The sequence below is a fragment of the Anaeromyxobacter sp. genome, assembly GCA_016718565.1.
Classification (GTDB): Bacteria; Myxococcota; Myxococcia; order Myxococcales; family Anaeromyxobacteraceae; genus JADKCZ01.
Genome location: JADKCZ010000005.1, coordinates 1 through 57,671 on the forward strand (window position 1 = coordinate 1; position 57,671 = coordinate 57,671).

The 57,671-nt window shown below is 74.2% G+C and carries 43 protein-coding genes (1 of these 43 running past the window's edge); 25 read left to right on the forward strand and 18 right to left on the reverse strand.

Features of this window, described 5'->3' with window-relative positions; all coding sequences use genetic code 11:
* Nucleotides 1–853 precede the first annotated feature (853 nt).
* The 3 genes from IPO09_12530 (at nt 854) to IPO09_12540 (ending at nt 3,832) form a co-directional block, all read left to right on the forward strand.
* Nucleotides 854–1,468, forward strand: a complete 615-nt coding sequence (locus IPO09_12530; protein MBK9518149.1) for a hypothetical protein — start codon at nt 854–856, stop codon at nt 1,466–1,468.
* 769 nt (nt 1,469–2,237) lie between these two features.
* Nucleotides 2,238–3,239, forward strand: a complete 1,002-nt coding sequence (locus IPO09_12535) for a hypothetical protein (protein MBK9518150.1) — start codon at nt 2,238–2,240, stop codon at nt 3,237–3,239.
* A gap of 65 nt (nt 3,240–3,304) precedes the next feature.
* Nucleotides 3,305–3,832, forward strand: coding sequence for a hypothetical protein (locus tag IPO09_12540; protein MBK9518151.1), 528 nt, complete (start codon nt 3,305–3,307; stop codon nt 3,830–3,832).
* Between the two features lie 58 nt (nt 3,833–3,890).
* Here the strand turns inward: IPO09_12540 and IPO09_12545 are convergent, their stop codons facing one another.
* The gene (locus IPO09_12545) at nt 3,891–11,801 is read right to left on the reverse strand and encodes a fibronectin type III domain-containing protein (protein MBK9518152.1); all 7,911 of its coding nucleotides are present in this window, start codon (nt 11,799–11,801) and stop codon (nt 3,891–3,893) included.
* Between the two features lie 221 nt (nt 11,802–12,022).
* Here IPO09_12545 and IPO09_12550 point away from each other — a divergent pair, with 221 nt between their 5' ends.
* The 3 genes from IPO09_12550 to IPO09_12560 all read left to right on the forward strand — a co-directional run bounded on the left by IPO09_12550 (nt 12,023) and on the right by IPO09_12560 (nt 14,607).
* Complete coding sequence (locus IPO09_12550; protein ID MBK9518153.1) at nt 12,023–13,486, forward strand: VWA domain-containing protein; 1,464 nt, start codon at nt 12,023–12,025, stop codon at nt 13,484–13,486.
* Between the two features lie 16 nt (nt 13,487–13,502).
* Nucleotides 13,503–13,697 carry a hypothetical protein gene (locus IPO09_12555; GenBank protein MBK9518154.1) on the forward strand — a complete coding sequence of 65 codons (195 nt, stop codon included), beginning with the start codon at nt 13,503–13,505 and terminating at the stop codon, nt 13,695–13,697.
* Between the two features lie 124 nt (nt 13,698–13,821).
* Nucleotides 13,822–14,607, forward strand: a complete 786-nt coding sequence (locus tag IPO09_12560) for a hypothetical protein (GenBank protein MBK9518155.1) — start codon at nt 13,822–13,824, stop codon at nt 14,605–14,607.
* A 226-nt stretch (nt 14,608–14,833) separates the two neighbouring features.
* Here the strand turns inward: IPO09_12560 and IPO09_12565 are convergent, their stop codons facing one another.
* Nucleotides 14,834–15,598, reverse strand: coding sequence for an alpha/beta fold hydrolase (locus IPO09_12565; protein ID MBK9518156.1), 765 nt, complete (start codon nt 15,596–15,598; stop codon nt 14,834–14,836).
* 406 nt (nt 15,599–16,004) lie between these two features.
* Between IPO09_12565 and IPO09_12570 the strand changes: the two genes are divergently transcribed.
* Together IPO09_12570 and IPO09_12575 are read left to right on the forward strand one after the other, a co-directional pair.
* Nucleotides 16,005–16,415, forward strand: a complete 411-nt coding sequence (locus IPO09_12570) for a cupin domain-containing protein (GenBank protein ID MBK9518157.1) — start codon at nt 16,005–16,007, stop codon at nt 16,413–16,415.
* A gap of 154 nt (nt 16,416–16,569) precedes the next feature.
* Entirely contained in the window at nt 16,570–17,262 is a 693-nt protein-coding gene (locus IPO09_12575) for a hypothetical protein (protein MBK9518158.1), read from the forward strand.
* Nucleotides 17,263–17,274: 12 nt separating this feature from the next.
* On the opposite strand, the gene IPO09_12580 is transcribed toward IPO09_12575, so the two are convergent.
* The 3 genes from IPO09_12580 to IPO09_12590 all read right to left on the reverse strand — a co-directional run bounded on the left by IPO09_12580 (nt 17,275) and on the right by IPO09_12590 (nt 22,054).
* Nucleotides 17,275–18,090 (reverse strand): alpha/beta hydrolase, encoded by an 816-nt coding sequence (locus IPO09_12580; protein ID MBK9518159.1) that lies wholly within the window; start codon nt 18,088–18,090, stop codon nt 17,275–17,277.
* A gap of 32 nt (nt 18,091–18,122) precedes the next feature.
* Nucleotides 18,123–20,756, reverse strand: a complete 2,634-nt coding sequence (locus tag IPO09_12585) for a leucine-rich repeat domain-containing protein (GenBank protein MBK9518160.1) — start codon at nt 20,754–20,756, stop codon at nt 18,123–18,125.
* 188 nt (nt 20,757–20,944) lie between these two features.
* Nucleotides 20,945–22,054: an NAD(P)H-dependent oxidoreductase gene (locus IPO09_12590; protein MBK9518161.1), complete on the reverse strand. Its 1,110-nt coding sequence runs from the start codon at nt 22,052–22,054 to the stop codon at nt 20,945–20,947.
* A gap of 244 nt (nt 22,055–22,298) precedes the next feature.
* Here IPO09_12590 and IPO09_12595 point away from each other — a divergent pair, with 244 nt between their 5' ends.
* Nucleotides 22,299–23,900, forward strand: coding sequence for a WYL domain-containing protein (locus tag IPO09_12595; GenBank protein ID MBK9518162.1), 1,602 nt, complete (start codon nt 22,299–22,301; stop codon nt 23,898–23,900).
* Nucleotides 23,897–24,868 (forward strand): WYL domain-containing protein, encoded by a 972-nt coding sequence (locus IPO09_12600; protein ID MBK9518163.1) that lies wholly within the window; start codon nt 23,897–23,899, stop codon nt 24,866–24,868. Before IPO09_12595 ends, IPO09_12600 begins: the two co-directional genes overlap by 4 nt.
* A gap of 12 nt (nt 24,869–24,880) precedes the next feature.
* On the opposite strand, the gene ettA is transcribed toward IPO09_12600, so the two are convergent.
* Together ettA and IPO09_12610 are read right to left on the reverse strand one after the other, a co-directional pair.
* Complete coding sequence (gene ettA, locus IPO09_12605; protein ID MBK9518164.1) at nt 24,881–26,545, reverse strand: energy-dependent translational throttle protein EttA; 1,665 nt, start codon at nt 26,543–26,545, stop codon at nt 24,881–24,883.
* A 51-nt stretch (nt 26,546–26,596) separates the two neighbouring features.
* On the reverse strand, nt 26,597–27,499 hold the full coding sequence (locus tag IPO09_12610) for a DUF192 domain-containing protein (GenBank protein MBK9518165.1): 903 nt from the start codon (nt 27,497–27,499) through the stop codon (nt 26,597–26,599).
* 205 nt (nt 27,500–27,704) lie between these two features.
* Here IPO09_12610 and topA point away from each other — a divergent pair, with 205 nt between their 5' ends.
* On the forward strand, nt 27,705–30,428 hold the full coding sequence (gene topA, locus IPO09_12615) for a type I DNA topoisomerase (GenBank protein MBK9518166.1): 2,724 nt from the start codon (nt 27,705–27,707) through the stop codon (nt 30,426–30,428).
* 20 nt (nt 30,429–30,448) lie between these two features.
* On the opposite strand, the gene IPO09_12620 is transcribed toward topA, so the two are convergent.
* The 6 genes from IPO09_12620 to IPO09_12645 all read right to left on the reverse strand — a co-directional run bounded on the left by IPO09_12620 (nt 30,449) and on the right by IPO09_12645 (nt 37,336).
* A complete protein-coding gene (locus IPO09_12620) occupies nt 30,449–31,165 on the reverse strand; it encodes a hypothetical protein (GenBank protein MBK9518167.1) in 717 nt (238 codons plus the stop codon).
* A gap of 88 nt (nt 31,166–31,253) precedes the next feature.
* On the reverse strand, nt 31,254–32,450 hold the full coding sequence (locus IPO09_12625) for an adenylate/guanylate cyclase domain-containing protein (GenBank protein ID MBK9518168.1): 1,197 nt from the start codon (nt 32,448–32,450) through the stop codon (nt 31,254–31,256).
* A 5-nt stretch (nt 32,451–32,455) separates the two neighbouring features.
* Entirely contained in the window at nt 32,456–34,303 is a 1,848-nt protein-coding gene (locus IPO09_12630; protein MBK9518169.1) for a protein kinase, read from the reverse strand.
* 50 nt (nt 34,304–34,353) lie between these two features.
* Nucleotides 34,354–34,971, reverse strand: coding sequence for a carbonic anhydrase (locus IPO09_12635; protein MBK9518170.1), 618 nt, complete (start codon nt 34,969–34,971; stop codon nt 34,354–34,356).
* A gap of 32 nt (nt 34,972–35,003) precedes the next feature.
* On the reverse strand, nt 35,004–35,426 hold the full coding sequence (locus IPO09_12640) for a bacteriohemerythrin (protein ID MBK9518171.1): 423 nt from the start codon (nt 35,424–35,426) through the stop codon (nt 35,004–35,006).
* Between the two features lie 164 nt (nt 35,427–35,590).
* Nucleotides 35,591–37,336: a hypothetical protein gene (locus IPO09_12645; GenBank protein ID MBK9518172.1), complete on the reverse strand. Its 1,746-nt coding sequence runs from the start codon at nt 37,334–37,336 to the stop codon at nt 35,591–35,593.
* A gap of 459 nt (nt 37,337–37,795) precedes the next feature.
* Here IPO09_12645 and IPO09_12650 point away from each other — a divergent pair, with 459 nt between their 5' ends.
* The 11 genes from IPO09_12650 (at nt 37,796) to hypB (ending at nt 49,528) form a co-directional block, all read left to right on the forward strand.
* Nucleotides 37,796–38,896, forward strand: coding sequence for a hydrogenase small subunit (locus IPO09_12650; GenBank protein ID MBK9518173.1), 1,101 nt, complete (start codon nt 37,796–37,798; stop codon nt 38,894–38,896).
* A gap of 33 nt (nt 38,897–38,929) precedes the next feature.
* Nucleotides 38,930–39,835 (forward strand): hydrogenase 2 operon protein HybA, encoded by a 906-nt coding sequence (gene hybA / locus IPO09_12655; GenBank protein ID MBK9518174.1) that lies wholly within the window; start codon nt 38,930–38,932, stop codon nt 39,833–39,835.
* The gene (hybB, locus tag IPO09_12660) at nt 39,836–41,095 is read left to right on the forward strand and encodes a Ni/Fe-hydrogenase cytochrome b subunit (protein ID MBK9518175.1); all 1,260 of its coding nucleotides are present in this window, start codon (nt 39,836–39,838) and stop codon (nt 41,093–41,095) included.
* An 18-nt stretch (nt 41,096–41,113) separates the two neighbouring features.
* Nucleotides 41,114–42,832, forward strand: coding sequence for a nickel-dependent hydrogenase large subunit (locus tag IPO09_12665; protein ID MBK9518176.1), 1,719 nt, complete (start codon nt 41,114–41,116; stop codon nt 42,830–42,832).
* An 88-nt stretch (nt 42,833–42,920) separates the two neighbouring features.
* Nucleotides 42,921–43,454: a hydrogenase maturation protease gene (locus tag IPO09_12670; protein MBK9518177.1), complete on the forward strand. Its 534-nt coding sequence runs from the start codon at nt 42,921–42,923 to the stop codon at nt 43,452–43,454.
* A 118-nt stretch (nt 43,455–43,572) separates the two neighbouring features.
* The gene (gene hypF, locus IPO09_12675) at nt 43,573–45,837 is read left to right on the forward strand and encodes a carbamoyltransferase HypF (protein MBK9518178.1); all 2,265 of its coding nucleotides are present in this window, start codon (nt 43,573–43,575) and stop codon (nt 45,835–45,837) included.
* A gap of 26 nt (nt 45,838–45,863) precedes the next feature.
* Complete coding sequence (locus IPO09_12680) at nt 45,864–46,154, forward strand: HypC/HybG/HupF family hydrogenase formation chaperone (protein ID MBK9518179.1); 291 nt, start codon at nt 45,864–45,866, stop codon at nt 46,152–46,154.
* A gap of 4 nt (nt 46,155–46,158) precedes the next feature.
* Nucleotides 46,159–47,319 carry a hydrogenase formation protein HypD gene (hypD, locus tag IPO09_12685; GenBank protein MBK9518180.1) on the forward strand — a complete coding sequence of 387 codons (1,161 nt, stop codon included), beginning with the start codon at nt 46,159–46,161 and terminating at the stop codon, nt 47,317–47,319.
* 14 nt (nt 47,320–47,333) lie between these two features.
* A complete protein-coding gene (gene hypE, locus IPO09_12690; protein ID MBK9518181.1) occupies nt 47,334–48,356 on the forward strand; it encodes a hydrogenase expression/formation protein HypE in 1,023 nt (340 codons plus the stop codon).
* Between the two features lie 42 nt (nt 48,357–48,398).
* Nucleotides 48,399–48,743 carry a hydrogenase maturation nickel metallochaperone HypA gene (locus IPO09_12695; GenBank protein ID MBK9518182.1) on the forward strand — a complete coding sequence of 115 codons (345 nt, stop codon included), beginning with the start codon at nt 48,399–48,401 and terminating at the stop codon, nt 48,741–48,743.
* Entirely contained in the window at nt 48,743–49,528 is a 786-nt protein-coding gene (gene hypB, locus IPO09_12700) for a hydrogenase nickel incorporation protein HypB (protein ID MBK9518183.1), read from the forward strand. The genes IPO09_12695 and hypB overlap by 1 nt, the downstream gene beginning before the upstream one ends.
* Before the next feature lie 24 nt (nt 49,529–49,552).
* Here hypB and IPO09_12705 read toward each other — a convergent pair whose 3' ends face one another.
* Entirely contained in the window at nt 49,553–50,506 is a 954-nt protein-coding gene (locus IPO09_12705; protein ID MBK9518184.1) for a MerR family transcriptional regulator, read from the reverse strand.
* Nucleotides 50,507–50,827: 321 nt separating this feature from the next.
* Here IPO09_12705 and hybA (IPO09_12710) point away from each other — a divergent pair, with 321 nt between their 5' ends.
* Nucleotides 50,828–51,718 carry a hydrogenase 2 operon protein HybA gene (gene hybA / locus IPO09_12710; GenBank protein ID MBK9518185.1) on the forward strand — a complete coding sequence of 297 codons (891 nt, stop codon included), beginning with the start codon at nt 50,828–50,830 and terminating at the stop codon, nt 51,716–51,718.
* Between the two features lie 76 nt (nt 51,719–51,794).
* Here the strand turns inward: hybA (IPO09_12710) and IPO09_12715 are convergent, their stop codons facing one another.
* From IPO09_12715 to IPO09_12730, 4 genes are read right to left on the reverse strand one after another with little or no spacing between them, the layout of a single operon-like run.
* A complete protein-coding gene (locus IPO09_12715; protein MBK9518186.1) occupies nt 51,795–52,970 on the reverse strand; it encodes a DUF2088 domain-containing protein in 1,176 nt (391 codons plus the stop codon).
* The gene (locus IPO09_12720) at nt 52,967–53,779 is read right to left on the reverse strand and encodes a 1-acyl-sn-glycerol-3-phosphate acyltransferase (GenBank protein MBK9518187.1); all 813 of its coding nucleotides are present in this window, start codon (nt 53,777–53,779) and stop codon (nt 52,967–52,969) included. Before IPO09_12720 ends, IPO09_12715 begins: the two co-directional genes overlap by 4 nt.
* Before the next feature lie 9 nt (nt 53,780–53,788).
* Nucleotides 53,789–55,189 carry an amidase gene (locus tag IPO09_12725; GenBank protein ID MBK9518188.1) on the reverse strand — a complete coding sequence of 467 codons (1,401 nt, stop codon included), beginning with the start codon at nt 55,187–55,189 and terminating at the stop codon, nt 53,789–53,791.
* A gap of 2 nt (nt 55,190–55,191) precedes the next feature.
* Nucleotides 55,192–55,443 (reverse strand): hypothetical protein, encoded by a 252-nt coding sequence (locus IPO09_12730; protein ID MBK9518189.1) that lies wholly within the window; start codon nt 55,441–55,443, stop codon nt 55,192–55,194.
* Between the two features lie 106 nt (nt 55,444–55,549).
* On the opposite strand from IPO09_12730, the gene IPO09_12735 reads away from it, so the two are divergent.
* Together IPO09_12735 and IPO09_12740 are read left to right on the forward strand one after the other, a co-directional pair.
* Nucleotides 55,550–56,026 carry a C_GCAxxG_C_C family protein gene (locus tag IPO09_12735; protein ID MBK9518190.1) on the forward strand — a complete coding sequence of 159 codons (477 nt, stop codon included), beginning with the start codon at nt 55,550–55,552 and terminating at the stop codon, nt 56,024–56,026.
* Between the two features lie 317 nt (nt 56,027–56,343).
* On the forward strand, nt 56,344–57,671 hold the 5' portion of the coding sequence (locus tag IPO09_12740) for an NADP-dependent malic enzyme (GenBank protein MBK9518191.1). The gene runs 985 nt beyond the window's last position; the window shows 1,328 of its 2,313 coding nt (coding positions 1–1,328); the start codon lies at nt 56,344–56,346; the stop codon falls past the right edge of the window.

Genomic DNA, 57,671 nt, shown 5'->3' on the forward strand with positions numbered 1-57,671 from the left:
CCACGTACCGCTGGGCCAGCACCTGTTCCTTCCGCCAGTCCTGGACAAGGTCTTGGAAAGCGAGCCGATGGAGGCCGTGGCGTTCGTGCGGGACGAAATGTCCAACATGGTGTGGGCGGTGGAGACCCGGGTCACCGACGGCGACGGCCGAGGCCGCGACGGATCCTCGCAAGCGCGCCACCTGGATGGCGCGCTGGCCCAGCTCGAGCGCGCTCTGGCCGGCCCGTCTGCATCTCCGGCGGAGAACTCGGCCACGCCACCACAGCTCCAGTTCCGGCTCGGAACCAGCGTGCCCGCTAATTGGATTCCCTTTGTGCCCGTGCACAAACCCGCACAGACCCGCGCCATCCGCCTCCAGCGCGCATCAATGCCTCGCTTCTTCCTGGATGGGGTGGCACCAATCCGTCCGACCACCTCTATCCTTCGCCCAGGCCTCCGCACCGACGACACCCAAGAGGGGCCGCTGTACCTCGACGAGGAGGAGGTACCTCGGACAGGCGTGTGCGTAGAGGGGACGCTCCAGCGCTCGCGCTGGTGTGGCGGCGAGACCCATGTGTGGCATGGCCGCCGCGTCACTCGGCCGGGGTGAGGGCGGGAGCGGGGCTGCGCTTCGACGTCATCGAGCGGCGCCGCACCTGATGGTGGCATTGACTCCGCCTTCAGCCGTCCCCAATTCTTCCACCCTGTATGTGCGAAAGCACACCTGCTCTTTAACCAGGACTGAAGAGGAAGCTCCTAAGGCGGGGGAGTCCGACCGGAAGGCGAGTCTGGTTCGCTCGAGTGGATGCTCGGTCGTATTGGATTCGTCCTTCCGGGAGGCATCGTGAGCCTTGGGTGGCCGCCGCGTCCTCGGATGCTGGTGCTCACGGGCCTCGCCGGCTCGGGCAAGACCGAACTGTTGCGGCGCCTGTCCGCCCTGGGTGAGCAGACCATCGACCTGGAGCGGCTGGCCAGCCACCGCGGCTCCGCCTTCGGTGCTGCTGGAGAGGGCGCGCAGCCGTCGCACGAGGCCTTCGGCCTCGCCGTGGAGTCGGCCTGGCTGGCGAGCGATCCACGGCGAGTTCTGTGGGTAGAGGACGAGGGCCACTTCATCGGAAGCGTCGGGCTTCCACCGGCCCTGCAGTTGGCCCTGGCAGAGGCTCCGTGCGTCGAGCTGGAGGTGCCATTGGAGCGTCGGCGCGCCCGGCTTGTGGCCGAGTACGGCGACGTCCCGCTGGAGGACCTGCTCATCGCGCTGAACCGGTCGGCCCGGCGCGTCGGCTCCCCCCGGGTAGAGATCGCCCGGGCGGCGCTCCGGCGCGGACGGGTCGACGAGGCCGTAGTGCCGCTCCTCGAGTACTTCGACGCAGCCTATGCTGAGCGGGCGCGCCGCATGCGACGCCGCGTGTTGGCTCGCTTGGACCCGGTCGACGACGTTTCCGGCCTTCTGCTCGCGATCGGAGCGCTGGTTGGGACTCCCGCCCGATGAGACCCGTCCAGGAGGCGGCATTGGCTCTTGTCGCTCACTCCAGGGCGCTTCGGGGCCGGCAGTTGGCGCTCCCACTTGGCGCTGGCCAGGAATAGTAGGGGGCTTGGCCTCTACACCCCACCACCCAATCACCGAACTTCACGTGCTATTTCCCAGCGTGCCCTCTCCAGCGCCAACGGTTTCGGCCGCGAGGGTGCCGAAGGTGTGGGGGACTCGCCGCCCGGTTTTCGGTGCCGCCAGACGCGGACTCCTGGTGCGTCTCGGGGTGTGGGGGACCGCGCGATCCGAGTTTAGACACCGTCCAGGGGTGTAGGATCCAAGCCCCCTCCCGCGCCAACCTGGCGCCAAATCCAGTGTCCACTCGCGTCCATTCACGGCGGGTGTAGGGACCTCGTCCGGACCTCGATTCCTCAACGCTCCCAGCGGTTTCGTTGGAGAACGACGCGCCGCCGCGGTTTCGCTGAGTTCACCTAAAGTACGTTCGAGTCCCCCACACCCCGCACGCACGCCTGCAGAAGCCCCCGGGATGCCGTGCCTTCACGCGGCGGACAGGAGCCGAGGAGCGCCCCCCTGGCCGGTAGACCTGCGGCCGGAGGGGGTGACGGTTTGCGCCAGCCACCCTGCCCATCCTCGTCCCTGAGGTGAGACGTACTCAGGGACAAAGCCGCGATTCCCCTGGCTCCACCCTGCGCCGACGTCGGGGAATGAAGGTTGCAGAGCCACCTTTCGCCAGCCGGCCCCTCCGCCGGCCCTGGACGGGAGGGGCCCCATGTGTGGTGAGCAGCTGGACCCGGTCGTCGCCGCCGCGCGGTGCGTCGCGAGCCACGACTACCGAGGCGCCCTCGACATTCTCCACGGCGGCCTGAGCCGCGCGCCGAAGGACCCCTGGCTCATGCTGCGGCTCGGCAGCCTCTACGGCAGGACTGGTCGGCCACAGCTCGCCTCGGACTGGTTTGCGCACGCGGCCGAGCTGCTGGAGCGCTCGGGAATGTATCGCCAGGCAGGCCTGGCCTGGCTTCACGCCTCTCGGCACGATCCACGGCGGATCCGCAGTGCGATCCGGTTCGCGGACCGGGTCTACTGCCTGGGCAGCCTGTCCGGGGCGGCGGCCGTCTTCAACGGCCTGCCCAGCATCACCACCGGCGTCGACGTCCCGACCCAGGCCGACTGGTTCTGGGTCGCGGTCCCCATCGCGCTCGAGACCCAGTCGGATGCGCTGGCCTGCCAGATCGTCGAGAACCTGCTGGCCCTCACTGGAGTCGAGATCATCTTCCAGCTGCTGCGCGAGTCGGAGGCGACGGTGCGCCTCGGCGTCGAGGGCCAGGCGTGTGCCGCTCGCTGCCTGCTCGCGCTCGGGTCGAGCCAGCGGAGGGCCGAGGAGTTCAGGGGCAGGGTCGAGCGGCAGGTGGGCGGCGGGAGCGTCGCCGCCCCGGGCACGCCATCGTCCGTCAGGGTCTACGACCCCCTCCTGGCGCCCGAGGAGGCCTTCGCGCGCGGGCTGGCGGTGCGTGCCGCCGCCCGGGTCGAGGCGCGCGGGTCGGGCGCCAGCGCAGCCCGGCACCCGGGCGCGCGCGCCCACAAGCCGAGCCCCTGGCAGATCCCCGCCTCGTTCGATGCGAGGCCCATGCTCCCCGAGCCCCCCTTGCCCCGCGAGTGGATGGTGCGCCTGCCCTCGCTCTTTCGCCGCTACGCCCAGTGGCTGGAACACCAGGGACCGCGGCAGGAGCCGCCGCGGCGGGCCGGCGTCCGGAGACCTCGCGCCGCCCCGTGAAGCAATCGCCGTACCCTGTCCGTCGCCCGGCTAGACTCAGCTCGACCCGCCGCCGAGGAGACTCGATGCCCCAGCTCCTCACCCGCCCCGACCCGGCCTGGTTCATCCGACCCGACGGGGAAGACGGCTCGGCCACCATCCACGGGGTGGGCCACGTCACCCGCGTGACCGTGCACGCCGTCGAGCTGGCCACTCAGCTCGGCCTGGCCGGCTGGCAGGTCGAGGCGGCACGCCTGGCGGGCCTCTGGCACGACATCGGCCGGGAGCACGACGGCGGTGACTACTTCCACGGGGGTCGCAGCGCCGGGAAGGCGGTGGGACTCGGGCTGCACCTCGGCGTCGAGCCCCGCACGCTCGAGGTGGCGCTCTTCGCCGTGACCTACCACGCGGTGGAGGACCACTGGGGTGAGGAGGCCTCCGAGCTGACCTCCGACCCGGCCGCGACGCTGGCGGTCTACCGGGTCCTCAAGGACGCCGACGCCCTCGACCGGGTCCGCTTCGGCCGCCACCGGCTCGACGTGCGGCAGCTGCGCCATCCGGAGGCGAGGGTGCGCATCGAGCGAGCGGTGCAGCTGGTGGACGAGCTGCGGTGACGTCGAAGCACCTCTGGCGCCGGGGGCCCGCCCTGGGAGGAGGCCGCCCGGCGCCGCCCTACTGCGGCACCGCAACCCTGGCGATGACGTTCCCGTTCGAGTCTCGCCAGATGTTCATGCTGCAGACTCCTGCCCCGGCGGCGCCGCCCCCCGGGGAGCCGGAGCCGGGGGAGCTCCCCGGCTGGCCGGGGCTCGGCGGCGAGGGTGGCGCCGGTGGCGGCGCAGGCGGCGCAGGCCCCGGCTGGCTGGGGTCGATGTCCTCCATCTGCTCCTGGGCCCGGGCGTTTCGCTCCCTGCTGTCCCCACACCCCGCCCCTTCGCAGTCGGAGGAGTACTGGGTCTCGCCCGAGGTCTTGGACTTGTCGTCCCAGATGACCTCGGTGCAGGTCCCCGCGTAGCAGCTGCGATCGAAGTCCACCCCGTCCTCGGTCTTCCCCACCTCGCGGTAGTCGCCCGTCTCGGGGTCCTCGATCCGCTCCACCGTGCCCGGCGGGACCTCGTCCATGTAGTCGGCGTCGCCGTTCCAGCTGGCGTCGACCCGGCCGCTGCGGTCGACCCAGCTCACCGGGTCGCCGAAGGCGTAGAGGTAGGCGTTGGCACCGCCGGAGGCCGGACCCAGCGGGTCACGGGTGAGGAAGCGCCCGGTGGCGGCGTCGTAGTCGCGGGCGTCGAAGTGGGTGAGCCCCGTGTCGGGATCGAGGAGGCCGCCGGCGAACCCGAAGGGCTGGAAGCCGGGGCTGGTGTCGAGCAGCACCTCGCCGAACGGGCCGAACTCCAGCCGCTGCGCCACGGCCCCGGAGGCGACGTCGACCACCAGCCGCGGGCTGCCCACGTGGTCGGACACGATCCGGTAGGTCCTGCCGCCCCGGACCATGTAGTCCGGGGCGCCGCGCCCCACGCCGCGGACGAAGCGCGAGACCACCTGGCCGGCGCCGTCGAGCTCGGCGATGACCCGCCGGCCCGCGTCGTGGACGAAGCCCTGCACCAGCACGCCGCCCACCAGCCTCCCGATCCGGAGCCCCACCCCGTCCACGAGGTACTGCACCGTCGGCGCGCCGGCGCGCGAGACGCCCGTCAGCGCCCCGAAGGCGTCGTAGGCGTACGTGGTGGTGCTCCCGCCCTCGGTGCGCCTGGCCAGCTGGCCGTTGGGGGTCCAGCCGAACGTGGCGGCCCCGTGGGAGAGCAGCTGGTCCCGCGCGTCATAGGACGCCGCGGTGCCCCCGGAGGGACCGCTCGCGGCGACCCGGTTCCCGTTCTCGTCGAAGGTGTAGGAGGCGACGATCGTCCCGTCGCGGGTGACCTCGCGGAGCCGTCCGGCCGGATCGTAGGCCAGGGCCGTCACCTCGGGCGGCTCGCCCAGGACGGCCTCCGTCCGCAGCGTGACCCGGCCGAGCGCGTCGAAGACGTAGCTCGCCGCGTAGAGCTCGCCGCCCCGGAAGGAGACGCGCCGCTCCACCGGCTCTCCGAAGGCGCTGGAGAGCCAGGTCTCGGCGACGTCGCCGATGGCCGCGGCGACCGGCAGGCCGTTGGTCGCCGAGCGCGAGACGGTGAGCGCCCCGGCGCTGGTGAGGAGGCCGTCGGCGTCGTAGCCGAACGCGACGGGCGGCGTGCCGTCCACGGTCTGGCTGGTGACGCGGAAGTCGCCGTCGAAGGCCAGCGTGACGCCCCCGGGCACCGGCCCCTGCCACGCGGTGCGGGTCCTGAGGAAGCCGTCGTACGCGAACGAGAGCGACCCCGCCCCCGTCCGCGTGATGGAGGCGAGGAGCCCGGACGTCGGGTGATAGGTGATGGCCACCTGGTCGGCCCCCGCCACCTTGCGGACGAGGCGCCGGGCGGCGTCATGGGTGAGGTCGACCGTCGTGCCGTCCGCCAGGGTGCGCCGGAGCGGCAGGCCGTCGACGCCGCGCTCGAGCGCGAGGGTGGCGACCCCCTGGCCGACGTCGGGCAGGGTCTGCGCGACGAGCAGGCCATCGGCGCCGAAGACCAGCCCCTGGGCCGGCCGGCCCGGCGGCGCGTACGACACCACCCGGCCGCGCGGGTCGCGGCCGAACGCGGCCTCGCGCCCGTCCGGGAAGACCTGGCCGATGACGCGTCCCGAGGCGTCGTGGCGGTAGCCCACCTGGGCGCCGTCCGGGTAGGCCAGGCTCTCGAGGAAGCCGCCGGCGTCGTAGCTCATGACGTGCTGCCTTGCGCCCAGGCCCTCGCCCCGGGTGACGCTGGCGACCCGGCCGCGCCAGTCACGGGCGTATCCGGTGGGCGCCAGGTCGCCGCGCTGCCGGCGGACGACGCGCCCCTGCGCGTCGTAGTCGACCACGATGGTCCGGCCGCCCGCCGAGGTGGCGATGGCCTGGCGCCGGACGGCGTCCTCCTCCAGGGTGAAGCGGCGCCCGTTGACGCTGCGCACCGAGTGCAGCGCGGTGTAGCCCACGGGATCGCCAGCGGGCGCCGGGGTCACCGTCAGCTCGCGGCGGTAGGTGTTCACCAGCCCTGCGGGCGTGCGGATGGTCTGCTCCACGACGATGGGCGACTGCACGCCGAAGCGTGGGTCGGGCCCGAGGACCGTGGTGATGGTGGTCCCGTCGGGGCGGGTGACCGTCCTCGTCCCGTCCGGCGCCACCGCCTGGGTCAGGACCCGACCGTCGGCGCCGGCGTCGGTCCGGACGCTCCCTCCCGCCGCTGGCAGCGTGACCCCGAGGCGGGCGAGCGGGCCGGCGCCGGTGGAGGTCGCGACCTCGAAGCCGCTGGTCCGGGTGGTGCGCGCCAGGGCGAGGAAGTCGCCGCTGGGCCCCACGTCCCGGATCAGCCGGCCGACCGGGTCGTAGAGGAAGGACCTCACCTGGTCCGCGGGGTCCGTCACCGAGGTGAGGAGCCCACCGGGCGCGTAGCCGAAGCGCGTCGCCTCGCCCCCGGGCCTGGTGATCGACTCGAGGAGCCCCTGGCCATTCACGCCGAGGAGCGTGCGCTGGCCGTTCGGCGCGACGATGGCCGTGGGTCGGCCCGCCGGGTCTCGCTCGAGGGCGGTCAGGTTGCCGTCCCCGTCGGCCACGGACACCAGGCGTCCCTCGGCGTCGTAGCCGAACTCGTGGCGCACGGCTCCGGTGGCGGTCCAGATGGTCCGGACGTGACGGCCGTAGAGGTCGAACTGGTACCGCTGCGAGCCGTCGGCCGAGGCGACCGACCCGGAGATGGCGGTGTCCGAGACGACGTTGGCGATGCGGCGGATCCGGTCGTTGCCGGTGTCGGCCACGTAGACGCTGCCGTCGCCGGCCAGGGCGATCGAGGCTGGGCCGCTGAGCGCGGCGTTGCGGGCCAGGCCCCCGTCACCGGCGGACCCGGCCACGCCGGTCCCGGCCAGCGTGCGGATGAGACCGTCCGAGCTGACCACCCGGATGGCGTGGTTGCCGGTGTCGGCGATGAAGAGCGTCCCATCCGACGCGACGGCCACGCCCTGTGGGCCGTCCAGCCTGGCCAGCGTGGCCGGTCCGCCGTCGCCATCGAGCCCTCGGCCATTCCCGCCGGCCACGGTGACCAGCACCCCGTCTGGCCGGAGCCGGCGGACGGCCTGGTTGCCGGTGTCGGCGATGAGCACGCTCCCGTCGGGGCCGATGGCCAGCCCCGACGGCGTGCTCAACGTGGCGCTCCGTCCAGACCCACCGTCGCCGCCGTAGGCGGCCACCCCGGTGCCGGCCACCGTCTCGATGAGGCCGCCGGGAGACACCCGCCGCACCCGGTGGTTGCCGGAGTCGGCCAGGTACAGGCTGCCGTCCGGGGCCATGGCCGCCGCCCTCGGCAGATTGAGCTGGGCGGCCTCGGCGGGCCCGCCGTCGCCGGAGAAGCCAGGGACGCCCGTGCCCACCGCGGTCCGGATGATGCCGTCCCAGTCGACGGCGCGGATCCGGTGGTTCAGCCGGTCCACGATGAGACCGCCGCTGTCGGTGACCAGGCCGCCGGTGGGGTGGTTGAGGGGCGTCATCCAGGCCAGGCCGCCGTCGCCGAGGTAGCCGCAGGCGTCCTCGTAGCCGGCCTCGGTGGTGGCCAGCCCAACCCCATCGACGAGCCGGACGACGCAGTGGCCGGTGTCGGCGATGAAGTAGCTGCGGCCGTCCGCGCCGAAGCCCAGGCCGTAGGGCGTCCTCAGGCACACCTGGGTGGCCGGCGTGCCGTCAGGCGAGGGATGGTCGCACCAGCTCGCGCCTGCCACCGTGGCGACACCCCGCAGGGGGTTGCCGGCGGTCTGGAGGCTGCGGCGTCCGCCGTCACCGAGGAGCAGGCCGACGTCGGGGTCCACCGCGTGGTGGACGTCGAGGCTCCAGCCGGCCACGGGCTGTGCGAAGGCGGCGCTCGCCCGGACCACCTGGCGGAACCGCTGCGACAGCACCACGGCCATGCGGGCCTGGACCGGGGAGAGGCGGTTCGGGCTGAAGCGGGCGAAGGCCGCGGAGAAGTCCGCGGGGACCGGGTAGTAGAAGGCTGGGTAGCCGTAGAAGATCGTCACCTGCGCGGACTGGGCCCCCTGGATCGGGCGTCGGTAGGCGTCCAGCCCGTCCCAGGTGAACACGTGCGTGAGGTTGGGCGCTGGGGCGTACTCCCGCTCGAAGATCTGACCGGCCACGGTCACCCTGAGCAGGATCCAGGCGAGGCTGGGCGGGACCTGGCCTCCCGTCAGCGAGATCACGAACGACCTGGCGCCCAGCCTGGCCGGCGCCCGGTCGCTCTGGTAGTGGAGCGCGTAGGGCGTGCCCGGGATCGGCACCGCCTCGCCCAGGACCTGGTTCTGGGCCTCGACGAGCGAGGCGCACTCGATGGTGAACTCGTCGTCGGTGTCGTCGCCCTGGGGCGGCGGCTGCGCGGGGGGCTCGGCGTCCGGCGGCGGTCCGTATGGCCAGTTGCAGTCCCAGGGCGTGAAGTGGGCCACGGGGACCCGCCACAGCTGCGTCGGCGGCCGTGGGTAGAGCGAGGCGAGCTGCTCCCGCTCGGCGTCGCTGACGCCAAGGGCCGCCAGGGCGCTCGGCGCATCGGCCTGGCCATCCCCGTCGGCGTCGAGGTCGGCGCGCCCGCCGGTGATCGCCAGGATGCGGACGACCCGGCCGTTCTGGGAGGCGATCCAGAGCCCCCGCTCCCGGTCGAGGTAGCCGGCGGGGACGGCGCTCCCCACCGGGAAGCCGAGGAAGTCCTCCACGTAGAACGGGAGCGGCCGGTCGAAGCGGACATCCACGGCCCCCGCGGCGAGGGCCTCGTCGGCGCTCAGCTCCACGGCGTAGGTGTACCCGCTCGAGGGCGGGAGGTGGGCCGGCATGGCGTCCGGCCCGGACGTTCCCACCGTGTACTCGGTGGCGCGGACGGTGAGGCTGTCGAGTGGGATGGTGGCACCGCCTGGCAGGACGAGCGAGGCGGCCGTTCCGGCCGGGACGAGCAGGGTGGCCTGCCGGGTGCCGGATCCATCCGCGACGACGCTGCCGCGCGCCACCTGGATCGGCGTGGAGGAGCCGAGCTGGACCACCGTCGAGACCGGGTCGAGGCCCAGCAGGACCATGTCCGGGACCGCCACGAAGGTCTTCCAGGGCACCTCGACCTGGCGCTGGGCGGGGAGGAAGCCCGCCATGCTGCAGCTCACCGTGAGCGGTCCGCCGCCGTTCACCACGAGGTCGTAGCGGCCGTCCGCCCGGCTCAACGTCTGGCCGAGCTCCGGGTGGCCGAGGACGGCGATGGTCGCGCCGGAGGCGGGGGCGCCGTCGGAGCGGCGCACCTGGCCGCGGAGCACGGCCGCCCGGTCGGGGTCGATGGTCCCGTCCGCCACGCCGGTCTGGATCGGGCTGGGGCCGGAGGAGAGGAACCGCGTCGACTCGTGGAAGTCGGTGGCCACGCTCGGATCGATGGCGGAGGCCACGGTGGACGGGTCGGGAGGGAGGGTCGGCCCGGGACCCGTGGTGGCGGTGGCCGGGTCGGAGGGCACTGAGGTGCCGTAGGGATAGACCGCCCGCACGCGGTACCAGTACGGCGTGTCCGCGGCGAGGCCGGCGTCGAGGTGCGACGTGGCGGTGCCCGCAACGGTGACCTGGTCGGCGTACCCGGTGGTGGCCGAGGTCCCGCTCCGCTCCACGACGAAGCTGGTCTGGCCCACGTAGCCGGGGCTCCAGGCGAGGAGGATCTCGGTCGGACCCTGTGCGTTGGCGGTGACGCCGAACGGAGGCGCCGGGAACCAGGTGGTGGCGGTGGCCGGATTGGAGGGCACCGAGGTGCCGAAGGGATAGACCGCCCGCACGCGGTACCAGTACGGCGTGTCCGCGGCGAGGCCAGCGTCGAGGTGCGACGTGGCGGTGCCGGGAACCGTGACCAGGTCGGCGTACCCGGTGGTGGCCGAGGTGCTGCTCCGCTCCACGACGAAGCTGGTCTGGCCCACGGAGCCGGGGCTCCAGGCGAGGAGGATCTCGGTCGGGCTCTGCGCGTTGGCGTAGGCGCCGTACGGAGGCGCCGGTGTCCAGGTGAGGGCGGTGACCGGGTCGGAGGGCACTGAGGTGCCGTAGGGATAGACCGCCCGCACGCGGTACCAGTACGGCGTGTAAGCGGCGAGGCCGGCGTCGAGGTGCGACGTGGCGGTGCCGGGGACGGTGACCAGGTGGGCGTAGCCGGTGGTGGCCGAGGTGCTGCTCCGCTCCACGACGAAGCCGGTCTGGCCCACGTAGCTGGGGCTCCAGGCCAGGAGGATCTCGGTCGGACCCTGCGCGTTGGCGGTGATGCCGAACGGAGGCGCCGGGGTCCAGGTGGTGGCGGTGACCGGATTGGAGGGCACAGAGGTGCCGTAGGGATAGACCGCCCGCACGCGGTACCAGTACGGCGTGTCCGCGGCGAGGCCGGCGTCGAGGTGCGACGTGGCGGTGCCCGCGACGGTGACCAGGTCGGCGTACCCGGTGGTGGCCGAGGTGCTGCTCCGCTCCACGACGAAGCCGGTCTGGCCCACGTAGCTCGGGCTCCAGGCGAGGAGGATCTCGGTCGGGCTCTGCGCGTTGGCGGTGGCGCCGAACGGAGGCGCCGGGGTCCAGGTGGTGGCGGTGGCCGGGCTGGAGGGCGCGGAGCTGCCGTAGGGATAGACCGCCCGCACGCGGTACCAGTACGGCGTGTCCGCGGCGAGGCCGGCGTCGAGGTGCGACGTGGCGGTGCCCGCGACGGTGACCAGGTCGGCGTACCCGGTGGTGGCCGAGGTGCTGCTCCGCTCCACGACGAAGCCGGTCTGGCCCACGTAGCTCGGGCTCCAGGCGAGGAGGATCTCGGTCGGGCTCTGCGCGTTGGCGATGGCGGCGACCGGAGGCGCCGGGGTCCAGGTGGTGGCGGTGGCCGGATTGGAGGGCACTGAGCTGCCGTAGGGATAGACCGCCCGCACGCGGTACCAGTACGGCGTGTCCGCGGCGAGGCCGGTGTCGAGGTGCGACGTGGCGGTGCCGGGGACGGTGACCAGGTCGGCGTACCCTGTGGTGACCGAGGTGCTGCTCCGCTCCACGACGAAGCCGGTCTGGCCCACCGAGCCTGGGCTCCAGGCCAGGAGGATCTCGGTCGGGCTCTGCGCGTTGGCGTTCAACGCCACCGGCGGGGCGGGCACTTCGGTCTGGGTGGTGGCGTAGACCACGTTCGAGTACGGCGAGACTCCGTGCGCGTTGAAGGCGCGCACCCGGTACCAGGAGGCGGTGCCTGGAGCGAGTCCCGAGTCAGCCCAGCTCGTCGCGCCTGCGGCGAGGCTCGCGACCTCGGCGAACCCGCTCGAGGAGGAGGTGCCGCTTCGCTCGACGGTGAACCCGGTCTCGTCGCTCGACAGGTCCGACCAGGCCAGTGCGATGGACGTCGCCGACACCGCCTGGGCCGTGAGGCCGCCCGGAGCCAGGGGCGGATCCCCGGCTGAACCACCGCCCCCGCCACCACCGCCGCACCCCGACTGCACTGCTGCGACGAGCACCGCGAGCACGAAGGTCCGCTTCATGGCTCCCCCCTCGGCGAGGCGGGCACCCCCGCATCGCGCCGGGAAGCAGGCGATGCGACGGCTCGGTCGACAGGCCTCGCCTGCCTGACATGCACCCACAGGATGCGACCGTCGAAGGGAGCAGGACGACAGGCATCGCGGGGACCCCCACGGGGGTGCGGCGAGGGTGCCAGGCAGCCGGAGCGCACCCCCCGTGTCCGTCCCACCTCGATCCTCCAGCCATGAAGACCAGCGCCCGCCTCACCTACGAGTCCCTCCGCTTCGACCAGCCCGCCGCCGCCCACCTGGTGATCACGCTCACCGCGCCGCCGCTCGACCCGGCCGCCAGGCGCCCGCCGGTGTGCGTCCTCCCGGTCATCGACGTCTCCGGCTCCATGCAGGGCGAGAAGCTGCAGCAGGCCAAGCTGTCGGTGCTGAAGCTCATCGACCACCTGGGGCCGCAGGACCGCTGCGGCGTGGTGGTCTTCTCCACCGAGGTCCGCGTGGTCGCCCCGCCGGTGGAGATGGCGCCGGCGGCCAAGGCGGACCTCAAGCTCAGGGTGGGGGACCTCGACGCCGACGCGCAGACCAACCTCTCCGGCGGGATGCTGGCGGGGCTGGAGCTCGGCAACCTGGCGCTCCTGCCCGCGGGGATGCTGGTCCGCGTCATCCTCTTCACCGACGGCCTCGCCAACCAGGGGGTGGCCACCACCTCGGAGCGGCTCCTGCCGCTGCTCGACGCCCACCGCGGCCGCGCCACGCTCTCGGCCTTCGGCTACGGGGACGACGCCGACCAGGAGCTGCTCTCCGACCTGGCCAGGCGCGGCGCCGGCAACTACGCCTTCGTCGCCACGCCGGACGACGCGGTGAGCGCCTTCGCCCGTGAGCTGGGGGGCCTCCTCTCCACCTACGCCACCGGCCTCGAGGTGCGGGTGGTGCCCGCCCCGGGCACGGTGGTCACCTCCGTGCTCTCCGACGTGGACGCCTCCGAGGCGGCCGGCGCCGTCGTGCTGCGGATGGACGACATCCTGGCCGAGGAGGAGCGCCACCTGGTCCTCCGGGTGGGGCTGCCGGCCTGCCGCGAGCCCGCCACCGTGCCGGCCTTCCAGGTGGAGGGGCGCTACGCGCTGGTGGTTGGGGGCGCCCTGGCGCAGCAGACCTTCGCCTGCGCCGTGCAGGTGGACCGGGTCGAGCCGCCGCTCGCCCAGGCCAGGCCCGACCAGGCGCTCGACCTCATCGTGGCCCAGGCCGAGCTGCTGCGGGCCCAGCTCGACGCCGAGGTGCGCGCCCGCCGCGGCGACTACCAGGGCGCGGTGAGCTGCCTCTTCCAGGCCTCCTTGAGCTTCGAGGATCGCGGCCACGCCTCGGTGGCCTCCGCGGCGCGCGCCATGGGCGAGCGGATGCGGGACGAGGCCTCCTTCGACCTGAGCGCCGCCCACCGCAAGAGCATGCAGGCGGGGCTCGCGCGCGCCTCCTCCAGCGAGCTCGAGGGCGAGGCCAAGGCGCGGCTGCGCCAGATGGGGAAGAAGTTCTCGACGAGGGCCCAGGACGAGATGGACGACTCCTTCGGCGGATCCAGGCGGGGGCCGCAGGCGCCGCCCCAGGGCGACGGCGCCGCGCCGCGTCCGCCGGGCGCCGGCCCCACGCCGCCCCCGGGGAGCACGGGGCCCGCTGGCGTGAGCCGGCGCCGCTCGAAGCGCTGGTGAGGAGGGGGGAGCAGACATGACCGAGCCCCAGCCCTGCGGCGACCCGACCTGCGACACCTGCCTCCCGCCCGGGGAGCGCTGCCCCGTGTGCGGCGCGCTCCACGCGGGAGGCGCGGTGCCCTACTGCTCCCTCGAGTGCGCCCTGGCCGGCGGCGCCGCCGAGCCTGAGCCCGACTGCGACCCGGAGTCGCACGCCGACCCAGTTCGTTGACCGACGGATGTTCATCCGTCATAGTGGACGCACCATCCAGATGGGACGAGGGCCGCGGCCCGGCGACTCCCAGCCAACTCCGGCGCAAGCCGGCTCGGTGGCAATGCCGCGCGATGGAGCCCCGATGCCCAAGCCCCGTGTCTCGCCCCGCGTCTCGCGCCGTGCCCCAGGCCCCGCCGAAGGGCTGTTCGACCCCGTGGAGCTCGAGATCCTGAAGCGGTACTTCGGGCTCGAGACCAGGCTCGAACGCGCCCAGCTCCTCGAGGACGCCAAGGACCTGGAGGAGGAGGACGAGGAGCGCCCGGGCAGGGCGGCCGCGGCCTTCGGCGTCCGGCTGGAGGAGGTCTCGCTCGACGCCGACCACCAGGACCCGGCCCTGGCCCGTGCGGTGGCGCGCCTCTGCCTGCACGTCGTCGGCCGCCGGCCCGCGGCGCGCGCCGGCGCGTCGCCGCTCGACACGCTGGCCCGCGCCGGCGACGACCAGACGCCCGAGCAGGCGCCCTACGACGCGCCGCTCCTCTTCACCATCGACTGGGCGATGCTGAGCTGGCCCGAGTCCTACTTCGCGGTCCTCGTGCCGGGGTTCGACCGGTACGTGGTGGTGAAGACCAGCGACGAGGAGTGCATCGGCGGCCGCTGGCTGGCGCTCGGGTGGTTCGAGCGAGGCCAGGACGCGGTGACCGAGGTGGGCCGGATCATCCGCGGGTGGTGGGCCTTCGAGGCCGAGACCTCCCAGGAGCGCTGGGAGACCTTCCTCACGAAGGGGAGGATCTCCAAGGCGCTGGCGAACAGGTGGGCGGACGCGGTGTGGACGGAGGAGGAGGTGGAGGACGAAGAGGAGGAAGAGGCTGGCGACGAGGATGGGCTGGGCGAGGGCGCGGAGGCTGAGGGCTCCAAGGCGGGCGGGTGACCGGCGCGGCGGCGGGCAGAACCCTCCCGGTGGCAGGATCGCCCGGCATGCTCCGTCCCCAAGCGACCGTGCACGATTCGACATCATCCCGTTCGCCCCAAGCGGCCTCGCCTCCGCGAGGCGAAGTCGAGGGGCGCCCCTAGCCGCGGGGAGTGCCTCGACTTCGCGCCTGCAGGGCAGGCGCTACGCTCGGCACGAACGGCGTTTCCGAATTCCGCTCGCCCGTTCAGGCCCGCACCCTCGCCAGGAACGCCCCCACCTGCTCCAGGTAGGCCTCGGCGTTCTCGGCCAGGATGGAGTTGTGGTCCCCCTGGTCGAAGACCCTGAGCGTGGCCGACCCGCCGGCCCAGGCGGCCAGGCGTTCGGCGTGGCTCACGTCGACCAGGCCGTCGTGGCGGGTGTGGAGGATCAGCACCGGCCCACGGTAGCCGCCGAGCTTGGCCCGGTGGTCCAGGCGCGCGGTCACGGCCGCCTCGAAGGTGGCGCCGTCGACGCCGAGCTCGCGGGGGTCCACCCGCATGAGGAGCCGCTCGAGCGGGTCGGCGATGGCGCTCTCCAGGACGAGCCCGGCCACCTGGGGGAGGCGGGCCACCGCCTCGAGGGCGAAGAGCGACCCGACCGAGCGGCCGAAGACCACCAGCTTCTCCGGCGGCCCCGCCGCCGCCAGGACCGCCGCGACGTCGTCGAGCATCCGCCCGAGCTGGGGCTCGCCGGTGGAGCCGCCATAGCCTCGGTACTCGGCCAGCAGGAGGTCCCAGCCCATCCGGTTGACGGCGTCGTCGAAGCCGCCCTGCCAGTCGGCCACCACCTCGCCGTTGCCGTGGAAGTGGACCACGGTGTGGCCCTCGGGGTCGACGCGGTGGAGCGCGCAGGCGAGCGTGGCGTCGCCGGCGTCCACGTCGAGGCGCGACCGAGGCGCCGCGGCGCGCGGGAAGAAGTAGCGCTCGGTGACGAGCGGGTGGTCGAGGAGGGCGGCGGGGGCGAGGGGCACGGGGAAAGTGTAGACCTGCCTCCGCCGCAGCGGCAGGTGGGCCGGGGCCGCTCCCGGGCCGCGGCCCCGGGCCGCAGCCTGGTCAGGGCGTGGCCGATCGGCCCGAGCGCGACCACCGCGCGGAGGTGAGGCCCAGCTGGCGATACAAGCCGAGGTGCACCAGGTGCCCGCCCAGCACGCGGGCCGCGACGCCCACCGGATGCTCTGGCCCGGTCGGGTGCTTCCTCGAGAACGTTCGCGGACGGGGCGGCGTCCCCGTCCCACTCCCCACAGGGCGGCTGATCAGGCCGCCAGAGGCCGCGTTCCGCCGAGATCGCAGGCCGCGCCGTGCGACCGAGCGTGGGAGCACGGCTCTTGCTTCCCGAGGGTGGAGCCAGCTGCACCCCACCACGAAGGGAAGACACCCATGAGAGGTTTCGTCCAGGACATCGAGGCGCTCGCCATCGAGAACGCGGCGTTTCGGCAGGTGCTCTACACGGCGAAGCATTGCCAGCTCGTGCTCATGGCGCTGAAGCCCGGGGAGGACATCGGACCGGAGGTCCACCAGCTCGATCAGTTCTTCCGCGTCGAGGAAGGCGCTGGCGAGGCCGTGCTCGACGGGGCCCGCACCGAGATCCGAGCCGGCTTCGCGGTCGTGGTTCCTGCCGGGACCAGGCACAACATCATCAACACCGGCAACGTCCCGCTGAAGCTCTACACGCTCTACGCCCCCCCGAACCATCGCGACGGCGTCGTCCACCAGACCCGCCAGGATGCCGAGGCGGACCACGAGCAGTTCGACGGGAAGACCACCGAGCAGGCGACGCCGGCCCGCTGACGGGAGCGCCCGCAGGCGCTCATCGCACCCAGGGACGGGACGCGGGGCCGAACACCGGGTACAACCATCCCGGCTCGTCGGCGCCCGCGAGCGACCCCGGCACGGTCGGGGACGGGCCTCATCCCTGCGGGCCCGCCCGCGCTGCGTCCCCACCATGCCCTCCCCGCCCACCCCCCGCACCCACCGCCGCCTCACCTTCCCTCGCCCGGGCCGGCCAGTGCCGGACTACGTGAACCTCTACCGGTACGGCGCCCCCGACCAGCCGGGCCCGCTCCTGCTCTACGTGGGCGGCGCCATCACCGAGCGCCAGCACGCCGAGCGGTTCGAGTCGGCGCCGACCCCCATCCTGGAGCAGCTCGAGCTGGCCCTCACCCAGTCGCCGCTGCCCCGGCTCGACCTGGTGATCGCCCCCTCGCCGGTGGACCGCTCGGACCCCTCCGCGGTGCTCGACGACTACGAGGACTTCTTCCACGACGAGCTGCTCCCGGCCCTCGGCGGGCCGCCGCCCACGGCCATGGCCTTCGTGGGCTACTCCTTCGGCGCCCACCTGGTCACCGGCCTGGCGCTGGGCGAGGAGTCGGCCCGGGCGCTGGCCACGCTGGGAGGCGCCGGCATCGCGCAGGCGGCCCGCGCGGCCGGCCGGGTGGTGGCGAGCGGGCTCTCGGTGGTGATGTTCCACAACACGGGCGACGCCCTGCCGCCGCCGGCCACCGCGCTCGGCGCCTTCGACCCGCGCCTCAAGCCCTGGGTGATGCCGGCGCGCCCGGGCGGCCACGGGTTCGGGTCCTACGCGGCCAACGGCTCGGTCGCCGAGGCCTTCGGCTTCGCCCTCGACCTGCTGGGGTGACGCGCCCGCCCGTCAGCGCGGGCGCGGCGCCAGCAGGAACCCCCACAGCTCCGCCCACTGCGGATCGCCGGGCTGGTACCGCAGCGTGTTGTGCGACGCCTGCGCCTCCACCCAGAGCCGCTTCGGCCCGGGGTAGGCCGCGAAGAGCGCCAGCCCGAGGTCGGCGAAGACCACCTCGTCCCGCCCGGCCACCAGGAAGGCCACCGGCCCGCCATACCCGGGCAGCGCCAGGTCGGCCCTGAGCGCGTCGCGCACCAGGAACGCCGGCAGGAACGGGTAGTGGCGCCGCGCCACGGCGGTCACGCTGGAGAGCGGCGTGATGAGCACCACCCCGGCCACCCCGGGCCGCAGCGCCGCGGCGCGCGCCGCCACCGCGCTCCCCAGCGACTCGCCCACCAGGAACACCGGCGCCTCGCCGCCCAGGAGGTCGAGGGCCTCCACGGCGGCGCCCACCAGCGCCTCCTCGCCGGGCGAGCCGGCCCTGGGGCCGTAGCCCGGGTACTCGAGCAGGTGGACCTCCACCGGCGGCGCCCCGGGCCCCTGCAGCACGTCGGCGAGGTAGGTGCGGTCGAGCGCGCTCCCGGCGTTGCCGTGCAGCGCGACCACCCGCGCCCGCGGCGCGCCCGCGGCGGGGGCGCGCCAGCCGAGGAAGCGGCCGGCGGGGTCGAGCCACGGCTCGAGCCCGGCGCTCCGCGCCCTGGGGAGCGAGGCGGCGAGATCGCCGGTGGTGGGGAAGTAGAGCAGGCGCCGCTGCCCGAGCCAGGCGAGCAGCAGCACCACCCCCAGCAGGAGCCCGGCGGCCACGAGGAGGCGCAAGAGGGTCGGCACGGGACCCAGGGTACCCCGGCGCCGGCCCCCCGCTACGGCCCGCTGGTCTGCCCCCCGGCGTACACGATCACCCCGCGGGCCAGGAGCGCCGCCAGGTCCAGGGAGGCGCGGGTCCCCGGCGACAGGTCGAGCCGGTTGAAGGTGAGCGTCACGGCGTCGCCGACCGAGAGCCCGGGGTTGGCCACCAGCGGCGAGATGTCCCGGACCTGGTTGCTGGTCAGGTCCAGGGTCTTCAGGTTGATCAGGCCGGCCAGCGGGGAGAGGTCGACGACCTGGTTGTCGTTCACGGCCACCGAGACGGCCCTGGTCATGCCGCCCAGCCCCTCGACGCTGGTGAGCCGGTTCATCCCCAGGTGGATCCAGTCGAGCCCCACCAGCCCGATGAGGGGCCTGGCGTCGGTGATCTGGTTGCTCCTGAGGTCGAGGGCCAGCAGCTTCACCAGGCCGGAGAGCGCCCCCACGTCGGTGAGCTGGTTGTAGTCGAGGTACAGCTGCTCCAGGTTCACCAGGCCGCGCAGCGGCTCCGCGCTGGTGATCTGGTTCATGGTCAGGGAGAGCCAGGTGAGCTTGGTGAGCCCGGCCAGCGGCCCGAGGTCGGCGATCTGGTTGTGGTTGAGGGCCGCCATCTCCAGGTTGACGGCGTACTGCAGCCCCTCCAGGCTGGTGATCCCCTTCTGGTGGGCGTAAGGCAGCTCCACCAGCCGCAGCATGTCCTCCTCGGTGATCACCCCGGTGGGCTTCGGGATCCAGAGGCGCACCTGGAACTCGAGGTTGGGGTCGGCGATGACCACCCCGGGCGAGCCGACCTGCAGCCGCACCTGGGCGTCGTCGCTCACCTCGAGGGGCCAGGGCACCATGGCGTCGGTGGACTCGACGAAGGCGTGCAGCACGTGGGTGCCCTGCAGCGCCGCCGGGAAGGTGGCCTGGCAGGAGAAGGCGGCCTGTGCGCTGGCGGTGGGCGCCACGCTGCACACCTCCACCAGCGAGAAGCCACCCTCGGCCAGCGGCTGGCGGCGGTAGATGCGGACCCGGGCGACGGCGTCCCGGGCCAGGTAGGTGCGCGAGGCCAGGGACACCGTGAAGGTGGCCGACCCGCCGGCGTCGACGCGGGCCGGCGCCACGGTGAAGGTCCCCTCCGGGAAGCTGGCCAGCTCCGCCTCCCGGGTGACCTTGGCCTCCACCACCTTGATGGGCACCCAGTCCTGCAGCTTCTCCACGGTGGCCGCCGCGCCGGCCTCGGCGAAGAGCGCGGTGACGAAGCCGGAGTGGTAGGCCTCGTCGGTGACCTGCACGTGCATGGGGGCGTGGTCGCGGGTGGCCTTCAGGCCGGCCTTGACCTCCAGCACGTCGAAGCCGGCGCCCAGCAGCAGCGGGCTGGCGAAGCCGGGCTTGGCCAGGCCGTAGGCGGAGCCGGAGATCTCGAAGCGGGCCTCCTCGCCGGGCGTGCCCCAGTCCGGCGTGAAGGAGAGCTCCCCGCTGGCCGTGACGTCGCCGGCCGGCCCACAGTCGCCGCCGGCGGCCGGGCAGGTGAGGCCCACCGAGGCCTCCACCCCGACCCGGCCGGTCACCTCCAGGCTGGCCGCGGCCGCGGTGATCTTCCCCGAGAGCTCGCAGGCCGGCCCGAACCAGATCACGCCGGTGAAGACCAGGGACAGCGGCCCGAGGAAGGTCACCGGCACGAACCACGGCAGCGCCTCGCAGGTGATCTTCGGCTCCACCGCCGCGGCCAGGCCCACCTTCAGCTGGAGCCAGGCCTCGAAGCCGCCGCGCACCGCCAGCTCGCGCAGCCGCTCGGGGTCCCCGGTGTGGTAGCGGAGCACGAAGCGGAGGTGCTGGCTGGCGCCGTAGTCGGGGATCTCGATGGTCAGCCCGGGGATCTCGGCGGCCAGCTCGCAGGCGAATGGACCCACCTTGAACTCGCGGCCGAGGGCCGCCGCGGCCTGGGGCGCCGCGGCCCGCGCCGTCCACCGCCCGTCGGCGGCGCGCCGGATGGTGCCCTGGCTCCCGTCCCCGGCCACGGGCGGGACGTCCGAGAGATCGATCTCCTCGTCGATGAGCAGCTGCTCGAAGAGCAGGTGGGGCGGCACCAGCTCGAGGGTCACCAGCTGGTCGGCCCCCGCCGGCGCGGTGGCCACCACGCGCCCTCCCACCGGCAGCTCGCCGGTGGTCATGAGGATGGCGCCCACCGCGGGCGGGGCCAGGTCGCGCAGCGTGACCTGGTAGCGCCACCCGGGGCCGTGGCTTTCCGGCGGGTCGAGCGGCACCGGCGCGCCCACCACCTGCTGGTCCTGGACCAGCACCGCCCCGGCCGCAGGCCAGGCCACCAGCGCCAGCACCGGCGCGGAGCGCACCCCGGCCACCTCGGCCACCACCTGCGCCGACCCCAGGCTGGCGGCGGCGCTGGCCCGCCCCTCGGCGCTCACCGACACCACGCCCGGCGCGCTCGAGCTCCAGCGCGCCGGCAGCGCCACGACGCTCCCATCGGGCGCCAGCGCCCGCGCCGTGAGCTGCACCGACCCCTCCCCGCCCGGCAGGAGGAAGCCGCCGGGCGTCACCTCGACGCGCTCGACCACCGGCCCCGGCGTGCCCCCGCCGCCACCGCAGCCCAGCAGCGAGAGGAGGAGCGCGCTGCCCAGCACCTGCGCCCGCGTCGAAGGCCGGCCCATGACACCCCTCCCCTCCCGCTGCGCCGGGAGCCACGAGGACGATGCCAACTACTCCGGCCCATGATCGCGCCGGCGGGCCTGCCGCTCCAATGCCATCCCCGAAGGACAGGTGCAGGGGCGCTCGATCCTGCCGCACCCTCCCGGGAGCGAGCGCCGGGCCTCCGTGACCCGCCGAGGCCGGGCCTCACCTAGGGCTCGCCCCCCTCGCGCCGCGCCGGCAGGTCGAGGTGGTGCGCCTTGCGCCCGCCGCGGACCAGCCGGCCCGCCTCGGGGGCCTGCGCCAGCAGCCGCTCCGCCGCCTGGACCGCGCGCGCCGCCAGCATGCGCGCCCCGTCGCGCAGCTCGGCGCTGCCCTGCACCTCCTCCACGTTCCGCTCCATGTCCTCGGCCGACCAGCCGCGGCTGTGCGCCACGAAGGGGAACTGCGGGAAGTGGCAGCCGAGCTCCCCGAAGAAGACCATGAGCTGCCCGGCCACCGCCTGCACGTTGTCCTGCCCGCCGGTGATGATGAAGGCGGCCACCTTGTCCTTGAGCAGCACCCGGTTGGCGATGGTGACCTGGTTCTGGATGCAGTTGAGCCGCTCCACCATCTTCGAGTAGAGCGCGCTCGGCGCGCCCCAGCGGATGGGGGTGGCCAGGAGGTAGACGTCGGCCCAGTGGACCAGCGCCTCGTAGACCCGGTCGAGCTGGTCGTCCGGGTCCATCTGCGTGATGGAGCAGGGCCAGGTGCAGGCCCGCGCGCTCTTCGAGTAGTAGCCCTCGCAGGCCCGGAAGGAGAGCTCGGCCAGCCGGATGGTGCGCGTCTCGGCCTGGAGCTCCCGGGCGTGGTCCATGGCCGCCTCCAGCAGCGCCTCGGAGGTGGAGTAGCGGGGGTTCTTCAGGTCCATGTTGGTGGTGGAGATCCCCACCACGCGGAGGGGGCCGGGGGCGCGCTCGACGCGCCGGGCCAGCGGGTGCGGCGGGTGGTCCCCCTTGGTCCGCGGCGTCGCCCCGTCGAGGTCCACCCAGAGGTGGCCGCCCTCCTCTCGCACCGGGTAGCTCGGCACCGCGTCGACCTCGAAGCCCGGCTCTCCCTTGCCCGTGCGCACGTGGTACTTCCAGCCGTGCCAGGGGCAGACCAGGTACTCGCCCTCGCACCGCCCCTCGCCGAGCGGCCCGCCGACGTGGTTGCAGGCCCCGGAGATCACCCCGTGGCGACCCCCGACGCTGGTGACGGCGAGGCGGAGCTTCCCGACCTGCACCGGCGAGGCCGGCCTGGTGAACTGCGTCAGCGGTCCGAGATCGTGCCAGCTGGCCATGCGTCGCTGCCCCTTTCCATGCCCGGGCTCGGCCGGGGCTCCGCCAGGTCACCACCGGCCCCGGGCGCCAGGATCGATCTCTCGGGCCGGCCCCTCGCGCGACACCCCATCGTCGAGGCTCGGATGGGGGCCTGCGGCGCGGGTGAGGGGGGCGCGCCGGCGCTGCGCAGGCCTCACGCCAGCCTGCGGCCGGGCCAGGCTCCGTCCGGGGGCCCATGTCCCTCCCGCCGCCATGCTGGCCTGGATGTCCACGGAGCCCTCGACGCCGCGTCTCACGCCTCTGGCCGGCCGCACCTTGCGCTCGCTGGCCCGCGCCCGCTGCACCTCCCGCGCCGTCCGGCTCCACCTGCGCGGCGAGCCCCCGGCCGGGAGCCGGCTGACGGCCACCGTGCTGGCGCTGGCCCACGACGCGCCGCGCTGGCTGGCCGCCACCCTGGTGCACGAGCAGGGCGCGCTGCGGGTGCTCGATCTCGACCAGATCCGCGACGCCACCCCGAGCCGGGCCCGCGCCAGGCCGGCGCCCGCCGCCTTCGACGCCCTGGCCTTCGCGGCCGGCAACTACCTCGGCTGGGGCGCAGCGCCCGAGCGCCGCTTCTCCCTGCGCCCGGTCCGCGGCTGGGGCGGGCTGGTGGGCGCCCTCCTGCCCACCGCCGCGAAGGTGCGCTGCCCGGGCCAGCCGCCCACCTGGCAGCTGCGCGGCGCCGGCGAGCGGGTGCTCCTCTCGCTGGCCGGCTCGCTGGGCCTGCCGGCTGCGATAGAGTCGGCGCCTCCCCTGCCCCGGAGCCGCACCGTGCCGACCGTCGACACCGCCGCCGTCCGCTGCCTCCGCCTCGCCAGCTGGCTCCTGTCGCAGTCCGAGCCGGTCAGCCGCGAGCGGATCTACGCGGCGTTCCCGGACGAGTACGCCGGCCAGGCCTCGGCCAAGGAGAAGAAGTTCGGCCGCGACAAGAACGCCCTGAAGGACCTGGGCTTCGCCATCGAGACGGTGGAGCTCGGCACCAAGGACGAGGCCCAGGGCTACCTGGTGGACGCCCACGCCTGCGCCCTGCCGGCCATCGAGTTCACCGCCGACGAGGCGGCGCTGCTGTGGGCCGCCGGCGCCGGCGCGCTGCGGCTCTCGGATCACCCGCTGCGGGCCGAGCTGGAGAACGCCCTGCGCAAGCTGATCATCGGCGGCAAGGGGCTGCCGCCGCGCGCCCTGGGCGCCGAGGACGGGGTGGCCGCCGAGGGCGAGCCCGAGGCGGGGACCAGGGAGCAGCGGCAGCGCCGCGCCCAGCAGGGGAAGTGGCTGGCCAAGCTGGACGAGGCCCGCCAGCTCCGCAAGCGGCTCACCATCGACTACTGGCGGGCCGGCAGCGGCGAGGTGGTGACCCGCCAGGTGGACGTCTACGGCTGGGCCTCGCGGCGCGGCGAGTGGATCTTCGTGGGCCACTGCCACCTGCGCGGCGGGGTCCGCATCTTCTACCTGTCGCGCTGCCGCGCCCTCAAGATGAACGGCGTGCGCGCCCAGGACCCGGACTACCAGATCCCGGACGACTTCGACGTCCGCCGCTGGTCGCGCCAGCAGCTGTGGGACTACCAGGTGCACCCGCCGCTGGAGGCGGCGCTGCGGCTGCGCGGCTCGCTGGCGCGCATCGCCCGGGTGCTCCTGCCCGAGGCCAGGATCACCTCCGAGGCCGACGGCTCGCGCACCGCGCGGCTGCAGGTGCGCAACCTGCGCGGCCTGGTGCGGCAGGCCCTGGCCTGGGGCCCGGAGGCCGAGCTGACGGCCCCGCCCGAGGGGCGGGCCATGGCCCGGGAGATCCTGGCCCCGCTGGCGGCGGCGCGGCCGGGGGTGGCGCCGTGAGCGACAGCCTGCAGCGCATGCGGCGCCTCCTCTTGCTCCTCCCGGTGGTGGCGCGCGCCTCGGCCCGCGGCAAGGGGCTGCCGCTGGCGAAGGCGGTGGAGGTGACCGGCGCCCGCGACGAGGCCGCGGTGCGCGACGACGTGGCGGCGGTGCGCTCCCTGTGGGTGGAGCCCACCGGCACCGAGGAGGCCATCGACCTCTACCTGGAGGACGGCGAGGTGTGGGTCACTTACGCCCAGCCCTTCGGCACGCCGCCGGCCTTCTCGCTGGCCGAGGGCGCCCTGCTGCTCTCGGCGCTCGAGCCCTACGCCCAGGACGGCGGCAAGCCGGTCAAGGACCTGGTGAGGAAGCTGCGGCGGGCCGTGCCCACCCCGCTGCGCCAGGAGGCCGACCGGCTGGCCCGCGGGCTGGACGTGGCCACGCCGCCCGGCCCCTGGGCCGCCACCCTGCAGCAGGCCATCGACCAGCGGCGCGAGGCCACGCTGGAGTACCGGGCGGTGGCCGAGGGGGCGGTGTCCCGCAAGGTGGTGGAGCCGCGGCTGCTCTTCCAGCGCGGCGGCGCCTGGTACCTGGCCGCCTGGAGCGTGGCCCGGGCGGAGGAGCACCTCTACCGGCTCGACCGGCTGGCCTCGGCCGAGCTGGGGGCGCGGGTCTTCGGCGACCACAAGGGGCCGCCGGTGGCGCGCTACACCCGCAGGAACCTCTACTTCGAGTCCGGCCGGGAGCGCGAGGTGACGCTGCGCTACTCCGGCCACGCGGCCCGCCTGGCCCGCGAGCGCCACGGCGCCCGGGCCCGCCCGAACCCGGACGGCACGGTGGGCGTGACGGTGGCGGTCACCCCGGGCAACTACCTGGTGGGCAGCCTGCTCGGCCAGGGCGGCGAGGCCGCGGTGGACGGGCCGCCGGACGTGGTGGAGCTGCTCCGGGCCCGCGCCGCCGAGCTGCTGCGGCAGTACCAGGACGGCTGAGCCGCCGGGCCGCTACCTGGTCACCGGCTTGTAGCGGAGCCGCTTCGGCTTGGCCCCCTCCTCGCCGAGGCGGCGCCGCTTGTCGGCCTCGTACTCCTGGTAGTTGCCGGTGAAGAACGACCACTTCGAGTCGCCCTCGCACGCCATGATGTGGGTGGCGATGCGGTCGAGGAACCAGCGGTCGTGGCTGATGACCAGCACGCTGCCGGCGTACTCCAGCAGGCCGTCCTCCAGCGCCCGCAGGGTCTCCACGTCGAGGTCGTTGGAGGGCTCGTCGAGCAGGAGCACGTTGGCGCCGGTCATGAGCGTCTTGGCCAGGTGGAGCCGGCCGCGCTCGCCGCCGGAGAGGGTCCCGATGACCTTCTGCTGGTCGGCCCCCTTGAAGTTGAAGCGGCCGATGTAGGCCCGGCTGGGCATGTCGTAGCGGCCCACCTTGATCTGGTCGAAGCCGCCGGAGAGCTCGTCGAAGATGGTCTTGCCGCTGGAGAGGTTCTCGCGGCTCTGGTCCACGAAGGCCAGCTTGACCGACTTGCCCACCACCACCTGGCCCTGGTCCGGCTTCTCCGCCCCGGTGATCATCTTGAAGAGGGTGGACTTGCCGGCGCCGTTGGGGCCGATGATGCCCACGATGGCGCCGGGCGGCACGATGAAGGAGCAGTCGTCCATCAGCAGCCGGTCGCCGAAGGCCTTGCTGACGCCCTTGAACTCGATGACCTGGTCGCCCAGCCGCTCGGCCACCGGGATGAAGATCTCCTGGGTCTCGTTGCGCTTCTGGTACTCCACGCTGGAGAGCTCCTCGAAGCGGGCCAGGCGCGACTTGGACTTGGCCTGGCGGGCCTTGGGGTTGCCGCGCACCCACTCCAGCTCCTGCTTCATGGCCTTGATGCGGGCGCTCTCCTGCTTGGCCTCGACCTCCAGCCGCGCCTCCTTCTGCTCCAGCCAGGAGGAGTAGTTGCCCTTCCAGGGGATGCCCCGCCCGCGGTCCAGCTCCAGGATCCACTCGGCGGCGTTGTCGAGGAAGTAGCGGTCGTGGGTGATGGCCACCACCGTGCCGGGGAAGCGCACCAGGTACTGCTCCAGCCACTCGACCGACTCGGCGTCGAGGTGGTTGGTGGGCTCGTCGAGCAGCAGCATGTCCGGCTTGCCGAGCAGGAGCTTGCAGAGCGCCACCCGGCGCTTCTCGCCGCCGGAGAGGGTCCCGATGGTCTGCTCCCAGGGCGGCAGCCGCAGCGCGTCGGCGGCCAGCTCCAGCGCCAGGCCGGTGTCGGCGCCGGCGTTGGCCAGGGTGGCCTCGAGGCGGGCCTGCTCCTCGGCCAGCTTCTCCATGTCGGCGTCGGGCTCGCTGTAGGCCGCGTACACCGCCTCCAGCCGCGCCTGGGCCGCCTGCACGTCCCCGCGCGCCGACTCGACCTCCTCACGCACCGTCTTCTGCGGGTCGAGCACCGGCTCCTGCGGCAGGTAGCCGATGGTGAGGCCGCCCTGGTGCTGCAGGTCGCCCTCGAACTCGGTGTCCACGCCCGCCATGATGCGCAGCACGGTGGACTTGCCGGAGCCGTTCAGGCCGAGCAGGCCGATCTTGGCGCCGGCGAAGAAGGAGAGGGAGATGTCCTTGATGATCTGCCGCTTGGGCGGGACCATCTTGGACACGCGGTGCATCGACATCACGTACGGGGGCATGGCGCTCGCTGACCTTCGGGGTGGCTGGAAAGGGGCGGCAGTCTACCCGAATCAGGGCGGCGCGGCCTCGCCCACCACGCCGAGCCGCGCCCCGGCCCCGACCCCGTGCGCCCGGCACCAGCCGGCCGGCACCTCCAGCACCCGCCGCACCGGTCCGGCGGGGTGGTGGTGCGCCGCCGAGAGCGGCCTGGTCCCCTCCGCCACGTTGAGCACCCGGCCGCCCGGGTCCACCCACAGCAGGTCGAGCGAGACCAGGGTGTTCTTCATCCAGAAGCCGTGGTGCCAGGCGGCGGGGAAGTCGAAGAGCATGCCGGTGCCGGGCGGCAGCGCCTCGCGGAACATCAGCCCCAGCTCCACCTCCAGGCCGGCCACCACCCGCTCCGCCAGCACCTCGGCGCGCCCCGCGCCCGGCCCCTCCACCACCACCCGCACCGGCGGCCGCCGGCGCGGGAAGCGCACCTCCTCGCCGGTCCAGCGATCCCGGTAGAGATCGCAGGTCGCCTCGCGCCCGAGGTGGCGCAGCGGGCGGTCCACCAGGCGGAGCGGATCGAGGCCGTAGGCCTGGGTGGCGCTCCCCTCGAAGCGCCACCCGCCCGGCACGGCCAGGGCGCGCGCCTCGCCGCCCTCGAGCCGCGCCGCCAGCACCGGCTGGCCGCCCGGGCCGGCCACCTGCGCCAGCTCCAGCCAGGGCCACCAGCCCAGCGGCCCGCGCTGCTGCTGCACCGCCGCCAGGTCGCCCGGCTCGCCGTCCACCCGGTCGAGCGTGAGCCCGCCGCCGGCCAGCAGGCCCACCGCCCGCCGGATGGCCTGCGGGGTGTCGAAGGCCAGCGCCGCCACCTCCCCGTCGCTCGCCGCGGCGGTGGCCCCCAGGGCGCGGGCGCCGAGGTCGGCCTCGCCGGTGGCGCGCCGCAGCGGCTCGACCCCGGCCACCAGCGAGTTCAGCTCCACGATCACCGGCATCCTGGCACCCCCCCAGCTCGCCACCCTGCCCGGGCGACGGACGCACCGCCCCGGCTGCCCGCACCCAGGGTGCGCCTTCCGGGTCGGATCGCCCCGTGATTCCGGCTGCCTGGGCCGCTCCGGCGGCCTCCGGCCGCCACTCCTTATTATCTGGGCTGGCTTGACAGCACCCCCGGCCAGCCTTTATCGGTCCCCGCCAATGTCAGCCCCCGCCCTCGTCATCGTCGAGTCGCCGGCCAAGGCCAAGACCATCGAGAAGTACCTCGGCCCCGGCTACCGCGTCATGGCCTCCATCGGCCACGTGGTCGACCTGCCCTCCAAGGGGCTGTGCGTCGACGTCGAGAACGGGTTCGCCCTCACCTACGAGGTGACCAAGGGCGACGTGGTCAAGGCGCTGCGCGAGGCGCTCAAGGGCGCCTCCACCCTCTACCTCGCCACCGACGAGGACCGCGAGGGCGAGGCCATCGCCTGGCACCTGATGGACCGGCTCAAGCCGCGCATCCCGGTCAAGCGGATGGTCTTCAACGAGATCACCAAGAAGGCCATCACCGAGGCGGTGACCCAGACCCGCGAGCTCGACACCGGGCTGGTGGACGCGCAGGAGGCGCGCCGCGTCCTCGACCGGCTCTACGGCTACGAGGTCTCGCCGGTGCTGTGGCGCAAGGTGCAGACCGGGCTGTCGGCCGGCCGGGTCCAGTCGCCGGCCACCCGCCTGGTGGTGCAGCGCGAGCTGGAGCGGATGCGCTTCCGCTCGGCCGGCTACTGGGACCTGACGGCCACCCACCCCACCCAGCCGCGCTTCGAGTCCACCCTCACCGCCGTGGACGGCCGCAAGGTGGCCACCGGCAAGGACTTCGACGAGCAGGGGAAGCTCACCAGCGAGGCCCGCCTCCTCGACGAGGCCGCGGCGCGCGCCCTGGCCGCCTCGCTGGCGGGCCGCCCGTTCACGGTGCGCTCGCTGGAGCGCCGCCCCTACCACTCCAGCCCCAAGCCCCCCTTCATCACCTCCACCCTGCAGCAGGAGGGCGGCCGCAAGCTGCGCCTCTCGGCCCAGCAGGTCATGCGGCTGGCCCAGGGGCTCTACGAGCGCGGCTACATCACCTACATGCGGACCGACAGCACCACGCTCTCGGCCACCGCGGTGGCCGCGGCCCGCGCCCAGATCGGCGAGCTCTTCGGCGACACGTTCCTGCCGGAGAAGCCGCGCAGCTACCTCAAGAAGGCCAAGAACGCCCAGGAGGCCCACGAGGCCGTCCGCCCGGCCGGCGACGCCTTCCGCACCCCCGAGTCGCTGCAGGGCGAGCTGAACGGCGCCGAGCTCAGGCTCTACGAGCTGATCTGGAAGCGCACCATCGCCTCGCAGATGGCCGACGCGGTGGGCGAGTCGGTCAGCCTGAAGCTGGAGGTGGCCGGGGCGCGCGGCGAGCGCTGCGAGTTCGCCGCCTCGGGCCGCACCATCGTCTTCCCCGGCTTCCTGCGCGCCTACGTGGAGGGCACCGACGATCCGGAGGCCGCCCTCGACGACCAGGAGACGCCGCTGCCGGCCCTGGCCCAGGGCGCCCAGGTGGCGGTGGAGGCCGTCAGCGCCGACGGCCACGCCACCTCGCCGCCGGCCCGCTACACCGAGGCCTCGCTGGTGAAGAAGCTGGAGGAGCTGGGCATCGGCCGCCCCTCCACCTACGCCAGCATCATGGGGTCGCTGGCGGCCCGCTACGTCTGGAAGAAGGGCCAGGCCCTGGTGCCGGACTGGGTGGCCTTCATCGTCATCGCCCTGATGGAGCAGCACTTCGGCGTGCTGGTGGACTACGCCTTCACCGCCGAGATGGAGGACGACCTCGACCAGATCGCCGGGCGCGACCGGGCCAAGCTCGACTTCCTCAAGGCCTTCTACTTCGGCGACGGCCAGCACCCCGGCCTGAAGAAGCTGGTGACCGAGGGGCTGGAGAAGATCGACCCGGCCGCGCTCAACCGGCTGCCCATCGGGCTCGACCCGCAGGGCGTCGAGGTGGTGGCGCGGGTGGGGCGCTACGGGCCGTACCTGAAGCGCGGCGAGGACACCGCCCCCATCCCGGACAAGCTGGCCCCCGACGAGCTGACGGTGGAGAAGGCCCTCGAGATCCTGGCCACCCCGCGCGGCGGCAAGCGGCTGGGCGACGACCCGGCCACCGGCCTGCCCATCTTCGCCAAGTCCGGCCGCTTCGGCCCGTACGTGCAGCTCGGCGAGGCCAAGGACGGCGAGAAGCCGCAGAAGACCCAGTCCCTGCTGAAGACCATGAAGCCGGAGACGGTGACCCTGGAGGAGGCGCTGCAGCTCCTCTCGCTGCCGCGCGGCCTGGGCCGGAGCCCGGAGGGCGAGGAGGTGCTGGCCTGCTACGGCAAGTTCGGCCCGTACCTCACCATGGGCAAGGAGAGCCGCAACCTGGGCGGCTCGGACGACGGGGTGGCCCTCTCCATCACGCTCGAGCAGGCGCTGGAGATCTTCAAGCAGCCGAAGCAGTTCCGCGGCCGCGGCCAGCCCAAGCCGCCGCTGGCCACCTTCGGCGAGGACCCGGTGTCGGGCGGGACGATGGTCCTCAAGGAGGGCAAGTTCGGCTTCTACATCACCGACGGCGAGACCAACGCCTCCCTGCGCAAGGGCGACGACCCGGCCGACGTCACGCCGGAGCGGGCCTCCGAGCTGCTGGCCGAGCGGCGCGAGTACATGGCCTCGCCGGAGGGGCAGAAGAAGGCGGCCCTGCGCGCGGCCAAGAAGGGGCAGCGCCCGGCCCGCGGCAAGGCCGGGAAGCCCGCCAAGGCCAGGCCCGCCGCGGCGGAGGGGAAGCCGCCCGCCAAGGCGGCCCGCACGCCCGCGGCGCCCGCCGAGGGCCCGCCCAAGGCCCCGCGCAAGCGGGCGCCCCGCAAGAAGGACGCCGCGGCGAGCTGAGCGGCGGCGCCGGGGGGCCGTCAGGGCGCCGGGGCCTGCGGCGGCGCCGGCGGATCGGGCTCGAAGGACACCGAGTTGCCGCGGCGCACCGGCGGCCTCGGGGCCGGCGGAGGCGGCGCTGGGGGCGCGGCCACCGCGGCGGCGGGCGGCGCCCGCTTCGGCGGCAGGGCGTCCCCGCGCAGGATCAGCCCACCGGGCAGCAGCAGCCGCTTCTGCCGGTCGGCCGGCACGCTGCGCTGCTCGGCCACGTCCACGTCGGCGCCGAACTGCACCAGCCGCATCACCGAGTAGCCGCTCGGGCAGCAGAGCGGGTCGCCGGGGCGGCGGTCGGCGAACCAGACCTCGATCGCGCCGGCCGGCGTGTAGACCGCCAGCTCGGCGTCGGCCCAGGCGTAGCCCTCGAGCTTGCGGCGTCCCGGGTCCCAGGCCACCACGTGCAGCTCCACCGGCCCGCAGCTGCCGAGGCCGCAGGCGCGCGCGCCGGTGATCACCACCGGCCGGCGCCCCAGGGTGCGCGTCGAGCCGGCCAGCGGCTCCACCAGCAGCGCCTGCCGCTCGCTGCCGCGCAGCTCGGCGGAGAACCGCACCGCCGCGGCGCCGCGCTGGCGCCCCACCACCACCAGCTCATGGGTGAGCCGCGACTCGATGCGCTCGCCGGTGGCCGGCGCCGCAGCAGGCCCGCCGGTCGAGACCTGGCCGAGCGCGAGGACCAAGGCGAGCGCGAAGCAGGGCGGCATCACGCGGAGAGTATGGCAGGCGGCAGCGCGCCCCGCCCGCGCCTGCTCGGGCTGCGCTGTCCCGCGCACCTGGGACGCGGCGTCGGGCCTACCGCGCCGCCCCGGCGTGGATGGCCTCCAGCTCCTCGATGCCCTGCCGGGCCACGTCGCCCGCGCCGCACCGGCCGTCGCCGGCCACCAGCCGCTTGACCCGGTCGAGGGCGCCGTCCGGAGCCGGCGCCGGCGGCTCGGCGGCGGCGATGGCCTCGAGCGGCGCCAGCGCCTCCTGCACCCGGCTGTCGGCCAGCGCCCGCGCCGCCAGGCGCCGCCGCAGGCAGGCCTCCGCCTCCCCCTCGCGCGCCAGCGCCGCCACCGCCGGCCGGCTCCCGGCGGCCACCGCCCGCGACCAGTGGTGGAAGGCGCCGCGCACCGTGCCGCCCGCCCCGGCGTCGGCCCGCGCCAGCTCGAGGCGGCCGCGCAGGTAGAGCACCTCGCGGTCCTCGGGCCCGCGCTGGCCGGCCAGGGTCTCCACCGCCGCCCGCGCGTCGTCGAAGCGCCCCAGCCGCACCGCCCGCTCCGCCGGGCCCAGCCAGGTCCACCAGAGCCCGGCCCCGGCCGCCAGGAGCACCAGCAGCGCCGCCGCCCCCCGCAGCGCCAGCCGCGCCCCGCCGCCGGCCCGGGCCCAGGCCGAGCCGCGCCGGCCGGCGCGGGCCAGCCGCTCCGGCTCGGGCGGGGCCAGCCCGGCCACCAGGTCGAGCCCGATGCCGGCGTAGGGCGGCTCGCCCTCGGCGGCGGCGGCCCGCGCCACCCGGAAGAGCCGGACCTCCTCCGGCAGGCCGTCCAGCGCCCGCCAGCCCAGGTCCTCCACCGGCACGCGGGCCCGGTCGAGCGCCCAGAAGACCGCCTCGGAGAACCAGATCTCCCCGGACGCCGCCTGCCCCTCGATGCGCGAGGCCAGGTTGACCGCCTCGCCGAAGACGTCGCCCCCCTCCAGGCGGACCTCGCCCAGCGCCAGGGCCACCCGCACCTCGATCCGATCGGCCTCCACCACCCGCCGCCCGTGGTCGTGCAGCCGGTCCTGGATGGCGGCGGCGCACAGCAGCGCCGCGGTGGGGGCCGGGAAGAGCACCAGGTAGGCGTCGCCGATGGCCTTGACCCGCCGCCCGCCGAAGGCCTCCAGCACCGGCGCCAGCAGCGCCTCGTGGCTGGCCAGCATGCGGGCGTTCTCCTCCCGCGTCTGCCGGCTGGTGGCGGCGGTGAAGCCCTTGATGTCGGTGAGCATCACCACCAGGCTCTCGGTGCGCACCCGGGTCAGCCCCCCGGCCGCGTCAGCCAGGCCCGCCCCACGGCCCGCCGCGCCTCGAGCCAGCCGCGCGCCGCCCGCACCCGCTCCAGCGCCCGCGCCGCCCAGGGCGGCTCCCGCCCCGCCCCGGCCACCCGGCCGGCCACGGCCACCGCGCCGCCTGCGGCCAGCGCCCCGGCCTCGGCCAGCCCCAGCGCCAGCAGCACCGCGGTGGCGCCGCTGACCCGCGAGAGCGCCCGCGCCCGCCCCTCCCCGCCGTCGTGCAGCGAGCCCAGCCCGGCGCTCACCGGCGAGAGCAGCCGCGAGGCGCGGTCGCCGGGTGGCACCCGCGCCGCCTCGCGCCCGCCGTAGGGCGCCGGCCCGGCCACCGCCCGCACCCGGTAGAGCGAGAGCCGCTCGCCGCCGGGCAGCGCCAGCGCGGCGCCGGCCACCTCCACCGGCGCCTCCGACGAGTTGAGCGTCAGGGCCACGGCCCGGGTGAGCCAGATGGCGCCCGGCGGGGCCTCCAGGCAGGTGGCCTCGGCCAGGAGGAGCGCCGGCTGGCCCGGCGCCAGCCGCCCGGCCGGCACCTCGCCGGCGTGCAGGCCGGCCCTGAGCGAGAGCCGATCGGCCGCCGGGGCGGCGGCGTTCCAGGCGGCCACCCGGTCGAGGATGGCGCGGGCCGCCAGCACCGCGTTGGTGGGCGAGGCGAAGGCGCCGGTGAGCGACGCGCCGGTCACCAGGGCGCGCCGCCCGCCGAAGGCCCGCAGCGCCGGCAGCACCAGCTGGTCGTGGGCCAGGAGGAGCCGGGCCCGGTCGGGCGCCGGGCGCCGGGCCACCTGCGCCTCCCAGCCGTCCAGCCGGAGCGTGAGCAGCGTGGCGGTGCGGGCCTGCGGCAGCCCCGAGACCACCGGCCGGAGCCAGGCGGTGAGCGGCCGGGCGCCCCCGCGGCGCGGCGGCGCGGCCCGGGGCAGCGCCACGTGGCGGGGCGCGCGGCGGCCGCCCCCCTCGCGCCCGTCGAGCACCGCCAGCAGCTCCTCGGCCGACTGGGCGCGCCCGGCGCGGTCCTTCACGGTGGCGCGGGCGATGAACCGGAGCAGCACCGGGTGGTCGGCCAGCTCGGGCCGCTCGCGCTCCGGCGAGGGCACCGGGTCGAAGGCCTGGGCCCTGAGCAGCGCCCGGGTGTCGGAGATGGGGAAGGGGTGGCTGCCGGTCAGCATCACCCAGCCCAGCAGCCCGGCGGCGTACAGGTCGGCCCGGTGATCCACCTCGCCGCCCACCGCCTGCTCCGGCGCCAGGTACTCCGGCGTGCCGATCACCAGGCCGGACTGGGTCACCAGGGCGCCGGCCGGCCCGGCCAGCTTGGCGATGCCGAAGTCGAGCAGGGTGAGCCGGTCGCGCCCCTCCTCCGGCACCAGCCAGAGGTTGTCCGGCTTGAGGTCGCGGTGGACGATGCCGGCCGCGTGGGCCGCCGACAGCCCGCGCAGGAGCTGGCGCAGGAGCTCGGCCGCCTGCGCCGGCGGCAGCGCCCCCTCGCGCTCCAGCTTGTCGCGCAGCGACTCGCCCTGCAGCAGCTCCATCACCAGGAAGAGCTCGCCGCCGGGCGCCTGCCCGAAGTCGAGCATCTCCACCACGTGCGGCGAGGAGACCCGCACCGCGATGCGCGCCTCGCGCCGGAACCGCTCCACCTCCAGCGGGTCGCGGGCGAAGATGGGGTTGAGCACCTTGACCGCCACCTGCCGGCCGATGCGCACCGCCTCGGCCTGGTAGACGGTGCCCATGCCGCCCTCGGCCACCAGCCGGCCGATGCGGTAGCGGCCGTCGAGCAGGGTGCCCTCCGGCAACGCCGCCGGCGGCGGCGCGGCGGCCACCTCCACGTCGCCCTCGGAGAGGGAGAGTGTCCGGTCGGCCAGGCGGGCCCCCTGCCTCAGCCGAAGAACTCGACCTTGCCGGTCGCGAGGTCGTACTCGGCGCCGATGATCATCAGCCCCTCGAGCGAGATGAGCCGCTCCAGCGCCGGGGTGCCGTGGCGCAGGTGGGCCACCGCCATCTTCACGTTGATGCGGCTGGCCGCCCGCGCCACCGCCGCCCGGTCGGTGCCGCCGGCCGTGAGCGCCGCCTCCACCGCCGGGCGGACCCGGTCCACGATCGACATGACGTTGTCGGAGGCCGGCGGCGTGCCCTGCTCGACCGCCTCCATGGTGGCCTCGATGGCGCCGCAGTGGGTGTGGCCCATCACCACCACCAGCCGGGTCCCGAAGCGGTCGGCCGCGAACTCCACCGAGCCGACCTGCGAGGGCGAGACCACGTTGCCGGCCACCCGGATGACGAACAGGTCGCCCAGCCCCAGGTCGAAGACCAGCTCCGCCGGCGCCCGCGAGTCGGAGCAGCCCAGCAGGATGGCGAAGGGGTTGTGCTCCCGGGTGAGCGAGGCCCGGTCGAGGCTCCGCGCCAGGGAGTCGATGGAGATGACGTTGGAGGCGAAGCGGCCGTTGCCGGCGCGCAGCCGGTCCAGGGCCTCGAGCGCGGTCAGGTTGGAGGGCATGCCCCCATCCGTGCCAGCCCCGGCACGCCTGGTCAAGGTGCCGGCGCGCCCAGGCCGCCCCGGGCCACGTACTCGGCGAAGGCGCGGTCCATGCCGCGGATGTGCGACACCAGCCAGGCCTGCACCCGCTCCACCCCGGCGGCCAGCTCCGCGTCGACGCCCTTCGCGAAGAGGGCGCGCAGCGCGTCGAGGTCCTCCAGCAGCCGGCGGTGCTCCTCGGTGTGCTGCTCGTAGCGCTCCCAGCTGTGCAGCCGCATGAGCAGCTCCTCGCTCATGAAGTGCACGTTGGAGGCGTCGGCCAGCTGGGTCAGCAGGGCGTCCACCGTGTCGCGCCCCTGGCGCGCCACCACCGCCTGGTGCAGCGACTCCACCAGCCGCACCTGCAGCTGGTGCTCCACGTCCAGCTCGGCCACCCCGGTGTCGGTCCCCGCCTGCCAGCCGGCTGCCTGCGTCATGTCGGTCGCTCCCGTGGGTTCGAGGGCCCGCCGGCGCGGCGGGCGCCGGACGTATAGGGCGACCACCCCGGCCCGCGCCACCCCTCCCGGCCGGGGGCCGCCCGCCGGGGCCAGGCCGGGGGCCTCCCGGGCCGGCCGGCCCGTCGCGCCGGGGCTGGGGTCCGCTACCGCTCCAGGTCGGGGGCCTTCGGGCCCGGCGTGGGCAGCACCGGCTTGCGCGGCCTGGCCGGGGTGGCCGGCCGGCGCGTCAGGGCGTCGGCGGTGGCGAAGCGCGGCGCGATGTCCACCGGCACGCCCTCCAGGCGGTCCAGGGCCCGCTTGACCGGCGGCCGCAGCACCGCCAGCCGGGCCAAGAGCGCGGTGGCCGCGGCCCGGTCGCCCCGCGCCTGCAGCGTCATCAGCTCGCCGGTCAGCGCCACCACCGCCTGGCGCATCTTCGGCCCGTCCACCGCGAAGGTGCCGTCCTTCGCCACCGTCACCGCCCCGGCGTCGAGGAACCAGTTGAGCTGCAGCGCCATCCCCTTGCCGTGCGCCTCGGTCAGGCCGAAGCGCAGGGAGCGGAAGGCCGAGGCCAGGAAGGTCGGGTAGAGCGTGGCCTGCATGCCCGGCTCGATCGTCCCGTCGTCGAGCAGCTTCTGCAGGGCGAAGAGGCCGCCCACGTCGGCCTTGGCCTCCTCGATGGCGCTGTAGGTGTCGCCCAGCTGGGCCCGCACCGTGGCGGTGGCGCCGGCCGCCAGCGCCACCTGGTGCGGCCCGAGGCCGTGCACCAGCTCGTGCATCAGGATGTGGGTGAAGAAGGCGTCGAAGGCCACCCGCCCGCGGTCGGCCTTGCCCAGCACCACCTTCGAGATGGGCACCAGCACCTCGTCGAACTTGGCCTGCTGCACGTTCTTCAGCATGACCCGCTTCGAGCCCATCTCCCGCACCACCACCTCGTCGTTCGGCAGGTTGTAGGCGGCGGTGGTGACCCCGCGGGCGGCGTCGCCGGCGGCGAAGACCTGGTTGACCACGCGGATGGGGGCCAGGCCGCCCAGCTTCGGGTTCCTGAGCGCGGGGTCGATGGGCAGGACGTCCTCGATGCCCTGCAGCTCGGCCGAGAAGCGGGCCAGCTTCCTGGTCTCGGCCTCGTCGCGCACCCCCACGAAGGCCTCGAAGGCCGCCTTGGCCGCGAACCAGCCGTCCTCGTAGACCTCGTAGGGCCCGATGGTCGGCTCGAGCGCCCCCGTGAGCTTCATCCAGGCCACGTCGCTCTCGCGGTACTGGTTGGTGAGGAAGGCGGTGGCGCGGGCCTCGAGGAAGGTGCGCAGCGCCGGGTCGCCGGTGAGCCGGGCCGCCTCGCGCAGGGCCGCGGCGGCGCGGGCGAGCTCGCCCTGGTACTCCATGGCGTAGGGCACCACCTCGAAGCGGCCGCCCAGCCCGCGCCGCACGGTGGTGAAGAACCCCAGCGCCTCGGCCCGCACCGGCTCGGTGGCGCCGGCCAGCCAGGCCTCCACCTCGGCCTTGGTGGCGCCGGCCGGGTAGAAGTTGGCGGCCCCCGGCTTCTCGCCCACCCCGGGCAGGAAGGGCGCCTCGGCGTCCAGCCGGTCCCACGGCCCCTTGTTGCGCAGGAGCGCCGCCACCCGGGCCCGCCCCAGCGGCGAGGGATCGGCCAGCAGCTCGAGCAGCAGCGCCTCGTTGCCGGCCCAGACCTGCCGCAGGAAGAGGCCGTCCATGAGGCGGGCGGCCTCCACCAGCTTGGCCAGCGCCTGGCGCTCGCTGGCCGGCAGCCCGGTCAGGTCCACCACCAGCGACACCGGGGCGTAGCGTGCCTCGCGGCGGGCCAGGGTGGCGGCGTCGGGGAAGGTGGCGGGCGGCGCGGCCGGCCCGGTGGCGAGGGCGGCGGCGAGGGCGAGGGCTGCGGGGCTTTGCATGGACTCCTCCGGTGGCCTCTCTTCTACACCTGCACGGCGGGGCGGCGCCCCGGCAACGTGGGCGGCGGGGAGGCCGGCGGCGAGGGTCCGAAACGGACCCTGGGTACGCGTTCGCGCGATCTTCCGCCGATCCACCCGCCCGGACGGGTCCTGGCCGCGGTTTTTTTTCGGACCCCGGAACGCGCAAATTTGAACATGGAGTCATCAAGTCAATGTTGCGCCGACCAGTCCACAATCGCTGAATATCGGGACGGTTTCCCCGATCCGCCCGGTGATTCGTTGACCTCGATCAAGAACGTGGCCCTTCCGCCCACCTCCCCGAGCCCCCGATTCCGCACCTGCGCGCCAATGTCCGCGCATTTCCTGCATGAGACCGAGTCCGAAAAAGCTGCCGAAATCTCAGACGTTGCAATCCAGGTCGGGTTTCGTAGATTCGCGCACCACTCCGGAGGAATTGGAATGACCGACATTGGCAGCGACATGATCGCCGAGCTGGAGACCAAGGGCGTCTCCCGCCGTGACTTCATCAAGGTCTGCACCATGGCCGCAGGCGCCGTGGGCCTCCCGGCCTGGGCCGGCGAGAAGATGGCCGAGAACGTCGAGAAGGGCCGCAAGCCCTCCGTCATCTGGCTGCACTTCCAGGAGTGCACCGGCTGCACGGAGTCGCTGCTCAGGACCAGCCACCCGGATCTCGGGTCGCTCATCCTCGACCTCATCTCGGTCGACTACCACGAGACCCTCGCCGCCGCCGCCGGCTACCAGGTGGAGGCCGCGCTGGAGAAGGCGGCCCACGACAACAAGGGCAAGTACGTCCTGGTGGTCGAGGGCGCCATCCCCGAGAAGGACAACGGCATCTACTGCCGCGTGGGCGGCAAGACCGCCGTCGAGACGGTGAAGAAGTACGCCGCCGACGCCGCCGCCGTCATCGCCATCGGCTCCTGCGCCTCCTGGGGCGGCGTGCCCTCGGCCTCGCCGAACCCGACCGGCGCCGTGGGCGTCGGCAAGGTGCTCGGCAAGACCGTGCTGACCCTGCCCGGCTGCCCGGCCAACCCGTACAACCTGCTCGGCACCGTGCTCCAGTTCGCCACCTTCGGCACGCTGCCGAAGCTGGACGAGAAGGGCCGCCCCGAGTTCGCCTACAAGCGGGTCATCCACGACGACTGCCCGCGCCGCGCCCACTTCGACAACGGGCGCTTCGCCAAGCAGTTCGGCGACGCCGGCCACCGCGAGGGCTGGTGCCTCTACCAGCTCGGCTGCAAGGGGCCGCAGACCCACGCCAACTGCTCGCTGCTCGACTTCTGCGAGGTCCCGGGCGCCTGGCCCATCGGCATCGGGCACCCCTGCGTCGGCTGCACCGAGGAGGGCATCGTCTTCAACGTGCCCATCCACACCAACCTGCCCATCCCCAACCCGACCGCCCCCATGGCGTACCCGGGCGTCGGGCCGGCCCAGGGCGGTGTCGGCGCGGTGGCCGCTGGCGTGGCCGGCCTGGCCATCGGCGCCGCCATCGGCGCGGGCTTCGTGGCCTCCAAGAAGCTCTCGAAGGACGAGGGGAAGTAGGGCCCGCCAACGGCCCCTTCCAGGAGCAATCGCATGAAGATCTCACGCCGCAACGTGCTGAAGGGCCTCGCCACCGCCGGCGTCGCCGCGACCGCCGCCTCCCTGCCGGTCGCCGCCGACGCCCGCGAGGGCTACCAGGTCCAGGCCGACGACGTCGGCATGCTCTTCGACTCCACCCTCTGCGTCGGCTGCCGCGCTTGCCAGACCGCCTGCAAGGTCCGCAACAAGCTCGTCACCGACACCCGCGAGACCCAGGGCGGCGTCTACGACGCCCCCCTCGACCTCAACGGCAACACCAAGAACGTCATCAAGATCGCCCAGGACGGCTCCGCCACCACCTACATGAAGATGCAGTGCATGCACTGCGTCGACCCCGCCTGCATCTCCGTCTGCATGGCCGGGGCGCTCCACAAGGTCGCCGGCGGCATCACCGCCTACAACGCCGCCACCTGCGTCGGCTGCCGCTACTGCCAGATCGGCTGCCCCTTCAACGTCCCCAAGTACGAGTGGCAGAAGTCCCTCCCCATCGCCGAGGACCCCAAGATCGTCAAGTGCGAGCTCTGCCGCCACGACCAGCGCGGGCCCGCCTGCTGCGAGGTCTGCCCTCGCGGCGCCGTCATCTACGGCAAGCGCGCCGACCTCCTCAAGGAGGCCCAGCGCAGGGTCAAGGCCTCTCCCGGCAAGTACGCCGAGGACCGCGTCTACGGCGAGATCGACGGCGGCGGCACCAACGTCTTCTACCTCTCCCCTGCCGACGTCTCCTTCAAGGCCCTCGGCCTCCCCACCCTCCCCAGGGAGCCCCTCCCGGCCCTCTCCGAGAACGTCCAGCACACCACCTACACCCTCGGCATCGCCCCCATCGCCCTCTTCACCGCCCTCACCGTCGTCCAGCTCAGGAACCGCGGCAAGGGCGAGCAGGGCCACAAGGAGGAGAAGTAGATGGCCGCCCACGTGCACGAGAGGCCCCTCGGGGGGGCCATCCTCACCCCCGCGTTCAAGTTCCTCCTGGCGCTGTGCGGCGTCTGGGTGCTGCTGGTGCTGGTCCGCCTGGTCTGGGGGCTCAACGGCCCCTTCGGCTACGACACGCTGCTGGGCGTCTCGGCCCAGAGCGACGGCTACGCCTGGGGCATCTGGAAGCCGCTCAACGTGGTGACCTTCACCGGCATCTCGGCCGGCGCGTTCGCCATCGGGCTGCTCACCTACGGCTTCAACAAGGGTGAGTACCACCCGCTGGTCCGCTCGGCCGTCATGGCCGGCGCCATGGGCTACACCCTGGGCGGCACGTCGATCATGATCGACCTGGGCCGCTACTGGAACCTGTGGGTCATCTTCGTGCCGTCCTGGCTCAACTGGAACTCGGTGCTGCTGGAGATCGCGCTCTGCGTGCTCGCCTACACCCTGGTCCTGTGGGTCGAGGTGGCGCCCAGCATCCTGGAGAAGCTGCAGGCCTCCGCCACCCCCGCCACCGCGGCGCGGGCCAAGGGGATCCTGGGCGGCCTGAAGAAGGTGATGCCGTTCGTCATCTCGCTGGCCATCCTGCTGCCCACCATGCACCAGTCCTCGCTGGGCGGCCTCTTCATGGTGGCCCACACCAAGACCCACCCGTACTGGCACACCGGCTGGCTGCCGGCGCTGTTCCTCATGACCTGCCTGACCATGGGGTTCGGCGCGGTGGTGGTCATCGAGAACCTCACCACCATCGCCTGGGGCAAGAAGCTGGACCAGGCGCTGCTGGCGCGGGTCTCGGTGGTGCCGGCCTACATCCTGGTGGCCTACATCGTCATCCGCGTGGCCGACGTCTTCTGGCGCTTCCGCGACCCGGTGATCCTGGCGCGCTTCGAGTCGATGGGCTCCCCGCTCTTCTACGGGGCCTTCTTCCTGCTGGAGCTGGTCCTGTTCGGGGTGGCCGCCGCCATGCTGTTCAACAGGAAGCTGCGCGAGAACCGCGGCACCCTCTTCGGGGCCGGGCTGCTCCTGCTCTTCAGCGGCGCCCTCTACCGGTTCGACACGTACCTCGTGGCCTACCAGCCCGGGGCGGGCTGGAAGTACTTCCCGACGCCGCTGGAGATCCTCTTCTCCATCACGCTGGCGGCCATCGGCGTCACGGTCTACGTGCTCTTCGTCAAGCTCTTCCCCATCCTGAGTGGCGTCGAGGCGACGACCGCTCCCGGCGGCCAGAAGTCCGCCGCCAGCCACTAACCAGCGAGAGGTCCTTCAATGAGCCAGCGCATCACCATCGACCCCATCACCCGCATCGAGGGTCACCTCCGCATCGACCTCGAGGTCGACGGCGGCCGGATCTCCAAGGCCTACTCGTCGGGCACCATGTGGCGCGGCATCGAGGTCATCCTGCAGGGCCGTGACCCGCGCGACGCCTGGGTGTTCACCCAGCGCATCTGCGGCGTCTGCACCACCGTGCACGCCATCGCCTCGGTGCGCTCGGTCGAGAGCGCCCTGGGCCTGGAGATCCCGCTCAACGCCCAGCTGATCCGCAACATCATCATCTCGGCGCACGCCCAGCACGATCACATCGTCCACTTCTACCACCTGTCCGCGCTGGACTGGGTCGACGTGGTCTCCGCGCTCAAGGCCGATCCGGCCAAGACCGCCGCCCTGGCCGCCAGCATCTCCAACTGGCCGGGCAACTCGGTGCAGGCGCTCACCGCGGTGAAGGAGAAGCTGGCCGGCTTCGTCAAGGCCGGGCAGCTGGGCCCCTTCGCCAACGGCTACTGGGGCCACCCGGCCATGAAGCTCTCGCCCGAGGTGAACCTGCTGGCGGTGGCGCACTACCTCCAGGCGCTCGACGTGCAGCGCAAGGCCAACCAGGTGGTGGCCATCCTGGGCTCCAAGACGCCCAACATCCAGAACCTGGCGGTGGGCGGCGTCGCCAACGCCATCAACCTGGACAACCCGGCCACCCTCAACATGGAGCGGCTGTACCGGGTCAAGAGCCTGCTCGACGAAATCCAGGCCTTCACCACCCAGGTCTACCTGCCCGACGTGGCGGCGGTGGCCGGCTTCTACCCGGACTGGTTCAAGTACGGCGCCGGCGTCACCAACTACCTGGCCGTGCCGGACATGCCGCTGGACGCCAAGGCCACCAAGTTCGACCTGCCCGGCGGCATCATCATGGCCGGCGCCAAGGACCTGGAGAAGGTCACCGGCTGGGGCAAGGACCAGGCCTTCATCGGCAAGGTCACCGAGGGCGTGGCCCGCAGCTACTACGAGGGCAAGGAGGCCCGCCACCCGTGGAAGGGCGAGACCAAGCCCAACTACACCGGTGACTGGAAGTTCGAGACCGAGGCGCCCGAGAAGTACAGCTGGGTCAAGTCGCCCCGCCTCGACGGCAAGCCGGTGCAGGTGGGCCCGCTGGCCCAGGTGCTGGTCGGCTTCCTGACCGGCCACGAGCTGACGGTGAAGTACGTCACCGCCGCCATCAAGACCGTCAAGGCCATCCACGGCATCGACGTCACCCCGGCCATGCTGCACTCCACGCTGGGCCGCCACGCGGCCCGGGCCATCCGCTGCGCCATGATGGGCGAGCTCTCGCTCAAGCACTGGGGGCTGCTGGCCGAGAACATCGGCAAGGGCGACACGGCCATCTTCAACGCGCCGGTCTTCCCCAAGGGCACCATCGAGGGCGTCGGCCTGCACGAGGCGCCGCGCGGCACCCTGTCCCACTGGTGCGTCATCGAGGACGGCAAGCTCAAGAACTACCAGTGCGTGGTGCCGTCCACCTGGAACGCCGGCCCGCGCGACGCGGACGGCGTGGCCGGCCCGTACGAGGCCTGCCTGGTGGGCAACCCCATCGCCGACCCCAAGCTGCCGCTCGAGGCGCTGCGCACCATCCACTCGTTCGACCCGTGCCTGGCCTGCGCCATCCACACCCACGACGCCGACGGCAACGAGGTCAGCCAGGTGAAGGTGGGGGCGTAAGCCACCAGCTGGCGTAGGATCCGGATCCCGCCACCTTCGCCGGTGGCGGGGTCTTCCATTTTCCGGGTGGGGTCGAAGGAGGTCGCGCGTGGCTCGCATCACCGTCATCGGCATCGGCAACGTCCTGGAGGGCGACGACGCCCTGGGCCCCACCGTGGTGCGGCTCTTCGAGGCCGCCTACACCGTCCCCGAGGACGTCAGCGTGGTGGACGGCGGGACCCCCGGCCTGGACCTGACGGCCTACATGGCCGAGCTGGAGGCGCTGGTGGTGGTGGACGCCATGAAGCTCAAGGGCGGCGCCCCCGGCCAGCTCAAGGTGCTCGACAAGCCCGGCATCCTGGACCGCGGCCCCATCATCGCCATGAGCCCGCACGAGCCCGGGCTGCGCGAGTCGATCATGCACGCCGAGTTCCAGGGCGTGGCGCCGAGGGTGGTCAAGCTCATCGGCGTGGTGGCCGGCTCCATCGACTTCGGCTGCCGCCTCACCCCCGAGGTGCGGGCGGCCCTGCCGGCCGCGGTGGAGCAGGTGCGGCTGGAGCTCCTGGCGCTGGGCGTGCCGGTGGCGCCGCGGGTGCCGCCGCTCGAGGCCGACCTGTGGTGGGAGAAGCCGCAGCACACCTAGCGGGACCAACCGGCCGGCCCCCGCGCGGGCCGGGGCCGCGGACGGAAGCAGGAGCGCAGGTGGTGGAGCGACCGTGGTGACCGAGAGCGGCCCGGGCGGGTCCGGCGAGGGCCGGCGCCTGGTGGTGACCGGCACCGTGCAGGGGGTGGGCTTCCGCCCCTTCGTCTACCGGCTGGCGCACGCGCTGCGGCTCTCCGGCCGGGTCCGCAACGACGCCGGCGGCGTCACCGTGGAGGCCTTCGGCCCGGCCGCCGCGCTCGACGAGCTGGCGCGGCGGCTGCGCGCCGAGCACCCGCCGGCGGCGGTGGTGGAGACTTTGCTGGCCACCCCCCTGCCCTTCGAGCCGGCCTGCGCCGGCTTCCGGATCGTGGCCAGCGGCCAGGCCGAGGAGCGGCGGGTGGCGCTGCCGCCGGACCTGGCCACCTGCCCGGCCTGCGCCGCCGAGGTGGCCGACCCGGCCGACCGGCGGCACCGCTACGCCTTCACCAACTGCACCGACTGCGGGCCGCGCTTCACCATCGCGCTCGGCGTGCCCTACGACCGCCCCGCCACCACCATGGCCGGCTTCACCATGTGCCCGGCCTGCGCCGCCGAGTACGCCGACCCGCTCGACCGCCGCTTCCACGCCCAGCCCAACGCCTGCCCGGCCTGCGGGCCGCGCCTCACCCTCACCGACGCCGCCGGGGTCCCGCTGCCGGGCGACCCGCTCTCGCTGGCCGCGGCGGCGCTGGCCGCCGGCCGGATCGTGGCGGTGAAGGGGATCGGCGGCTTCCACCTGTGCTGCGACGCCACCTCGGGCGCCGCGGTGCGGACGCTGCGGGTCCGCAAGCGGCGCGAGGAGAAGCCGCTGGCGGTGATGGTGCGGGACCTGGCCGCCGCCGCCGCGCTGGCCGAGCCCACCGCGGCCGAGGCGGCCCTGCTCGGCTCGGTGGAGCGCCCCATCGTGCTGTGCCGCCGCCGGCCCGGGGCCGCGCTGGCCGCCGAGGTGGCGCCGGACGGCCCGCTGGTGGGGCTGATGCTCCCCTACGCGCCGCTGCACCACCTGCTGCTGGCCGAGGCCGGCGTGCCGCTGGTGATGACCAGCGGCAACCTCTCCGAGGAGCCCATCGCCTTCGAGGACGCCGAGGCGCTGCGGCGGCTGGGCGGGCTGGCCGACCTGTTCCTGCTGCACGACCGGCCCATCGCCTCGCGCTGCGACGACTCGGTGGTCCGGGTGGTGGGCGGCCGGCCCCTGGTGATGCGGCGGGCCCGCGGCTTCGTGCCCCGCCCGGTGCGCGCCGCCCGGCGCTTCCGGGCCCGGGTGCTGGCGGCCGGCGCCCAGCTCAAGAACACCTTCTGCCTGGCGCGCGGCGACGAGGCCACGCTGGGGCCGCACGTGGGCGACCTGGACGACCTCGAGACCTACGCGGCCTACGAGGCGGCGGTGGCCCGGCTGGAGGCCTTCCTGGACCTGCGCCCGGAGGTGCTGGCCTGCGACCTCCACCCGCTCTACCCCTCCACCCGCTACGCCCGGGCGCGCGCCGCCGCCGAGGGGCTGCCGCTGGTGGAGGTGCAGCACCACCACGCCCACGCCGCCAGCGCCCTGCTGGAGCACGGGCTCACCGGCCCGGTGCTGGCGCTCTGCTGGGACGGGGTCGGGCTGGGCAGCGACGGCGCGGCCTGGGGCGGCGAGCTCCTGCTGGCCGAGGCGGCGGGCTTCGAGCGGCTGGCCACCCTGCGGCCGCTGGCGCTGGCCGGCGGCGACCAGGCGGTGCGCCAGCCGTGGCGCCTGGCGCTGGCGGCCCTGCTCGACGCCTTCGACGGCGCGCCGCCGCTGGAGCGGCTCCCGCTCTTCCGGCAGGTGCCGGCCGCCGAGCTGGAGGTGGTGCGGCGCATGCTGCGGGGCGGCGTGGCCAGCCCGCTGGCCCACGGCGTGGGGCGGGCCTTCGACGCCGCCGGGGCGCTGGCGCTGGGGCGCGCCCTGGCCCGCCACGAGGGCCAGGTGGCGCTGGCCCTGGACGGCGCGGCCGACCCGGCCGAAGCGGGCGCTTACCCCGTCGAGCTCTCCCGCGCCGGCCCGCTCACCTCGCTGGACCTCCGGCCGCTGTGGCGCGCCCTGACCGCCGACCTGCTGGCCGGCGCGCACCCTGGGGCCGTCTCGGCCCGCTTCCACGCCGGGCTCTGCGCCGGGGGGGCGGCGCTGGTGCGCGACGCCGCCGCCCGGCTGGGGCGGCTGCCGGTGGTGCTCACCGGCGGCTGCTTCCAGAACGCCCGGCTGGCCGAGGGGATCACCCGCGAGCTTTCGCCGGCTTTCGCGGTATACACCCACTCCCAAGTGCCCCCCGGCGACGGGGGGCTCGCGCTGGGGCAGGCGCTGGTGGCCGACGCGGTCACGGCGCGCTGACCGGTGCAGCAGGAAGGAGCCGCAGCATGTGCCTCGGAGTTCCCGGCAAGGTCCTGGCCATCGAGGGCCTCAGCGCCACCGTCGACTTCTTCGGCGTCAAGAAGGAGCTGCGGCTCGACATCGTGGACGAGCCGGTGGCGGTGGGCGACTACGTGCTCAACCACGTGGGCTTCGCCATCCGCCGCATCCCGCCCGACGAGGTGCAGGAGACGCTGGCGCTCTTCGAGCAGATCCTCGACGTGACCGGCGCCCGCCAGGACCTCATGGCCATGGACGTGCAGGGCGAGATCGCCGCCGGCGCCAAGGCCAAGGCCTGAGGCCATGGCGAAGGACCTCACCCAGGAGCTGAAGTTCCGCGACCCGGCCAAGGCGCGGGCCCTGGCCGCCGCCATGCAGCGGAACCTCGACGCCCTGGGGCGCGAGGTGTCGGTGATGCACGTGTGCGGCAGCCACGAGCAGGCCATCGCCCGCTTCGGCCTGCGGGCCGTGCTGCCGCCGCAGCTCAAGCTGATCATGGGCCCCGGCTGCCCGGTCTGCGTCACCGACGGCCCCGAGGTGGACGAGGCGGTGGCGCTGGCCCAGGGCGGCGCCCACGTCTGCACCTACGGCGACATGCTGCGCCTGCCCGGCACCTCCCGCAGCCTGGCCGACGCCCAGGCCGACGGCGCCCGGGTGCACGTGGTCTACTCGGTGGCCCAGGCGGTGGACGTGGCCCGCGCCCACCCGGCCGACCAGGTGGTCTTCATGGCCTCCGGCTTCGAGACCACCGCGGTGGCCACCGCCGCCATCGCCCTGACCGACCTGCCGCGCAACTTCTCCATCCTGTCGGTGCACAAGTACGTGCCGGCCGCCATGGAGGTGGTGTCCCGCTCGAAGGAGTCGAACATCGAGGGGTTCATCGCCGCCGGCCACGCCGCCATCATCACCGGCTCGGCCATCTTCGAGCCCTTCGCGGCCCGCACCGGCTCGCCGGTGGTGGTGGCCGGCTTCGAGCCGCTCGACATCCTGGCGGCCATCGTCAAGCTGACCGAGCTGATCCTGGAGCGGCGGCCGGAGGTCTTCAACGCCTACCCGCGCTGCGTCACCCGGGCCGGCAACCTGCCGGCCCAGAAGGTGCTCTGGAGGGTCTTCGAGCCGCGCGCCGGGAAGTGGCGGGGCATCGCCGAGGTGCCCGACGGCAACCTCGACCTGCGGCCGGAGTTCGCCAGGCTGGACGCCCGGCAGCGGCTCGGCCTCAGCCTGGACACCAGCGCGGTGCGCGACGAGGCGGCCGCCGGCCTGGAGCGCGAGTGCATCTGCGGGCCCATCATGATGGGCCTGGCCTCGCCGCACGACTGCGCCCTCTTCGGCAAGGCCTGCGTGCCCGAGGCGCCGGTGGGCGCCTGCATGGTCTCCTCCGAGGGGACCTGCCGCATCTGGCACACCTACGGCGGCGCCCCCGACCTGCGGCAGGTGGAAGGCCGCCCCGCCGGCCAGGGCTAGGAGCGAGACCAGGCATGGAGAAGCCCGTTCAGAAGATCGGCCTGAAGCACGGCTCGGGTGGGCGCGCCATGCGCCAGCTCATCGAGGACGTCTTCCTGGAGCTGGCCTCGCCGGTGGACGGCGTCGGCCTGAGCGCCCTCGACGACGGGGCCGCCATCCGGGTGGGCGACCAGTGGCTGGTCATCACCACCGACTCGCACGTGGTCCACCCCATCGTCTTCCCGGGCGGCGACATCGGGCGCCTCAGCGTCTCCGGCACGGTCAACGACCTGGCCATGATGGGCGCCACCGAGCCGCTGGCGCTGACCTGCGCCGTCATCCTGGAGGAGGGCTTCCCGCGGGCCGACCTGGAGCGCATCCGCGACTCGCTCAAGGCCACCGCGCTGGAGGCCGGCGCGCCGTTCGTCACCGGCGACACCAAGGTGATGGGCAAGGGCGAGCTGGACGGCATCGTCCTCAACACCACCGGCGTGGCGCTGACCAGGCGGGTGGTGACCGACGCCGGCCTGCGGCCCGGCGACCTGCTCATCGTCACCGGCCAGGTGGGCGACCACGGCATGGCCATCATGGCGAAGCGCCACGACCTGGGCCTGCAGGGCGACCTGCGCTCCGACGTGGCGCCCATCAACGGCCTGATCCGCGCCGCGCTGGCGGCCGGCGGCGACGACGTGGTGGCCATGAAGGACCCGACCCGCGGCGGCGTCTCCGGCTCGCTGCACGAGATGGCCGCCAAGGGCCGGGTGGGCATCGTCCTCACCGAGCAGGCCGTGCCGGTGCGCGACGAGGTGCGGGCCGCCTGCGACATGCTGGGCATCGACCCCCTGCTGGTGGCCAACGAGGGCAAGGCGGTCATCGGCGTGCGCGCCGCCTCGGCGCAGAAGGTGCTGGCGGCGCTCAGGGCCCACCCGCTGGGCCGCGACGCCGCCGTCTTCGCCCACGCCATGGCCGAGCGGCCCGGCGCGGTCATCCTCGACACCGGCCTGGGCCGGCGCCTCCTCTCCGAGCCGGAGGGGGAGCTGCTGCCGCGGATCTGCTGATGCCCCGCCCCGCCCCGCCCCCGCGCCCCCTGGTGACCCGCCGTGCATGAGTACTCGCTGGTGGAGGCGCTCATCTCGCGCGTCGAGGCCGAGGCCCGGCGGCGCCAGGCGCTGGGGGTGCACGGCCTGTCGGTGCGCATCGGCGAGCTGGCCGGGGTGGACCCGGAGCTCTTCCAGACCGCCTACGACACCTTCCGCGCCGGCACCCTGTGCGCCGCGGCCCCGCTGACCCTGCGCTTCGTGCCGGCCAGCTGGAGCTGCCCGCGCTGCGCCACCCCCATCCCGCGCGGCGAGGTGCTGCGCTGCCAGGCCTGCCAGGAGCCGGCCCGGCTGGACGAGGGCTCCGACGCCCTCACCCTCGACGGCATCGACCTGGAGGTCCCCTGATGTGCACGACCTGTGGCTGCGGCGACTCCGAGCTGGTCCCGGTGGAGCTGCACGAGAAGATCCTGGCCGGCAACGACCGCGCCGCCCGGCACAACCGCGAGCACTTCCTGGAGGCGGGGGTGCTGGCCCTCAACCTGATGGGCTCGCCCGGCGCCGGCAAGACCGCGGTGCTGGAGGCCACCGCCCGCGCCGCCGCCGGCAAGGGCTGGCGGCTGGGCGCGGTCTCGGCCGACCTGGCCACCGACAACGACGCCGTGCGGCTCGAGAAGGCCGGCATCCCCTCCAAGGCCATCACCACCGGGCAGGCCTGCCACCTGGACGCCGAGCTGGTGCACCGCTCGCTGCACGGGGTGGCCTGGCAGAAGACCGACGTCTTCTTCATCGAGAACGTGGGCAACCTGGTCTGCCCGGCCATCTACGACCTGGGGCAGGCCGCCAACGTGGTGGTCCTCTCGGTGACCGAGGGCGAGGACAAGCCGCTCAAGTACCCCACCATGTTCCTGGCCGCCGACCTGGTGCTGATCTCGAAGTGCGACCTCATCCCGCACCTCGACTTCGACATGGCCTCGCTGGAGGACGCGCTGGCCCGGGTCATGCCGAGGCCCCAGGTGCTGAAGGTCTCGGCCCGCACCGGCGAGGGGATGGACGCCTGGGTGGCCTGGCTGGCGGCCAGGCGGCTGGAGCACGGCCTGGTCGGCAAGGTGGCCGGGCTGGCGGCCCACGTCCACCCGGCGGCCCAGCCGCACGGCCACGGACACGGCCCGGGCGGCCACTCCCACGGCTAGCGGGCGCCGCGGCGGGCCGGGCGGTCAGGCGGTCGGGCGGGCCTCGGCGGGGCGCTGCAGCTCGCGCCCCTTGAGCCGGCCGAGGTGCTGCTCGTAGGCGTCCAGGTCGGCCAGCATGAGCGCGCGCGTGCCGGCCAGCGCCGCGCCCGCCCCGCCGACCCCGGCCCCGCCGACCCAGCACTCGGTGGCCGCCGGCAGCCCGCGCACGATGTCGGCCAGCGCCTGGTGGACCGTGGCCCGGGCCGACTCCTCGGCGCCGGTGAAGCCGAGCACCACCGCCCGCGGCCCGACCCGGCGGGCCGCGTTGACCACGTCGGCCGAGGGCACCGAGGCGCCCAGGTAGAAGGTGGCGAAGCCGCTGCCGCTGGCCACCAGCGCGGCCACCAGCGTGCCGAGCTCGTGCGTCTCGCCCGCCGGCGTGGCCAGCATGAGCCGCGGGGCGTTGTCCGGCACGGCGTGCAGGCGGGCCAGCGCGCCGATCAGGCTGCGCAGCTCGGCGGTCACCAGGTGCTCCTGCGCCACCGTGTAGCGCCCCTCGTGCCAGCCCTCCCCGACCAGCGTGAGGAGCGGCAGCGCCACGTCGCGCGCCAGGGTGCGCGCCGGCAGGATGGCCGCCAGCCGGCTCAGCTCCCGCCGCAGCGCCGGGGCGTCGAAGCGCTCCACCGCCCCCTGCAGGACCGAGAGATCGGAGGGGCCGGTCGGGACGGGGCCGTCGTAGGGCACCGAGTCGGGGCCGCGGCTCAGCAGGGCGCGCAGCTCGTCGGTGGTGAGCGCCGCCACGCGCCCGATGGCGTGGCCCTGGTCCACCGCCTGCCGGAGCAGCTTGAGCCGCTCGACGTCGGCCTCCGAGTAGAGCCGGCCGCGCTCGTCGCGCTCGGGCTCCACCACCGCGTAGCGGCGCTCCCAGGCCCGGAGGGTGTCCACCGAGACGCCGGTCAGCTTGGACACGGCGCGGATCGGGTAGCGAAGGGGCTTCATTCGGTGGTCTCCCTGGCGGCGGTGCCCGTATGGGGCAGACTGGAATATGTCCAACCCACATCATGGACGCAAGCTAGACATCGACTGATCCGGCTGGATTCTGCCGAGGATGCCCTGGACGCAGGAGCTCCGTCCGGCGCTGGACCGCCTCCGCGCCGCAGGAGGTGCATCAAACGTTTTTTGACCCAGGTCAAGACGCAACGACTGCGGGTACCAGGTCAGAATTGTCCGTGTTCTCGTGGGCCTGAGATCTGCATCTGGATCTGGGTCAAGCCGCGCCACCGTCCTTGGACCCGGTCGATCGCACCAGGAGCAGCCACCATGACCATCTCCCGTCGAGACGTGCTGAAGGGCCTCGCCACCGCCGGCGTCGCCGCGACCGCCGCCTCCCTGCCGGTCGCCGCCGACGCCCGCGAGGGCTACCAGGTCCAGGCCGACGACGTCGGCATGCTCTTCGACTCCACCCTCTGCGTCGGCTGCCGCGCTTGCCAGACCGCCTGCAAGGTCCGCAACAAGCTCGTCACCGACACCCGCGAGACCCAGGGCGGCGTCTACGACGCCCCCCTCGACCTCAACGGCAACACCAAGAACGTCATCAAGATCGCCCAGGACGGCTCCGCCACCACCTACATGAAGATGCAGTGCATGCACTGCGTCGACCCCGCCTGCATCTCCGTCTGCATGGCCGGGGCGCTCCACAAGGTCGCCGGCGGCATCACCGCCTACAACGCCGCCACCTGCGTCGGCTGCCGCTACTGCCAGATCGGCTGCCCCTTCAACGTCCCCAAGTACGAGTGGCAGAAGTCCCTCCCCATCGCCGAGGACCCCAAGATCGTCAAGTGCGAGCTCTGCCGCCACGACCAGCGCGGGCCCGCCTGCTGCGAGGTCTGCCCTCGCGGCGCCGTCATCTACGGCAAGCGCGCCGACCTCCTCAAGGAGGCCCAGCGCAGGGTCAAGGCCTCTCCCGGCAAGTACGCCGAGGACCGCGTCTACGGCGAGATCGACGGCGGCGGCACCAACGTCTTCTACCTCTCCCCTGCCGACGTCTCCTTCAAGGCCCTCGGCCTCCCCACCCTCCCCAGGGAGCCCCTCCCCGCCCTCTCCGAGAACGTCCAGCACACCACCTACACCCTCGGCATCGCCCCCATCGCCCTCTTCACCGCCCTCACCGTCGTCCAGCTCAGGAACCGCGGCAAGGGCGAGCAGAAGTAGCGGCGGGGGCCTCGGTTCACCGCGCCTCACGGGCGCGCAGCGGCACCGGCGGCGGGCGGGGGCGGCGCGGGCCGGCTCAGCCCGGTCGCCGGATCGGCACCAGGTCCCCGGCGTCGGGCATCACCACCACCCGCGCGCCTGGCCCGGTGATGCGGCGCGCCTCGAGCAGCGCCGCCTCCAGCGACGGCGCGTAGGTGGCGTAGCTCCGGGCCACGGTGGCCGGGGGCATCCCCGACACCAGCAGCAGCGTGAAGCGCTCCGGCAGGAAGCGGCGCACGCCCAGCGTGAAGATGGCCTCGTTGACCACCGCCACCGGCCCGATGCCGTCCGGGCACTCGGCGGCCACGATCACCACCCCGCCGTCGCGCAGCAGGAGCCCGGCCGGCGGCACCAGCTTGGACGCCTGGTAGAGGCTGCCCGAGACCGGCAGCGGCGCCGAGACCACGACCACGTCGGCCGGCGCGGCCTCCACCTCCACCCAGGGGCGCAGGCGGCGCACCCCCTCGCGGTGGGCCAGCACCAGGTCCCCGGCCACCGCGCCCAGGATGGCGCCACCCGCCTCCACCACGTTGAGCATGAAGGTGTCGCGCCCCAGCCGGCGCACCGCCTCCTCCAGGTCCTCGCGGCAGGGGTTCTGGTCGGCCCGCCCCAGCGAGGAGGCCCGGTCGGCCTTGAGCAGGTGGTTCTGCCGCACGTCCTCGTGCCACCCCAGCCCGGGGAAGATGCCCTTGCAGCCGCCGCCGTAGCCGGCGAAGTAGTGCGGCTTGATGCGGCCGGTGGTCACCACCACGTCGGCCTCGGCCAGGCAGCGGTTGACCCGCAGGCGCGTGCCGCGCGAGGTCCGGCCCATCTCCACCATGGCGGCGAGGTCGTGGCCGTCGTGGTTGACCAGCCGGTGGCGCGCCAGCACCTGGGGCGGCAGGCCCAGCCCGGCCGGATCGCCGGGCGCGTGGGTCCCGTTGGCGACGGCCAGGGTGATGCGGTCGTCGCCGAGCGCCCCCAGCTCGCGGCGCACGGCGGCGAAGAGCTCGGCCCTGGGCTCGTCGCGCGAGGCGTCGGAGATCACCACCACGGCGCGGGTCCGGGCGGTCACCACCTGGCGCAGCGGGCGGCTGCCCACCGGGTGGTCCAGGGCATCGGCCAGGGCGGCCGGGAGGTCGGCCACCGCCGGCGGCGCGGGCGGCGCCAGCACCTCGGCCACCAGCCCCTCGGGGAGGAGCAGCGGCCGGGCGCCGTACCCGAGCGCGATCACGCCCCCTCCGGCGGCTCCGGCGGCGGCGGCGACGCCGGCGGGGCGCCCGGCTCCGGCTGGGCCACCCTGGCCCGCGAGGCGGGCCCCACCAGCTCGGGCGGCATGGTGGCGGCCATGGCGGCGCGCACCCGCTCGCGCAGCGCCACCGCGTCGCCCTGGGTGAGGCCGACGGTGGAGAAGGGCGGCAGGATGGTGGCCACCGCGTCGCACGGCGCCACCGCCAGCCCGCCCTTCTGCAGCCCCGCCGCGGTGCCGCTGAGCGCCACCGGCAGCACGGGGACGCCGGCCTCGATGGCCAGCCGGAAGGCGCCCGACTTGAAGGGCAGCAGCCGCGCGTCGCGCGAGCGGGTCCCCTCCGGGAAGATCATGACGCTCATGCCGCGGGCCAGGTAGGCCTTGGCCTTGCCGATGGCCTCGCCGCCGCTCTCCGGATCGCCGCGCTTGACCGCGATGTCACCGGTGAGCCGGAGCATCCAGCCGATCCAGGGGATGCGGAAGAGCTCCTCCTTGCCCACCCACTTCATCTCGCGGGGCATGCGCGAGAGCAGCACGATGTCGAGCAGCGACTGGTGGTTGGCCACCACCACGTAGGGGCCGGGGCCGGCCGGCCAGGTCCCCTCCACCCGGAACCTCCAGCCGGGGTAGCAGCGCCCGAAGTTGACCCCCACGCCGCGCAGGAACTGCCCGGGCAGGACCAGGTTGGGGTCGAAGGGTCGGCTCACCAGCCACAGGAGCAGCTGGATGGGCAGGCCGAGCAGCACCAGCAGCGCGGCCACCGTCCAGCCCACGGTCTTCGCGAGGGCGTCCACGCGGGCACCCTACAGCGGCGGCCGGGCCCGGTGGAAGGAGGTCCTGGCCTGCAGCAGCGCCCCGGCCGAGAGCAGGCGGGCCTCCGAGAAGGCCGGCCCGACCAGCTGCAGCGAGCGGGGCAGGCCGGCCTCGAACCCGCAGGGCAGCGCCAGCGCCGGCAGCCCGCCCACCGCGCCGGCCGCGCCGAGCGGATCCGGCACGGCGAAGAGGTCGTCGAAGGTGGCCTCGGCCAGCGGCGGCGCCACCGGCAGGTTGGGCGCCAGCACCAGGTCGAAGCGCTCGAAGAAGCGCGCCAGCGCCCGCACCAGCTCGCCGCGCACCCGGCTGGCCCGCACGTGGTCGGCGGAGCTGGCGCGCGGCCGGTAGTCCTCGGGCCGGCGCCCCTGGTGGCTCGGGTCGGCCAGCTGGCGGGTCAGCCCGGCGCGGATGAGCGGCTCGAAGGCCGCGGCCGCCTCGGCCTCCAGCAGCAGCTCGGCCACCGCCTCCCAGGGGCCGTCGGGCAGCCGGGCCGGGGTCAGGAGCGCCCCCGCCTGGCGCAGGGCCGCGCTGGCCTCCTCCAGCCCGGCCGCCGAGGCGGCGTCGAGCGGCCGCCCCACGTCCTCCAGCAGCGCCACCCGCAGGCCGCGCGGCAGGTCGGCCCGGACGCGCCCCAGCGCCGGCGGGGCCGGCGTCGAGGCCGGGTCGCGCGGGTCCTCGCCGACCAGGGCCTGGAGCACCAGGGCGCAGTCCTCGGCGCTGCGCGCCAGCGGCCCCACCTTGTCGAGCGACCAGGCCACCGGCATCACCCCGGCGCGGGAGACCACGCCGTAGGTGGGGCGCAGCCCGGTCACGCCGCAGAAGGCCGCCGGGCAGGTGATGGAGCCCCAGGTGTCGGTGCCCATGGCGAAGGGGACCAGCCCGGCCGCCACCGCCGCCGCCGAGCCGGAGGAGGAGCCGCCGGCCCAGCGGGACTGGTCCCACGGGTTGCGGCACGGACCGGTGAGCGCGGCGGCGCCGGAGTGGTAGCCCAGGCCGCCCGCCAGCTCGATGAGCGAGAGCTTGCCCACCAGGATGGCCCCGGCCTCGGTCAGCCGGCTCACCACGGTGGCGTCGCGCGCCGCCACCCGGCCGGCCCAGGGGCGCGCCCCGCAGGTGGTGGGCAGGCCCGCCACGTCCACCACGTCCTTCAGGCCGTAGGGGATGCCGTGCAGCGGCCCGCGCCAGGCGCCGCGGGCCAGCTCGGCCTCGGCGGCGCGGGCCTGCTCCAGGGCCCGCTCGGCGGTGAGGGTCACCAGCGCGCCGAGCCGCGGCCCGAGCCGCTGCAGGCGGGCCAGCACGCCCTGCACCAGGTCCACCGGCGAGAGCGCGCCGGCGCGGAGCAGCTCCCCCTGCGCGGCCACGCCGGCCCACAGGACCTCGTCGCCCGGCAGGCTCACCGCCCGCCCCGGCGCGGCGCGGCGGCGCGGAAGACGGCCGCCGGCTCGGCGTCGTCGGGCAGCGGGAAGGCGCGCACCAGCTCGAGCGCGCCCGCGCCCGGCGCGGCGGAGGGGCCGGCGGCGGGCCCGGCGCCCCCGCCCACCCGCGCCCCGGCGCAGCCGGGCGAGAGCGGCAGGAGGGGCCAGAGCGGCGCCAGGGCGGCCAGGCGGAGGAAGGCGCGGCGAGCGGCGGAGGGTGGGCTCGGCATGGATCGGGATGCTAGCGCGGCGGCGCGGACGACACCGCCTTTCCCGTGCGCTCCGCGGCGGGCCAGGTCATCATCGGGAGGTTGACCGGGGACCAGGAGGTAGCTGATGGGCAGGGAGACCGTGGTGGCCGCCATCCGGGAGAAGGCCCGCATCCTCTACGAGGGGAAGCAGGTGCCGCACCGCAGCTGCGGCATGGCGCTGGCCGAGACCTTCGACCTGGAGACCCGCCCCTACCACGCGCTCCGGCGCGGCGGCCTGACCGGCGTGGGCACCTGCGGCGCGGTGCTGGCCGGCCAGCTGGTGCTGGGCGAGCTGTTCGGCGCGCCCGGCGCCACCGCCCCCACCTCGCCGGTGCTGCTGGAGGCCATGCGGCGCTACCAGGCCGAGGTGGCGCGGCGGGTGCCCCTGGGCCCCGGCGGCACCCTGGTCTGCAACGACCTCACCTCGCCCTTCCCCGAGTTCCTCTCCGAGGCGCGGGCCGGGATGTGCACCGGGCTGGCCGCCACGGTGGCCGAGATCGTCGCCGAGATCGTGCTGGACCTGGGCGGGCCGCTGACCGTGACCCCCATCCGCCAGGGTTGAGCGAGGGCGGCGCCTCGCGCCGCTCCGGATGGGCCTGGTCCGGCGGCTGCGTCGCGCGCCTCGCAAGCCTGCGAGGCCGGCGACGCACCCCAGTGGCTGCGACAGACCGGCCCGCAGCCTCACCAGGAGCCCTGTTTGCAGTGATCGGGGAGGGAGACCGCGCCCGGCTGGCCCGGCGTCACGGCCCGTTCCAGTCCACTTATGCAAAAGACGTGCCCTGACTCGCTCGCCCTTGACACCAGGTGTGCGTTGGCGCTTTCCTCCCCGCCTCCCAAAGCGAAGGCATCCAGGTCCCACCCTCACGTCCGAGGCAGCCGATGTCCACCGACTTCACCCCGAAGAAGAACCCCCCGACGGCCCCCGTGCAGAAGAAGATCCGGCGCGAGGACGCGCTCGAGTACCACTCGCGCGGCCGCAAGGGGAAGATCGAGGTCGTCCCCACCAAGCCCTGCATGACCGCCCGCGACCTGTCGCTGGCCTACTCGCCCGGCGTGGCCGAGCCCTGCCTCGAGATCGAGAAGGACGAGGAGAACTCGTACCTCTACACGGCCCGCGGCAACCTGGTGGCGGTGCTCTCCAACGGCACCGCGGTGCTCGGCCTCGGCGACATCGGCGCGGCGGCCGGCAAGCCGGTCATGGAGGGCAAGGGGGTCCTCTTCAAGCGCTTCGCCGACGTCGACGTCTTCGACATCAACGTCAACTGCAAGGACGTGGACCTCCTCTGCAAGATCGTGAAGTCGCTCGAGCCGACCTTCGGGGGCATCAACCTCGAGGACATCAAGGCGCCCGAGTGCTTCGTGGTCGAGGAGCGGCTCAAGAAGGAGATGAACATCCCGGTCTTCCACGACGACCAGCACGGCACCGCCATCATCTCCGGCGCCGCCCTGCTCGGCGCGCTCGACCTGAACGGGAAGAAGATCGACCAGATCAAGGTGGTCGTCTCCGGGGCCGGCGCCTCGGCCATCGCCTGCACCAAGTTCTACCTGGCGCTCGGCGTGAAGGTCGAGAACGTCATCATGGTGGACACCAAGGGCGTGGTCTTCAAGGGCCGCACCGAGGGCATGAACGAGTACAAGGCCCAGTTCGCCAGCGACACCAAGGCGCGCACGCTGCTGGAGGCCTCCCAGGGCGCCGACGTGCTGCTCGGCTGCTCCGTCAAGGGGCAGTTCACGCAGGAGATGGTCAAGGCGATGGCCAAGGACCCCATCGTCTTCGCCCTGGCCAACCCGGATCCCGAGATCACCTACCCGGACGCCAAGGAGGCCCGCGCCGACGTCATCATGGCGACCGGCCGCAGCGACTACCCGAACCAGGTGAACAACGTCCTCGGCTTCCCCTACCTGTTCCGCGGCGCCCTCGACGTGCGGGCCCGGCAGATCACCGAGGAGATGAAGATGGCGGCGGCGCGCGCCCTGGCCGACCTGGCCAAGCAGGACGTGCCCGAGTCGGTCTCGCGCGCCTACGGCGGCGAGAAGTTCCACTTCGGCCGCGAGTACATCATCCCCAAGCCGCTCGACCCGCGCGTGCTGATCTACGTGGCGCCGGCGGTGGCCAAGGCCGCCATGGACGGCGGGGTGGCCCGCGTCAAGATCGACCTGGACGAGTACCGCGAGCGGCTCAAGAAGATGCAGAGCCGGTCGCACCA

Coding starts and splice junctions, on each gene's coding strand:
- hybA (MBK9518174.1), top strand. CDS start 38,930: ATGAAGATCTCACGCCGCAACGTGCTGAAGGGCCTCGCCACCGCCGGC.
- IPO09_12595 (MBK9518162.1), top strand. CDS start 22,299: ATGTCCACGGAGCCCTCGACGCCGCGTCTCACGCCTCTGGCCGGCCGC.
- ettA (MBK9518164.1), bottom strand. CDS start 26,545: ATGCCCCCGTACGTGATGTCGATGCACCGCGTGTCCAAGATGGTCCCG.
- hypD (MBK9518180.1), top strand. CDS start 46,159: ATGGCGAAGGACCTCACCCAGGAGCTGAAGTTCCGCGACCCGGCCAAG.
- IPO09_12590 (MBK9518161.1), bottom strand. CDS start 22,054: ATGGCCAGCTGGCACGATCTCGGACCGCTGACGCAGTTCACCAGGCCG.
- IPO09_12705 (MBK9518184.1), bottom strand. CDS start 50,506: ATGAAGCCCCTTCGCTACCCGATCCGCGCCGTGTCCAAGCTGACCGGC.
- hypE (MBK9518181.1), top strand. CDS start 47,334: ATGGAGAAGCCCGTTCAGAAGATCGGCCTGAAGCACGGCTCGGGTGGG.
- IPO09_12535 (MBK9518150.1), top strand. CDS start 2,238: ATGTGTGGTGAGCAGCTGGACCCGGTCGTCGCCGCCGCGCGGTGCGTC.
- IPO09_12540 (MBK9518151.1), top strand. CDS start 3,305: ATGCCCCAGCTCCTCACCCGCCCCGACCCGGCCTGGTTCATCCGACCC.
- IPO09_12550 (MBK9518153.1), top strand. CDS start 12,023: ATGAAGACCAGCGCCCGCCTCACCTACGAGTCCCTCCGCTTCGACCAG.
- IPO09_12635 (MBK9518170.1), bottom strand. CDS start 34,971: ATGCCCTCCAACCTGACCGCGCTCGAGGCCCTGGACCGGCTGCGCGCC.
- IPO09_12530 (MBK9518149.1), top strand. CDS start 854: ATGCTGGTGCTCACGGGCCTCGCCGGCTCGGGCAAGACCGAACTGTTG.
- hybB (MBK9518175.1), top strand. CDS start 39,836: ATGGCCGCCCACGTGCACGAGAGGCCCCTCGGGGGGGCCATCCTCACC.
- IPO09_12665 (MBK9518176.1), top strand. CDS start 41,114: ATGAGCCAGCGCATCACCATCGACCCCATCACCCGCATCGAGGGTCAC.
- hypB (MBK9518183.1), top strand. CDS start 48,743: ATGTGCACGACCTGTGGCTGCGGCGACTCCGAGCTGGTCCCGGTGGAG.
- hybA (MBK9518185.1), top strand. CDS start 50,828: ATGACCATCTCCCGTCGAGACGTGCTGAAGGGCCTCGCCACCGCCGGC.
- IPO09_12555 (MBK9518154.1), top strand. CDS start 13,503: ATGACCGAGCCCCAGCCCTGCGGCGACCCGACCTGCGACACCTGCCTC.
- IPO09_12735 (MBK9518190.1), top strand. CDS start 55,550: ATGGGCAGGGAGACCGTGGTGGCCGCCATCCGGGAGAAGGCCCGCATC.
- IPO09_12545 (MBK9518152.1), bottom strand. CDS start 11,801: ATGAAGCGGACCTTCGTGCTCGCGGTGCTCGTCGCAGCAGTGCAGTCG.
- IPO09_12620 (MBK9518167.1), bottom strand. CDS start 31,165: ATGCCGCCCTGCTTCGCGCTCGCCTTGGTCCTCGCGCTCGGCCAGGTC.
- topA (MBK9518166.1), top strand. CDS start 27,705: ATGTCAGCCCCCGCCCTCGTCATCGTCGAGTCGCCGGCCAAGGCCAAG.
- IPO09_12560 (MBK9518155.1), top strand. CDS start 13,822: ATGCCCAAGCCCCGTGTCTCGCCCCGCGTCTCGCGCCGTGCCCCAGGC.
- IPO09_12645 (MBK9518172.1), bottom strand. CDS start 37,336: ATGCAAAGCCCCGCAGCCCTCGCCCTCGCCGCCGCCCTCGCCACCGGG.
- IPO09_12570 (MBK9518157.1), top strand. CDS start 16,005: ATGAGAGGTTTCGTCCAGGACATCGAGGCGCTCGCCATCGAGAACGCG.
- IPO09_12680 (MBK9518179.1), top strand. CDS start 45,864: ATGTGCCTCGGAGTTCCCGGCAAGGTCCTGGCCATCGAGGGCCTCAGC.
- IPO09_12730 (MBK9518189.1), bottom strand. CDS start 55,443: ATGCCGAGCCCACCCTCCGCCGCTCGCCGCGCCTTCCTCCGCCTGGCC.
- IPO09_12650 (MBK9518173.1), top strand. CDS start 37,796: ATGACCGACATTGGCAGCGACATGATCGCCGAGCTGGAGACCAAGGGC.
- IPO09_12575 (MBK9518158.1), top strand. CDS start 16,570: ATGCCCTCCCCGCCCACCCCCCGCACCCACCGCCGCCTCACCTTCCCT.
- IPO09_12640 (MBK9518171.1), bottom strand. CDS start 35,426: ATGACGCAGGCAGCCGGCTGGCAGGCGGGGACCGACACCGGGGTGGCC.
- IPO09_12585 (MBK9518160.1), bottom strand. CDS start 20,756: ATGGGCCGGCCTTCGACGCGGGCGCAGGTGCTGGGCAGCGCGCTCCTC.